We start from the raw sequence: 57,671 nt of genomic DNA, 5'->3' as shown, positions 1-57,671 counted from the left end.
GAACGACAAGCCCGAGAAACGGACACCGCTCCCGGGGCTCTGCTGCCCAACAGGGCGCTTGTTGAGCTCGCGCAGACGGTGCCGTCGACTCGCCGTGACGCTGTCCGAACCCGCGGGGTCCGTCGCGTTTTTGATCCGTGGCCGGCCCTCGTGGATGCCTACCATGCGTCTCCTGCTTCGTATCCGGATCCACGCTGCTATACAGGTGAGACCCCCGGAAAGACGTTGTGGCAGCGTGAGGCGCCCACGTCGTACGCGCATTTACAAGCCATCCGTCAGAACATCGCAGAGCGTGCTGACGAGATCACCATCCACGCGTCCGACATGCTGGCTCCAGCACTTCTTCGCACTGTGGTCTGGGAAGCAACAACTGAGTCGGGTGTGTGGAGTACCCACCGCATCGCTGTAGCTCTCCAAAGACGTGGTGCACGAATGTGGCAGATTGCGTTGACTGCACCGCTGATCGCCGCGCAGCTCAATAGTGACTAGTTAGTCCCGCTCGGAGAGAAAACCAACCCAACCACGGATCGCCTCACGCGCTGAGTCTGCATCGAGGCCGTATTCCTCCAGCACCTCACGGCGCGATGCATGCTTTGGGAACACAGAGGGGAACCCAAGATGGCGCACTGGAGTATCCACCTGAGCTGCATCCAACGCTTCGGAGACCGCAGAGCCGACGCCCCCGCGAATAATGCCGTCCTCGTACACCACAACCAGATCAGCATCCGTGGCAAGATCAACAATCTGAGGGCTTATGGGGATGACCCAACGGGGGTCTACCACGGTCACGGCCGCACCGTCATCGGCGAGCTTCTGCGCAACTGACACGGCGGGCCCACTGAACGCGCCGACCGCAACTAGCAAGACTCGAGGCGTGTTATCGTCGGCGCCAGCAGGTTCATAAAGCACATCGACATTGGAATCGATGCGTCGAACCGCTTCGATATCGGTGCCTACATCTCCTTTAGCAAAGCGCACGACGGTAGGACCAGTTTCACATTCAATGGCCTCATTAAATAGCTCTGCCAGGCGTGTTGCATCGCGTGGTGCTGCAATACGAATTCCCGGAACGATCGAAGCAATCGCCATGTCCCACACCCCGTTATGCGAGGCACCATCTGAACCAGTCACGCCCGCACGGTCAAGCACGAATGTGACTGGCAAGCGAAGCAGTCCGACATCCATGAGTAACTGGTCAAAGGCTCGGTTGAGGAACGTCGAATACAACGCCACAACTGGGTGGTAGCCGCCCAGGGCCAAGCCCGCTGCAGAAGTCACCGCATGTTGCTCTGCAATACCGACATCAAAAAAGCGTGCAGGAAATTTCTCGGCAAATGGGGTCAAGCCTGTTGGTCCTGCCATAGCCGCTGTCAACGCCACGATATCGTCGCGTTTTTGACCAGCTTTCACCAGCTCCTGGGAAAACACGGATGTCCAGCCTGGGTGAGACTGCTTCATTGGTTCACCTGTTACCGGGTCTATCACACCGGTGGAGTGCATCTGCTCCGCAATGTCATTGACTGCTGGGGCAAAGCCGTGGCCTTTTTCAGTGACCACATGCACGATCACCGGGCCTGTGTATGTCGAGGCGTAGTGAAGTGCTTGTGAGAGCGCCTCGATGTCGTGGCCTTCCACCGGGCCGACATATTTCATATCTAGCTCAGGGAACATCTCGGTGGGAAGCACCTGGTACTTCACGCCTTCTTTCAGGGCGTGAAGTGCATCAAAGGTACGCTCCCCCACCCACCCCATGGATTTCAGGGTTTTTTTGCCGTGCTCCATGACTTCGTCGTAGCCGGGCTGAATGCGCAAATTGGCGAGCTGGGCGCGTAACCCTTCCAGGGTATTGGCGAATCCGCCGATCGTGGCTGAGTACGAGCGCCCATTATCGTTTACCACCACCACAACATTGCGATCACCGGCAGCAATATTATTCAAGGCCTCCCAGCACATGCCACCGGTCAGGGCACCATCCCCAACTACGGCTACCACGTTTCGGTGGCCCTGGCCGGAAAGCTCAAACGCTTTGGCCATTCCATCGGCATAAGACAGTGCGGCTGAGGCGTGGGAGGATTCTGTCCAGTCATGTTCGGATTCTGCCCGATCGGTGTAGCCGGACAGTCCGCCTTTTTGCCGCAAAGTGTCAAACTGGTTTGCACGTCCGGTGAGGATCTTGTGCACATAGGACTGGTGGGAGGTATCGAAGATGATCGGCTCACTCGGCGAGGAGAATTCGCGGTGCAAAGCGATTGTCAGTTCCACCACACCTAGGTTGGGGCCTAGGTGGCCACCAGTTGCCGATACTTTTTCAATGAGAAACTGACGGATCTCGTCGGCAAGCGTTTCCAGCTCGGCCCCGGACAGCGCCTTGACATCTGCCGGCGACGAGATTCCGCTCAAGATACTCATCTGTGCTCCGACTCTCCTTTGCTTACCCGTTCACTTTCGTTGATACGTTCGAGCGTCATCTTACACGTGGGATTACCCCCGAAACGAATGGCGCTACGTGCCGTGGGCGGGTTCCAACAGTGCCAACGCTTCAAAGTGGTGCGTGCCCGGAAAAGCATCCGCCGATGCATAGCGTTTCACCCGGTAGCGATTTTCGCCCCACGCCGCCAAGTCGCGCGCGAATGTCGCCGGATCGCACCCTATGTGTATAACACGTTCGGGCCGCTTCGCAGCGATCGCCGCGACAACGTGGGCTCCCGCACCTGTTCGCGGTGGGTCAAGCACGACGAGGCCCGGATCAGGAAGCTTATCGACGACCGACTCGACCTTCCCCTTGACGGATTTCACTTCGAAATTCCATAATCCGTCTTGGCTCGCGGCGTTGGCAGCAGGTGAGTAGTCCACGGAATAAACGGTCGCATCATGGCCAAGTGTCTCCGCAATAGACGGCACGAAAGCTCCAACACCACCGTAGAGGTCCCACCCCACCGCTCGCGTGTAGTCCCCTACCGCCCACTGGCGGATCACCATGTCGTACAAAGCAGGCGCATCCTTGTGCGCCTGCCAGAACGCGGTGGCAGGAAAGGTGAACGTGTAATCGCCGATAATCTCAGTGACAGTGCCAGTACCGGCAACAACTTTCTCGATTGTCTCAACTCGCCGACCACGGGGCACCCGTTGTGTTTCCACCACATGGACCTCACCGAGTCCGTCACGGACAGCAACGACCTCAGCTCCTGGGGTAAAGCGGTGCTTTCTCAGCTCGCCATAAATTTCGGGGAGCACCTGCGCGCACCGGACCGTGACGATGTCGTTGGATTTAGCTTTACGCACACCTGCCTGGCCCTGGGCATTCACACCGAAGCGGACACGTGTTCGCCACGGTTCAGGCTGTCCACGTTCGTCATCCACGTCGCCGTCCAGGGGGTATACGGCCGTGTTGGTCTGTTCCTGTTCAAACTCATCCATCACACCAGAACGGCCGGCTAGCGCCTCGATCTGACCCTGCAGGATCTGGTGTTTGGCCATCCACGCTTCAGGCACCCAAAAATAAGACAGATCGCAACATCCCGCGCCCGCTCTAAATGCATCACAATACGGCTCCACGCGGTGCTCTGATGCAGCAATAACAGTGTCCAGAGTGGCTCGTGCCCACCGCTTTTTCGCCTTGGTCACCGTGGCGATAACAGTTTCGTCCGGAAGTGCTCCTGCCACGAAAATGACGCGACCGTCGTCGGCACGCGCAATCGCCTCTCCCCCATGTGCCATCCCCGTAGTGCGCAGCGTGAGCGTATCCCCGGCTGATAACGGCTCCACTACTGCTGGTTTCCGTTCTGCTGTTGATTGTTAGCCAAACGCTGCATGTCCTCGTGCGTCTGGCCTTGCTGCGCCATCTGTTGCTGTGCGCGCTGCTGAACGGCCTGCTGAACTTGTTCCGCAAGCTGCTGCGGCAAAATGACGGGCAACGAGTTACCAGCCAGGATCGGATCATTGCCACGGTAAACAAAAGTTCGGGCAGCCATCTCACGCGCCAAAGACGCAAGTTGCTCTTCCTTTCCTGCCGGGGCGGCGCACGTCATGCGCAGCATCCACCGCGGACCGTCTACGCCGAAGATTCGGATTACACCATTGGTTCCGGTGCCCACAACTTCGCGGCCCCATGGCCCCATCTCCAATGTCACCGGCATCCCCTGCCCGCGCATGCCGTCAGCGATTTCATCGACCGACTGGTCCCACTGTCCACCGGAACTAGGCGCTGCAAATGCTACCGGGGTAATCCTGCCGTGATGGGTGACAATGTGCAGCATGCGTGGCGATTGATCACCCATCTCCACTTGCACCTGGGATTCCTGTGGCAGAGGAATACGCATGGACCCCAGGTTCAAGATCGATACGCCGAAGTCGGAGAAGTCAAAATCATTGATCTCCACTGAATCCCCGTCGAAGGGGCCCACATCCCCGCTGACAGGATCATGCTCCACGACTCCGGTGGCACCGCTCGCGAGTGGCAATTCAGTGTCCGCTGACTCCCCAGATACCTCTGCTTGCACAGATTCAGCAGGCTCAACCGACTCCGGCCCTCCCGATTGCCACTCTTGTCCCTGCTGTTCCTCATGTTCCTGCTGGTGTTTACTGTTCTTCCCAAACGGCCACAGTGCCATAATCGGAATCCTTCCTGCCGTAAAGACGTCGTCTTGAGTGAGCTAACTCGATGTGTTGGACTCGAGTGTATTGCAATCGCTCGCGGGTGTCGTCGATAAGCGTGCTAGCGCGTCCCGGTCGAGCCGTGCCCGCCCTCGCCACGATCTGTTGAGTCGAGCTCCTCGACTTCTGTGAAGTCGCACAGCTCAACCTTTTGAATAACGAGCTGGGCGATCCGCATCCCGCGCGAAATTTCGATCGGCACCTCTGGGTCGAGGTTAATCAGGTTTACCTTGATCTCTCCGCGGTAATCAGCGTCAATGGTGCCAGGGGCGTTCACAATAGACATCCCCTGCTTCGCAGCTAAGCCTGAACGTGGATGAACCAAGCCCACCGTGCCGAGCGGTAACGCTAACGCAACACCGGTACCCACTAGGCTGCGCTGCAGCGGGGCCAGCGTCACGTCTTCAGCCGCATACAAATCGACGCCGGCATCGCCACGATGAGCGCGCCGTGGTAGTGGTAGATCTTTATCCAGTCGTTTCAGCGGAATCGGTCCGACACCTGAATCATTGATACTCACGTTCACTACCCTACGGGAGGCGGCAAGCGAGTGCGGGAATGGGACTTTAGTCCAAGGCTCATTAGAGTATAAGGCGTGACTGAATCAACAAGTTCTCAAGGCTCACCACGCACTCTCTACAGGGAGCGACAGTGGGTCCCCTGGTATTGGTGGATCCTGCTCGCAGCGTTTTCCGCCCTGGTTGGTTTTCAATTTGGCTTAAACCGCGCACCAATGTGGACCTGGGTGTGGCTTTTTGGCACCTTCATTGTTGGCGCATGGGTGCTGGTGTGGATGTCACGTACCACTATCACGGTGGAAGCGGACCCAGATGGAACCAGGTGGCTTCTGGTGAACCAAGCTAACTTGCCCTCTACCGTTGTGGATCGCTCGATGGTCGTCCCAGAGTCCGCGAAGCGGAACGCGCTGGGCCGCCAGCTCGACCCGGCGGCATTTGTTGTGTCGCACGGCTGGGTCAAAGGTCTCACACTCATTGTGTTGGACGACCCTGAAGACCCCACCCCCTACTGGCTGATCTCCAGTAAAAATCCACAGGCGCTGCTTGAAGCCTTCGCGCCGCAGACGGTTGCTCAGCAACAGTCCCGTGGTGGTGTGGCAAAAGCATAAACCACCCAGAGTTTCTTCCCGGGTGGCTTTTTGTTGCGCGCCGCTGCGGCCTACTCGCAGTGGTGCTACTGGCAGTTCTACTCGCAGTCGAGGCAGATCTTAGAGCCGTCAGCTTCTTCGTAAGCGAGGCGATTATTCTTCTGCACCAAGAAGCACGACGAGCAGGTGAACTCGTCGTCCTTGCGTGGCACAACAGTTACGTTCAGTTCCTCTCCGGAGAGGTCCGCCTGAGGTATTTCGAAGGAATCGACGATTTCGCCCTCATCATCCATGCTGCTGCCAGCCACCTCCGCAGCTTTGAGCCCTTCAAGAGAATCGGTCTCCAGCTCATCATCGAGACGGCGACGCGGTGCGTCATAATCAGTCGCCATGTTTTGCGCCTTTCATGATCTTCAGTTCGTTAGATTGCATTGAAGCAATGGCAATCTATGTATGTAACTTTCGAACGGATACTAGATCATGGTGAGCGATCTGTCACCTCCGCCACTCACTTGGGTAGATTCTTTCTGCCCCCACCTGATTCAAGCAGCTGGTAGAACGAATCTGTTATCCCAGGTGCAGTGGCAATTACCACCTCTCCATCGTCGCCAGAACTGCGCAGCGCAGGTACTTCAACGTGCGCCCCCGCCTCTCGCGCGATGACAGCCCCGGCGGCAAAATCCCACGGATGGAGGCCGTGTTCGTAGTACGCATCGATGCGACCGCTAGCAAGATGGCAAAAATCAAGCGCTGCGGCACCCATCCTCCGAATGTCGCGCACGTGAGGCAATACCTTAGTTAAAACTTCAGCCTGCGCAGCTCGCCGGCCAGACGTATACCCGAATCCTGTAGCGACCATGGCTTGACGCGTATCGACGACATCGTTGACACGCAGCTCCGCGGTGGTGCCCTCGCTAGTCCGAAAAGCACCCTCGCCGCTAGCTGCGTAGTACAACTCCTGAGTTGCCACATTCAAGACTGCGCCGGCTATTAGCTCGCCTTGCAGAGCAACGCCGATGGACACTGCATACACTGGAATGTCATAAAGAAAATTCACTGTCCCATCGATCGGGTCAACAATCCATTCCACACCAGTCGCAGATTCTTTGCTGGAACCCTCTTCACCGATGAATCCGTCGTCTGGACGGGCGCGTGAAATCCGGTCGACGATATACGTTTCGCTAGCCTGGTCAACAATGGTGACGGGATCCACCGCTGAAGACTTCAACGTCGTTGCTGCGCGCAAACCCGCGGCGGAGCGATCGCCAGCAAGCTCAGCTCTGCGTGATCGGACTAGGTCTCCTGCTTCGCGGGCGATAGAGATGGCAAGGTCGCGGAGTTCGGACGGGGCAGGTGTAGGAACAGAGGTGTTGGACATAGGTTCCATTGTGCCTGACCTTTTAGTGCTTCGTTTTGTACTATGGCCCCATGAGCAAAAACAAGCATGGCTTTGGCGTTGATATTGGTGGTTCGGGCATCAAGGGAGCTGTCGTCGATTTGTACGCAGGTGAATTTGTCGGTGACCGCCTGAAGATTAAAACGCCAAAACCCGCGACACCGGAGGCGATTGCTAATTGCGTCGCGGAGATTGTTAAGCAAAAAGACTGGGACGGTCCCGTTGGAATCTGTATGCCGTCGGTTATTCGTCAACAAACGGCACTCTCAGCAGCTAACATTGATAAGTCATGGATCGGCACTAATGCACGTGAGCTATTTTCCGGCCGCCTTGACGGCCGCGAAGTGACAGTCCTTAACGACGCTGACGCGGCGGGCCTTGCGGAAATCCAGCACGGTCTACCCGAAGCCCGCGACGGGGCTGTTATTTTCCTCACCATTGGCACCGGAATCGGTTCCGCATTCTTTATTGATGGTCAACTTTTTCCTAACACGGAAATTGGGCACATGCAGGTAGGCAAGAAAGAGGCAGAACATCAAGCATCTTCCGCGGTGAAAGATGATGAAGGGCTGAGCTTTAAGAAGTGGTCTCAGCGAATCGACACCGTGCTTCACGAATACGAGAAGTTATTCAACCCATCACTATTTGTTGTCGGCGGCGGTATCTCGCGTGATCATGCCAAGTGGATTCCGCGATTGACTGTAGAAACGCCGGTCAAGCCCGCGCAACTGCTCAACACTGCTGGTATTGTGGGCGCGGCTATGGCAATGGACGGTAACATCTGTCCGTAGACTGGCCAGGTACTACTGCGCACCGGCACAAGATCTCCTTTTGGGGTTGCTTGGTGCGATACCTCGAAAATAATCCATATACTGTACAGTTAAACAAGTACAATCCGCAAGAGTTGGTACACTTCTCAACATTTGGGTGTTCCACTAATTAGGATGGGAATCCACTTTGAGTTTCCCTCGCGGGGGTGAGATGCAATTGCGTCGCCCTAGCGCGAAAGACGGCACGATCACAAGGCGAAAGGGTGTACGTGGCAGCTAGCGAATCTTCCACCAAGGCAACCGCACAGGACGGAGATACTACCGTCGGCGGTGTCTCTGGCGACGGTACCCAAACCCAGGCAGCGCCAACCGCAGCGAAAGAGACCGTGAAGAAAACGGCAAAAAAGACCGTGAAGAAAACGGCGAAGAAGTCGGCTAAAAAAACCGCAAAGAAGGCAGCCAAGAAGAAGTCGACTAAGAAAACCACGAAAAAGACGACTGCTAAGAAAGCGACCGCGAAGCATGAGTCGGCTGAGAACACTGCGGATGAGAACGAAATTCTTGAAGACGCAGCTCCTGGAGACGAGGATGAAGCGGACTTCGATCCTGTGCTAGCCGACGATGACGATGAGTACGCAGAAGACGGCGCTGACGAGGAAGAAGAGGAAGTCGATAGTTCCTCTGTATGGGACGTCGAGGAATCTGCTGCTTTGCGCCAAGCGCGTAAAGACGCCCAGTTAACTGCCTCTGCTGACTCTGTCCGCGCCTACCTCAAGCAGATCGGTAAGGTTGCGCTTCTCGATGCTGAGCAGGAGGTGTCGCTGGCGAAGCGCATTGAGGCCGGCCTGTATGCCCAGCATCGCCTCGATGAGATGGCGCGCGCAGCCGAAGAAGGTGATAAGGATGCCAAACTGACTCCTGCCGTAAAGCGAGACTTGCGTGCAGTGGCTCGAGATGGTCGCAAGGCAAAGAATCACTTGCTCGAAGCGAACTTGCGCCTCGTGGTATCACTGGCGAAGCGTTACACAGGTCGCGGTATGGCCTTTTTGGATTTAATCCAAGAAGGCAACTTGGGTCTTATTCGCGCGGTGGAGAAGTTCGACTACTCCAAGGGCTACAAGTTCTCTACCTATGCAACGTGGTGGATCCGCCAGGCGATTACCCGTGCCATGGCTGACCAGGCCCGCACTATCCGTATCCCAGTGCACATGGTTGAGGTCATCAACAAGCTGGGCCGTATCCAACGCGAGTTGCTGCAGGATCTGGGCCGTGAGCCCACCCCGCAGGAACTAGCAAAGGAAATGGACATCTCTGAGGAGAAGGTCCTCGAGATCCAGCAGTATGCGCGTGAGCCGATTTCCCTAGACCAGACAATCGGTGATGAGGGCGATTCCCAGCTGGGCGACTTCATCGAAGACTCCGAGGCTGTCGTTGCTGTTGACGCGGTATCGTTTACTTTGCTGCAGGATCAGCTTCAGGATGTGCTTCACACTCTGTCCGAACGTGAAGCCGGAGTTGTCCGCCTACGTTTCGGCTTGACTGACGGCATGCCACGCACTCTCGACGAGATCGGCCAGGTGTACGGCGTGACTCGTGAACGTATCCGCCAGATCGAGTCGAAGACGATGTCGAAACTGCGCCACCCGTCACGTTCGCAGGTTTTGCGCGACTACTTGGACTAGGTTCACTTAACGACGAAAAACCCGCCGTGCCCCCACTACTTGATCAGGAGGTACGGCGGGTTTCTTTAATCCCTGACGCAAAGTGTCGCAGGCCTCGCCACGACAATGAATTGAAGAAGGGTTGGCGGTTAGCTCTTCTCCTGGGGACTCTGCGGGTGTTGGGGGTTGTAGGGGTGGCGGACAGGATGGGTCGGCCACGCACTTGAGTGGGTGTGCCCAAGTGGCAGTACTTGCATCTGTTGTGGTGGAATCCACCGTTGGTGAAGACCATCTCTGCCGTAGGACAAGCGGCGGTGCAACCACTCGAATGGACCTGGCAAACCAGCAGCCTCCAATACCGATGCCAGCACTAGAGTGATCACCCACGTTCCTAGACCTACAATTGCCAGCCAGAACGCGCCTGCATCGACGAAGAGGCCCAAGGTGAACTGTGGCATAAGAATGAACAGGATGATTGATTGCACGAGGTAACCACTCATTGATCGTTTACCAAGGGCCACTGGTGCTCGCAGGAGTGCGGGGACAGTTCCGGTCTGCTCGTATCGTCGTTGCGCACCCCTTAAGACCAGGGCTGTGAAAGACACAATGCCGGGTCCGGTGAGATAACCGAAGGTCTGATTCAGAAGGCTCAATCTCCCGGCCCACTGGGGGTTGAGAACACCGATTTCCGCCAAGCCCCATGGTAACCCGATGAAAAGGATGATCACACCTGCCGTGATAGTCCAAGCCCACAAGGTTTTCTGGTGCTTGTCTGGCTCGTGAAGCACTCCCGATCGCGCGAAGATAAATCCAATGATGATCACTGGGAACAGACTGAAACCCGCGCCAATCGTCAGCGGGATATGCATGGCTGCTGATATCACACCAAGACCGAGCCAACCCAGGTACGTGTCAGGATTGGGCTCTACCGTTGTGAACTTTGTATCTAGGTCTTCTACGAAGAACGTGCCGATGAACGTTGATGCCATACCGAGAGTGCCCAACCAATAGAGGATGCCGGCGACCCATGCGAGCCCTTTGTTGGAAAAACCAATCATTAAGGTAAGCACGATGCCCATCAGCCCGTACATCATCATGATGTCGCCGTAGAAGAGAAAGACAGCATGGACCACTCCGAACAGGGCAAGGAAACCATACCGCCGAATGAGAACCTTCCAAGCTTCGCTTCGTGGGAAACCTCGGCGAGCCAAGCTCATGGAGATGAGTCCTATTCCAAAGCCCAAGAGTGTTGAGAACATGGGGAGACCGCGCACGTGAACGAACATCGCCCCAAATACCATCGTCATTTTGTCGAGTGCGAGCTGTATTCCCTCGGCCTCAGGTTGGACGCCACCCAGCTTAGTGCCATCGTCGATAAGTTCGAAGCTCACCCATGCGGTAGGGATGTTCGCCATTGCGATGCCCAGCAAAGCTAAACCACGGGCTACATCTGGAGAAAGAAGTCTTGCAGATTGTGTCCCGCTGCGTTGCAGTTTCTTTTCAACCATCGTTAACGAAGGAGGTTGGCAGTTTCTTCTTCGATGCACTGCTGATATGCCACATCGTCGTGGATATATGGCTGGCAGGCTTCGAACACTCCCCTGTCAGCAAACCACTTCAGCCCGAAGAAGCTCATCGCGAAAATGGCGAATGTGGCCAGAATAGATAGGACTCCCAGCACGATGCCCGTGATCGCCATGCCCTTGCGCCGATTCGGGCCCACCATTTTCCCTGCACGACGAAGGCCGAGGATACCGAGCACCACAGCGATGATGCCGAGGATCAAGCCGATACCGAACACCGCGCCGATTATCGTCAGTGTTAGTACGAAATCGATGATGCCCAGGATCATCGCCCACAAAGCCAGGTTGTTATTTTCTTCGTATTCACCGGGGTATGCTCCGCCGGGGTAATCACCGGTCGCATCTGAGGTCTGCCCAAAAGAAGGGTACGCATCCTGGTCGCTACCAACACGGTCGCTGTCGGCTGAGTACTCTCCATCGAAAGGGTTGTGCGGGTTCGATCGATCCGTCACTGTTCGGGGTGTCCTTCCTGGTTTGCGAACAAATAATATGGACCAAGCTTACGTTTGGCTTTAATCAGGCGCAATGGTCCCACCCCTACTTATCTTCTTGTAACCGCACCGTTATGCAGATGTGTGAACTACTCTACGGACGCTGTCCCTACTTACCAGACTTACCAGTTTCGGAGATATGCGATACGGTCTCTCAGTTGTTCAGCGGTGCACAGTGCCGTAGGTGGTCCACCACAGGCTTTCCGCACCTCAGTGTGGATTGCGCCATGGGGGCGTCCAGTCTTCCCGGCGCGAATGGAAACCAAGGTGTTTAGTTCTTTGCGCAGGGCGGGAATCTCGTCGGAAGCGATGCCGCTGGATTCGGGCTTTTTGTTCCTCTTGGGCGATACCCCCAGGATCTCTTCTCGCTCGCGTTGGGCGCGCTCCTCGGCTTTGCGGGCACGTTCTTGTGCTTCCTGCGCATCAAGCTGGTCCGCCTGCCTTTTGCGCAGTAATGTTTTGACTTGCTCGGCGTTGAGAAGCCCGGGTAGACCTAAATACTCGCGTTCCTCTGCGGAGCCTGCCAAGGTCCGTGTGCCGAATGTGGAGCCGTCGAAGATCAGTGAGTCAAGTTCGGCAGAAGCTCCGATCGATTCGTACGTTCCCAGCTCGTCTGGCTCGTCCTGTTGTTGGTTGGCGACAGCTAGGAGATCATCGTCCCAGCCCAGCTTTTCGCGGTCAGGTTTTCCGAGGACATGGTCGCGCGACACCTCCATCTCTTCGGCAAGCTTCAGAAGTACTGGTACAGAGGGAAGAAATACTGAGGCGGACTCGCCCGGCATTCGGGACCGCACGAATCGTCCGATAGCTTGTGCGAAGAACAAGGGGGTTGCAGACGAGGTGGCGTACACGCCTACCGCGAGACGGGGAACGTCTACGCCTTCAGACACCATTCGGACGGCTACCATCCATTCGTCTTGGCTGGCCGAGAATTCGTCGATGCGGTCGGAGGAGCCAGGATCATCTGACAAAATCACAGATACTGGGGTTGAGGAGATTTCTTCGAGCAGCTTCGCGTACGCACGCGCGGTGGTGGTGTCGGTGGCGAGAACGAGGCCGCCGGCATCGGGCATGTTGGTGCGAATCTTCATCAACCGGGTGTGGGCGGCTTTGAGCACTGACGCGATCCAGTCACCCTTTGGGTCCAGCGCTGTTTTCCAGGCTCGTGCGGTCTGTTCTGCGTTGAGTGGTTCTCCGAGGCGGGCGGAATACTCCTCGCCTGCTGAGTCGCGCCATTGTGCCTCACCTGAATATGCGAGGAAGACGACGGGGCGAACTACTCCGTCTTTCAGGGCTTCTGCGTAACCGTAGGTGTAATCGGCCCGCGATACCTGGTGGCCTTCACCGTCTTCTTCGTACTGCACGAAAGGAATGGCTGCATCATCGGAGCGGAATGGTGTTCCTGTTAACGACAGACGGTGTTCGGCATCGTTGTATGCCTCGTAGACTCCGTCTCCCCAGCTTTTGGCGTCGCCGGCGTGGTGGATCTCGTCCATGATGACAAGCGTTTTTCGGGCGGCGGTTACTGCATGGTGCTTAAACGGGTGCATCCCTACTTGGGCGTAAGTGACGACAATTCCGTCGTACGCAGGGTTGACCGCTGACGAGTTGGTGAAGTTCGGGTCTAAAGCTAAACCGAATCGCTTCGCCGCATCGCTCCATTGGTATTTGAGGTGTTCGGTAGGCACAACAACGATGACGCGTTGGACCGTTTTGTCGGTTACAAGTGTGGACGCCAAAGTAAGAGCGAAAGTGGTCTTACCGGCGCCCGGTGTTGCAACGGCAAGGAAGTCTTTCGGTTTGGTGCTTAAGAATTTATCAAGGGCCTCCTGCTGCCAGACGCGCAGCGAAGGCCCTGAGGGTGACTGTGTCACAGGCGGATCACTTCTTACGTAGGCCTTTGAAGATGCGTTCGCAGTCCGGGCACACCGGGGACCCGGGCTTGGCCTGCTTGGTTACTGGGAAGGTTTCTCCGCAAAGAGCCACTACCATTTTTCCGCTGACGGCAGAGTTGACGATCTGGTCCTTCTTTACGTAGTGGAAGAATTTCGGTGTGCCGTCATTGGTGGTGGTGTCTTCACGGATATCGGGGCGCTCAATAGTCTTCGTCGTCATACTCACGTCTCCTATCATGCCCCACTTTTACTAAAAATCTAAGCCGGATAGCTACTCTTAGGGTCTATGGAGCACTCTTCGAATCAGGACTGGGTCGATGTGGAACCCGAGTCCCCCTCGGCCACGCGGTCTCGGAAGCGCCGATTCCGTCTGCGCTCCCCCAATAGTTTTCTCATCACAGATGCGAAGCGCTCCCCGGAGCAAAACCGCCATTCGCGTGAACGCTCCTATCTCATCCTGCAGCTTTCTCGCGTGCCTTTCATCCTGGTGAGTATCCTGTTCGCTTTTCTGGGTAACTGGTGGCTCGCCACAGTATTTTTTATCGTGTCTGTTCCCCTTCCCTGGATTTCTGTGGTGATCGCGAATGGCCGAGGGGAACCGCGCGATAGTCGAGAAAAGAATGTGTATAAGCCGGCGGCAGCCCGTTACGCTCAGATGGAGGCGGAAAGACACGCGCAACTCGGCCCTGCACATGAAGCGGGTACGAGTCCTGGCAACCTCCCCGCTACGATCGACCATGAAGACAGCAACGAGTGGTCTTAGCTGTTCTAGCGTTGTTACCCTATTTTGCTCAGCTGTGGCCCTGTATTGATAAGGAGTCCTTGTGTCTGACCGCCTCACTGTTGCGCGTGCGCTGGTCACTGCGCTTACGAACGCGGGGTTCACCGCTGATGGCATCGCTGCCCACTTGGGCCCCGAAGTTACTGAAGCGCTGTATCGCGGTGAACCAGGCGTGGTGATGCATGCGACAGAGGACAAGTCTGCTTTGTCCAGCTTGATCCGGTTTTTCCTCTTGCGTCGTCCCTGTTCGGGAGCAGAGCTTGGAGAGCTGCTCGGTGCCCGGCTGACGGCGTCGCTTATCGACGAGCACTTCGTGGCTCCTACTCCTGCGGGTGCGCTCTGCACCGCGGTTGATGTGCGTCCCCACTCCATTGCAGGAGCGAATCGGATTGTGTTTTCGGATCTCGATGCATCGATGACTGAGCATATTCCTGGCCCCGATCATGTCTTGGGGGTGGGTGCAGCGTCGTTGTCGCTCTTGTCGGCGACTCCTTTGACTCCTGTGGATTCTGTGCTGGATGTGGGAACTGGTTCTGGGGTTCAGGCGCTGGCACAGGCGGAGACGGCGCTGCGTGTTGTTGCGACAGATGTCCACCAGCGGGCACTCGATCTTGCGGAAGCGACCATTGCTGGTGCTCAAATTGAGAATGTGGAATTGCGACAGGGCTCATGGTTCGACCCTGTTGAGGGCGAACGTTTCGATCGAATCGTTGCTAATCCTCCGTTTGTTGTTGGTCTTCCTGAAGTTGGTCACGTGTATCGCGATTCAGGCCTAATTTTGGATGGTGCGACGGAGCTGATGGTGTCCCGTGCGCCGGAGCATCTAACGCCGAGTGGCTCGGCCTTTATGTTGGGTTCTTGGGTGCATACGCGGCAGCAATCGTGGGCGTCTAGAATCGCCTCATGGCTTCCTAAACGGGGTGTCGCGGCCTGGGTGATTCAGCGCGATGTTGCTGATCCGGGAATGTATGTCAGTACCTGGCTGAAGGATGAGTCCATTGATCCACGGTCCCGCGCTGGGATTGATCGGACGTGCCGGTGGTTAGACCACTTACGTAGTAATGACGTCATCGGTATCGGTTTTGGGTGGATTTTCCTTCGGGAGATTGGAGATGCACCCACAGAGGTCACCGCGGAGGAAGTGCTTCAACCGTTTACGGACCCATTAGGCCCCGAGGTGGAAGAGTATTTCCGCAGGTCGGCGTGGCTGCGTGGTAAGTCGGTTGATGAAATCTCTGGGTCCACGTTTATGATGCGTCCCGGGGTAGCAAGAGAGACGGTGGAGGTTTCCGATTCCGATACGGGGATGGGGTTTACACCAGTTGTGATCCGCCTGACACGCACTGATGGGCCGCGCTTCTCCCACGAGGTTGATGAGGCATTGGCCTCTATTCTTGCTGGTTTGCATCCTCAGGGTTTGAATTTGGCGGAGACCGTGGGGTTGTGGGCGGCGTCCCACGGCATAGACGATGATTCCGAATTGGTCGAGTCTGCTGTTGGCGCTGTTGTTGATTTGGTTCGGCATGGTGTCGTTCTTCCTGCCGAGATTGCGGAGGTGTTGGGATGATAGCTGTGCTTACTCGTGTGACTGAAGCAAGCGTGAGTGTCGATGACGAGATTGTGGGTGCCATCAATTGCCCTGAAACCGGGGGAATACTTGCGCTTGTTGGTGTGGGGCGTGACGACGCGCCCACGGCTTGGGAGACGGTAGCACGCAAGATCGCGGATCTGCGCATCTTGAATGGCGAAGTGTCTGTGGTCGATGTTGGTGCTCCGGTACTCTTGGTCAGCCAATTTACGTTGATGGGCAAGACGGCGAAGGGCCGTCGCCCGTCGTGGGCAGATGCTGCCCCAGGCGTGGACGCTGAAATAGCTATCAATAAAATTGCATCCGAGCTGCGTAATCGGGGAATATGGGTTGAAGAGGGGCGCTTTGGGGCTATGATGAAGGTCACCAGCGTCAATGATGGTCCTTTCACGGTTATCGTGGAGGCCTGACCTCGGGTAATGCCGGTTTGCTTGGTCGGGAACTATTCGCAGTAGCGAAGCGTTGACTACATAGATTGGCATTTCTACAAGGAGGCAGTGAATGACGCATCCGTCGTCGATGGACGAGAAAGAGGAAAAGGTTGACCGTGGGAGCCGCCGCAATCAAACCAATGACAACCCATCCGCCGACCTTGTTCGCGTTTACCTCAACGGCATTGGCAAAACTGCCTTGCTTGATGCTGAGGAAGAGGTCGATCTAGCCCAGCAAATTGAAGTCGGGCTCTACGCACAGCACCGTCTCGACGATCCTGATGTGAAGCTCACCCGTGCGATGAAGCGCGATCTGAAGATTCTGGCGAAACAGGGCCGTAAGGCCCGCGCGCACCTCCTCGAGGCCAACCTTCGCCTCGTCGTTTCTTTAGCCAAGCGCTATACCGGTCGCGGCATGCCGTTGCTCGATTTGATCCAGGAAGGAAACCTGGGTCTGATTCGCGCAATGGAAAAGTTCGACTATGCCAAGGGCTTCAAGTTCTCCACTTACGCTACGTGGTGGATCCGCCAGGCAATTACACGCGGTATGGCTGATCAGTCGCGCACGATCCGTCTCCCGGTCCATCTGGTGGAGCAGGTGAACAAATTGTCCCGCATCAAGCGCGAGATGTATCAGTCGCTTGGCCGTGAGCCGACCAACGAAGAGCTTTCCGACGAATCGGGTATTGACGAGGATAAGATTGAGAATCTCTTGCGCCAGTCCCGTGATCCGGTCAGTCTCGATATGCCTGTCGGTACGGACGAAGAGGCACCGCTGGGTGACTTTATTGAAGACGAGGATGCGACCGATGCTGAGACTTCTGTGGTAGCTACCTTGCGTCACGATGATATCCAGCGCGTGATTAATTCCCTTGAACAACGCGAGCAAGACGTCATTCGACTCCGCTATGGTCTCGATGACGGTGTCCCCCGCACCTTAGATCAGATTGGGCGACGTTTCGGCCTGTCACGCGAACGCGTGCGCCAGATCGAACGTGAGGTCATGGCCAAGCTTCGGGTGGGCGACCGGGCTAACAAGCTTCGCGAGTACGCCCAATAAACCAATCAGATAGCCACGATTTATCAATTGGGCCTTTCGACCACGTGGTGCCAGAGTGCGGTACCATGTGGTCATTCTCATTTCCGGGCCCATCAGAAGCCGCCGCTTCAAGTTTTCACATAGACTGTTGGAAGCGTCACCTGCTCTTCTTGGGTTCCGGCAGATATCACTTGTTGAAAGTTTGAGGTTTTTCATGCGGGACTTGGTTGATACCACAGAAATGTATCTACGCACGGTCTACGAACTCGAAGAAGAGGGCATCGTGCCCCTTCGCGCTCGCATTGCAGAGCGACTTGACCAGTCAGGCCCCACTGTCTCTCAGACAGTGGCACGTATGGAACGCGACGGTCTCCTCGTCGTTGAGGAAGACCGCAGCTTGAGCCTGACAGAGGAAGGCCGCGCTCGTGCTACTCGAGTGATGCGTAAGCATCGTTTGGCGGAACGGCTCATGGTTGATGTCTTGGGGATGGATATTGCCAAGGTGCACGATGAGGCGTGCCGCTGGGAGCACGTGATGAGCGATGACGTAGAACGTCGCGTCGTCGAGGTGGTCTCGGACCCCTCTCGGTCCCCGTTTGGCAATCCTATTCCCGGTCTTACTGAACTCGGCCTCGAGAAGGACAACCGCTCCGAAATGGGAGAGCGCACCGTCGACTTGGATCTCAAAGAATCGATTCGCGCCGAAGTGATTCAGATTCACGAGATTTTGCAGCTCGACGCAACCCAGTTTTCCGCCCTTTCGGCTGCAGGAATCAAGGTGGGTTCTCAGGTGACCGTCGCCGAGGTGGATGGGATCATCGAAGTAACCAGCGCCGACGGGAGCACCGTTGAGCTTGCCGACGACCTAGCTCACGCCTTCCGGGTCCGCCCACTGGATTAAAATCTTCACCGGTCCAACTCGCTCACCCCTTCTCCGCTAGGGTTAAAAGGGTTAAAGAAGACAAACGCACCCTCACGATGGAGTCAAAGATGAAACTGCTGGTCACCGGTGGAGCAGGATATGTCGGCAGTGTATGCACTGCTGTGTTAGTTGAGGCAGGCCACAACGTCACCGTTATCGACAACTTGTCCACGGGTAACCGTGAGGCTGTCGTCGACGGTGCCCGTTTGATAGAAGGAGATGTCCGAAGCGCTGCGGATTCCGTTTTAGCGGAGGGCGATTTTGACGGTGTTCTCCACTTCGCCGCGCGCTCACTAGTGGGCGAATCTATGGAGGTACCGGAGGAGTACTGGCAGGACAATCTGGTAACCACCTTGGCACTTTTGGACGCCATGCGCGCACACCATGTTCCCTCCCTGGTTTTTTCCTCCACTGCAGCAACTTACGGCGAACCCGCAGTAGTCCCCATCACAGAGGACATGCCTACCGCCCCGACAAATCCATACGGTGCGACAAAACTGGCCATCGATTACGCGATTACTTCTTACTGCCAGGCGCACGGATTGGCCGCTACGAGCCTGCGCTACTTTAACGTGGCTGGAGCCTACGGTGAGATCGGTGAAAACCGCGAGGTGGAAACTCACCTCATTCCGCTGGTTCTCCAAGTGGCGCTCGGCCATCGCGACAAGATTTATATGTTCGGTGATGACTGGCCAACAAAGGATGGCACACCGGTGCGCGATTATATCCACATCCGCGATCTAGCCGACGCACACCTTCTCGCGTTGGAAACAAATCTTCCGAGTGAACACCGTATCTACAACTTGGGATCCGGTGACGGTTACTCTGTACGCGAAGTGATCGACACGTGCAGAGAAGTCACTGGGCACCCCATTCCTGCTGAAGTGGCTGCCCGTCGCGCTGGCGATCCAGCAGTTCTGATCGCTTCGAGTGAGAAAATTAAGGCTGAGTTAGGGTGGAACCCCACCCGCACCGAGCTCACGCGCATCGTTGAAGATGCGTGGGCCTTTACTTCTGAACTTGGCGATAAAGCCCATTCTTTTCGACGGGTCGCTGGAAACTAGCCTCCCGTCGTGGGTGCGGGAGGAAGGTTGAGCATATCTCGTTGCTCTTCGCTGCCAGCTTTGACCGCAAGCAGTAACCGGTCGTAGCCTCCTATAGCCAGCCCTTTCAGCAGTGCTGCTGACAGGCCATGGCCTTCAAGTTCAACCTGGGCGTTTTTCAATGCTGCGGAGGCCCACGAGTACAGACCCGCCGACATTGCAACAATGGCCCAGACGCTTAATGCATTGGCCCGGATTACTCCGGAAGATACCCGGGCGATAAACAAAAGCAGCGTGCCAGCTCGCTGCGGCTGTGCGAGAGCGGTGACCACAATACTGTCCCGCAGGCGTGAGCGGGATAGACACGTCATCACTGCGACAACATCGTTGCTGACAGGATCCCCCTCAGATTCAGCCCACACAGTGGTTAAATCTTTGTCATCATACGGGTTCACAAGAGGTGTTTCGTTTGCGTGCGCCAGAGCTCGGTCGGCGTCTTGTACAGCTTCTGCCGGCCCGGGGAGCTGCCTCTCAAGACGATCGTGCAGATCCTGGCCGCGACAGTAAGCCAATTGGCAAGCCCCATCAAAGGTGTCGCGGGTATCGTGGTCAAGCGCTATTTTAGCGAAATAATCCACGGTGTCGTCACGTGTGAGCGCCGGTAGTCCCCCATTTTCGATGAGCGGCTGCATCGCCGGTGACAAGGCGATGCAGGGTACGGCGCCGCTTACCCAATAGGGCGGGACCTCCCCAAAGCAGAGATCATAGTGGCTGCCAGTAGCAATTTCCGAGAGAACCCAGCACGCGTGGATCAGGCAGTCTCCGTGCTCGTCGTGAATCTGATACAGGGCGTCGATAAGATCGCCTACAGTTGGGCTCTCGGGTGATCGAGTCACGAGGAAGGCAAAAAAGACCTCACAGTCTGCTGCGCTTGGCGTGTTTAGAGCGTTTGGGAGATCCTGCCAATGGTTGAGGTCGGCGCGCATAACAGGCCCAAGAGTGAGGTTGCCACCGGTGGTGCCGGCGTGCATACCGACGATGATGATGGATTCGTGCGGGTAGAAACCGAGGATTCCTGGCACTGCGGCCATTAAATCCCCAGGGGTGTTGAGGTGATCAGTGGTATCAGACGATGGTGGAAAGTTCATAGTATTGGTCATGAACTAATCCTCAACTACGAAGCGTTGTCTTGCTGGGGACCATCAGGAAATGTCCGAAATCTGTGGAAAACAACATTGTTATCCACAGTTTTTTGCGACACCGTGCAAGATCATGCGCAATAGTGCATACTGTTAGGCTACCGCTCGGGAATCATTCGGCGACCTACATCGTTGTAACTAGTACAACCTTAGAATGAATTAATTTTAGGATCAGGAGGAATACCATGGCTGATGATAATCGGCACATGTACGAAATGGAGTACCCCGTCCCCGCGATCAGCAGCGAAGGTTCCCAGGGCGAATCAAGCGCACCGGGTGAGCCTACAGGACCGATGATGGTCGTGGCGATGCAAGGTTACGCCGACGCTGGTCACGCCGTAGAAAGCGCCGCCATGCACCTCAAGGCGGCGTTAGAAAACAAGCAGGTAGCAACTTTTAACACCGATGAATTAATCGATTACCGTTCACGTCGACCCGCAGTGATGATGGATAATGACGAGCTGACGCACTTTGAAGAGCTTGACTTAGACATCCGTGTTTTACGCGATACCAAGGGTAAGTCCTTCCTCTTGTTGTCTGGCCCCGAACCGGACTTGCGGTGGAACGCGTTTAGTGAAGCGGTGGGCGATCTTGCGGAGAAGTTTGATGTTTCGCGCACCATCTGTTTGTACGGTGCACCCATGGCTGTGCCGCACACCCGTCCACTGATGGTGTCAGCCCACGGCAATGACGAAGCTGTGATTAGCCGCATGTTTACTATTAACTCGAAATGGAACGTGCCCGGGGCTGCGCAATTGATGATCGAGCGCGAACTACTCAAGCGAGGGCGGAAAGTGTCCGGGTTTACAGCTCACGTGCCGCACTATATGGCACAGTCCCCATATCCGGAGGCGACGTACCAATTACTTCAATCTGTCAGCGATTCGGCCGACCTGGAACTACCGCTGAAAAGTTTGGAGCACGATATCACGCGTGTGGCACGCCAGCTCACTGAGCAGGTCAGTGGCTCAGAGGAGATTATGCACGTGGTCACCCAGCTCGAGCAGCATTATGACACCGAGTTAGAAAAATACCGGAAGCATCACCCCGATGTTTTGATGCCCGGCGAAGCTCAGGTCCCGTCAAGCGAGGAGATTGGTCAAGCCTTCGAAAACTACCTCTCGGCTCTGGATGATCGCGATGCTCCCCGCAACGAACTTCCGGAAGCACCTCCCCTGTTTCACTTCGGGGACACATCCCTGTTTGATGATGTGAAAAACTCGTCCGGGGTTGATCCTGATGTACAAGACGCACATCCTTCTGCTGAAGACGATGACCATGATCTAGGCGATGACGTCTAACCACAGGTTGAGCAACGGGTCCGCGAGCTCCTAGAACCGTTTGGGCAGGATCTCCGCTACGGTAGAAACTGTGAACCTAAGCGAGATGCTGCCTGATTTGTCTGATGTCCCCGAGTCCGTCTACGAAGAGGCGATTTGGGATTCCTTCATCGCCTGGACCCGTGACCGTGGGATTACGCTGTATCCCGCCCAGGAGGAAGCGTCATTGGCGGTGTTGGCCGAAGACAACGTAATTCTGGCAACACCCACGGGGTCTGGCAAGTCAATGGTGGCTAACGCTGCCCATTTCGTGGCGCTGGCGCGTGGCCAACGCAGCTTTTATACCGCCCCGATCAAAGCACTGGTCAGCGAGAAGTTCTTCGCGCTGTGTGAGATCTTCGGGGCTGAGAACGTTGGCATGATGACAGGCGATGCCACTGTCAATGGCAACGCGCCAATTATTGCCGCAACAGCAGAGATTGTGGCTAACATCGCGTTGCGCGACGGCAAGCATGCCAATATTGACCAGGTAGTGATGGATGAGTTCCACTACTATTCTGATCCAGACCGTGGCTGGGCGTGGCAGGTACCTCTGCTTGAGTTGCCGAAAGCGCAGTTCTTGTTAATGTCTGCCACCTTGGGGGATACGTCCTGGTTGGAAAAGGACCTGACTGAGCGCACCGGGCGGCCCACTACCTTGGTATCAGGCACCGAACGGCCCGTTTCACTGGACTTCCACTATGTATTCACCCCGGTACACGAGACCATCGAAGAGCTTCTGAACAACGGCAAAGCTCCGATCTATGTGGTGCATTTCTCCCAGCGCGAAGCCACTGAGCGCGCTCAGGCCTTGACTAGCATGGGCAGCATCCTCACCGACGATGAGAAGAAACAGATCGCTGAAGAAATTGGCGATTTTCGCTTTACGACGACCTTCGGCAAGACTCTCTCCAAGCTTGTGCGACGCGGAATTGGAGTTCATCATGCAGGTATGTTGCCGAAGTATCGGAGGCTCGTCGAAAAGCTGTCTCAAACCGGCCTGCTGAAGGTCATTTGTGGCACTGATACCTTGGGGGTGGGTATAAATGTACCGATCCGCACTGTGCTGATGACAGGGCTGGCCAAATATGACGGTGTGCGTCAGCGCATTGTGAAATCACGCGAGTTCCACCAGATCGCGGGGCGTGCAGGCCGGGCTGGCTATGACACGGAGGGCACCGTGGTGGTGGAAGCCCCAGAGCATGAAATTGAAAACGTGAAACTGCGCCGCAAGGCCGGAGACGATCCCGCGAAAAAGAAAAAGCTGCGCAAGAAAGCCCCCCGTGACGGGCAGATCTCCTGGTCAGAGAATACCTTTGAGCGGCTTAAGGTGGCTGAGCCAGAGGAGCTCACCAGCCAGTTTAAGATCTCCAACTCGATGTTACTCAACGTGGTGGCACGCCCTGGTGATGGCTACGAGCACATGAAGCATTTGTTGCGCACAAACCATGACACGCGCGCGAAGCAGAACCGGGATATTCTCACATCGGTCGAACTGTTCCGCGGCTTGATTAATGCGGGCATTGTGGAGCGCACCCCCGAGTCACTGGCATCGCGTCCGTACACTTTGGTCGACGAGCTGGACCGCGATTTCGCACTCAACCAGCCCCTGTCCCCTTTCGCTTTGGCGTTTCTTACACTGTTGGACCCAGAGTCAGATACCTACACGTTGGATGTGATCTCCACGTTTGAGGCCATCTTAGATGACCCGCGCCAGCTGCTCCAGGCCCAGCAATCCGCGGAGCGTGGCGAAGAACTCGCGGCGTTAAAAGCAGAAGGGGTAGACTACACCGAGCGCATGGCGCTGCTCGAGGAAGTCACCTACCCCATGCCCTTGAAAGAGGAGCTCGATGAAGCTTTCGAGACTTTCCGCGAGGGCAACCCGTGGGCCAAAGAGTTTGAACTGTCGCCGAAGTCAGTGGTGCGCGACATGATTGAGCACGCAATGACGTTTTCAGACCTGATTGCCACCTACGGTCTGGCCCGCAGTGAGGGCGTTGTCTTGCGCTATCTCACAGACGCGTGGCGCACCCTGGCAAAGTCTGTGCCTGCGCAGCATATGACTGAGGAGCTTGACGACGTGGTGACCTGGCTCGGCGAGCTCATCCGCCAGGTCGATTCTTCGCTTATCGACGAATGGGCACACATGGCAGATGAGGACACACCGGTAGATCAGGACACCCTTGAACGCGAGCTCGCCTTCGGTGTGGAAAACCCATCTGCTCTAACGGCTAACCGGCGTGCGTTTACAATCATGGTGCGCAACTATTTCTTCCGTTTGGTGGAACTGTTCGCCTACGAAAAAGAAGACCGCCTGGCCGAGATGCTGGACTACTTAGACCACGATGAGAAACCAGACTGGGGTGCCGCCATGGATGACTATTTCGATGAGTATGACGACATCGGCACCGACCAAGAGGCCCGTGGCAAGGAGTACTTCTCTATCGGCGACCAATCGGGGCGTGCTTGGGAGGTCCGCCAGATTTTGCAGGACCCAGAAGGTGACAACTCCTTCCAGCTGCACGGTGTGGTGGACCTGGATGCTTCCGATGAGGCTGGCGAGGTGCGCCTGAGCCACCTGGAGATGAAGCAGGTGTAAGCCTGATCTTCCTCGGTGTCCGGTTCGCCGAGCATAGCTCGCTTCCGATCAGCCAGGCTCAGCAGATCAATGAGGTTTTTAGCCACATAAGCGGACGCTACAGTCGTCTCCTAATCTAACGTCGTCTTATACTCTGGCTGCGGGTACCATCAGCCCTGGCCCGGGTGGCTTCTGCCCGTAGGGCGGACATCCGAGCGCGTTCTGAGTCCTCACCGAAGTGACGTTGTGTAGTGGCAGCGAAAGCTTCCCTGTGTCCTGCAGCTCTTTCGTACTCACCGCGAGACTCGTAGAGATCGGCCAAGTAATGGTCAGACATGTTAATTCCATCAACAAGCACGTACTCGAAATAGCCTGCCTCAAGGAGAAACCGAAGAGATGGTTCGCTGTCGGCATACCGGCGTTGGCGTCGCAACACCATAAACCATAGGGCGTGAAGAGCTACGCGCGCCTGGTGGTGATATTTATCGTCACCCTCGACCATAGTGGCGTACATTTCTGCGCTTTCGCGTGCAACACGTTGCTTCTGGCTGCGCATCAGCCCGCCGACTACTGTCTTTGCCTCTTTGACGAGCTCAGCGACTTCAGGCGCAGTCATCGCTCGAATACTCATGGACAACCTCCTTAGCTGAAAGTTTAACCTGCGAAGCAAACATCGGTCGAGAGATCTTGTACGAAAAACCCCGCCACCTCTCGCTGGTGCGAGTTCGTGACGGGGTCTTCGTCGCTAGACATATCAATGCTTCAAGCGCATCAATGCTTAACGTGCGTCCTCGATCTGGACTGCCTGTGCCACAGCGTTGACCACTGCGCCGATCTTGACAGCTTCCCAGACCTGCTCCTTAGTCATGCCCTCGTCTTGGACTACCTTTGCATGAGCTGCCAGGCATGCCTCGCAGCCATTCATCGCAGACACGGTGATGGACCACAGCTCGAAGTTGACCTTCTCCACACCAGGCTTGGAGATGATGTTCATGCGCAGGCCGAACTTCACGTTTGCATAGTCGTCGCCCAGCATGTGCTTGGAGCGGTACGCAACGTTGTTCATCGCCATGACGGTTGCCGCGCCGAAGGCCGCCTCGAGCGCCTCCTCAGAGAGGTGCTCTTTCGCCTCGTCGACGATCTCGGAGATGACAGACTCGTTCTTAGTTGCCGCCGCCGCCGCGACGAAGCAGCCCCACAGCTGCTCCTCGTTCAGCTCGGTGGAGCGAGCCAGGGTGCCGATGTTGAGCTTCTGGTCCTTCGCATATTCCGGCAAAGCGTTCTTCAGGTTATCAATAGACATAAAAATTCCCTTTCATTTAATAGGTTTACTTTTCGTGGAGGCCAAAGGTGTGCCCCGCCCCCTAAAGTGACGCTGGGTGCGGGGCCTCTACCTGAAATTACTTCAGGGAGTCCTGGACAACGTCCAGCTTGTTAATATTCTTAGTCGGGTCGTTTGCCTCCCAGTTGCAGGCGCACACTTCCTCAGACTGCAGTGCATCAAGAACGCGCAGAACCTCATCGACGTTGCGTCCGACAGCATCTGGGGTCACCGAGACGAACTGAATAATGCCGTCTGGATCGATAATGAAGGTTGCACGGTCAGCAACACCGTCAGCGTTCTCAACGCCGAGCTCACGGATGAGCTCGTGCTTGATGTCGGAGAACATTGGGAAAGGAACATCCTTCAGCTCTGGGTGGGTTGCACGCCAATTGAAGTGAGCAAACTCGTTGTCGGTGGAACCACCCAGGATTTGGGTGTCGCGATCCTGGAAGTCTTCGTCTAGCTTGCCGAATGCAGCAATCTCCGTTGGGCACACGAAGGTGAAGTCCTTCGGGTAGAAGAAGACAACCTTCCACATCCCCTGGTACTTGTCCAGCGAAACGGTCTCGAAGTAGTCCTCAGGCTGCGCTGCATTAACTTCGTGCAGGTCGCCGCCCTTCAGTGCGGTTAGCTCGAACTCTGGGAAGCGCTCCCCAACAGTCATAATTGCCATTTAGCAACTCTCCTTTATAGAAATAGCGTATGAATCAGTGTAGTCTGTGTGAACGGTTACATTATGGCCCGTTCGCCTCCACATGACTATTTATCATTATTCCCCAATAATGTAACCCTGTCAATAGTAAGATCTATGGTTTTAAGTTAAAGTGATAAGCATGAGCAATAAAGAGTATCGGCCAACCCTAGCGCAGCTGCGCACGTTCGTCACGATTGCTGAGAACAAACACTTCGGGACAGCAGCAAACAAGCTGTCAATTTCACAGCCGTCACTGTCCCAGGCACTCGTCGCCCTCGAGACCGGCCTTGGCGTGCAACTGATTGAGCGGTCAACGCGCAAAGTGATTGTCACTCCTATCGGTGAGCAACTGCTACCTTACGCGAAGTCCACCCTAGAAGCAGCGGATCAATTCATCAATCATTCCCGCGGTGCCCATGGCGTTCTAACAGGGCCTTTGACAATAGGAATCATCCCCACCGTCGCGCCTTATATTCTTCCAGAGCTGCTCCGCAGCCTCAAACGTGAATACCCTGACATGGAACCACGCATCGTCGAGGAACAAACCAAGCACCTCCTCACTCAATTGCGCGACGGGAAAATTGATCTAGCCGTGATGGCTTTGCCTTCCGACAGTGCCGGCATGGTAGATTACCCGCTCTACGATGAACGATTCATCATTGTCCTGCCCGAAGGCCATAAGTACACTGGGAGGCAGGATCTCACCTTAGAGGTAATGGAAGATCTTGACTTACTGCTTCTCGACGACGGACATTGCCTGCGTGACCAAGTCGTGGATTTGTGCAGACTTGCTGACATCAACCCCTCCGAGGCCACCGATGCCGTCACTCGCGCATCATCACTGACCACGATCATCCAGCTAGTCGTAGCCGGACTCGGAACTACACTCGTTCCTGAGTCTGCTCTATCCACTGAATGCATCCGCTCCGGTCTCGCGCTGGCTAACTTCGAGGAATCCGTCAGCGCGCAACGCACCATCGGTTTGGTGTACCGGACGTCGTCGTCTCGCGCAGATGAATACGAAGCACTTGGCGAACTAATGAAAAAGGCCTTTGAAGCTGCAAAGGATCACAACAAAGACCTTCTAAACAGCTAAGCAACCAAGTATTAAACAAAGCGTGGCCCCTCTCGGTACGAGAGGGGCCACGCTAGTCGTCGTTAAGTACCTTTATGCGAAGCCGTGGTACCCGCCGTAGTTATAGTTGTCGCCGTAGCCCTGTACTGGGCCGTCGTATTCTGCGTCATGCGGAATAGGGCCACCGGCACCTTGGCGGTACAAGTGCGCCTTGATCAGCATGCCCGCTGGTATGACAATGAGTGCCCCCAAGCCCAGCGTCAACATGACGATCAGTCCACCAACGAGGCCCACGACAACGTAGTAGGCCAAGAGTCGGCCATAGTTGCTCTTGCCCACCTGAAAGGCTTGGGCGAACGCTCCACCAATCCCCGCGCGACCTTCGGTGGCGAACTCGGTAGGAAACATAAGCAGCGGGGAAATAAGTAACAAGATTAGCCAAACCACACCGATGATCCCCAGCAACGAGCCCAAGTCGTTGACGATGAACTTCTCCATCGCAACCGGATCATCAATATTAGCTAATTTGGTCGCTTTGGATCCTGCCCAACCAACCGTCGGGATCATAATAATCAGCCAGGAAATCAGCGAAAGGAGCAGCGACACGATGAATCCTGGCCAGAAATGGACATTGTTAAAAAGATCGGAGAACTTTGCTTTAACCTTGTCCACTTGCCAAATAGTCAACCGAATGACGAAAATCATCCACGCTGCGGAGACCAAGCTTATAGCCAAACTAAAGATATTATACACAAGTGACTGCTGATTCCCCATCGACAACGTTACACCAACAGCAGCCAGGGCGATGATGACAAGGCCAGTAAGAAATGCGCCACCAATGAAAACTCCCGCGTTGGAGAAGGTGGTTCCCACTCCCCACTTCACAGCGCGCATGACGTTGATCCTGCCGTCGGTGTTCACCATATTCGGGTTGAGCCCGTCATTGAGCTGGTTACCAGATCCTGGCTGCGGGTAGCTTCCCTGCTGCGCACCAGCCCCTCCTGCTGCACCGTAACTTGGGTATCCCTGCGTCGGATCATAGCCTTGGCTTCCACCGGCATTGTAGCCCGGCGCATCTTCAGGATGCGGAGTGGACGGGTACTGAGGATAGTGCGAAAACCCATCGCCACTGTTCCCACCATTATTGGCGTGGGAGTTACCGTCAGATGGATCTTGATTGGGGTACTCCGGATAGTCGGGGCCACCATTATTGGGAGGTGTGGTCATGCGCAGTAGTCCTTCCTTACTTAACTTGTTGTGGTTCTGCGACCATATTACTGGTTTCGGAAGGAACGTAGGTTTTCCCCACCGATACCCGCGCTGAGGTCATGCTGTCGCGCGAGTGATTCAAGGCCACAGTTACCTGTGATAGTCATCTTTGCAGCACCGACTACACTGCATATTCAGCTATGACTATTAACCCAGACTCTGCTTCGCGTGACGCCTTATACGCGCGACTTGATGAACTGACTATTTCGGATGCGCGCCGCTTTTCGCGTCGTCTTCGCAAGGCTCGTGCGCCTCAAGCGCTGCAGGCAATCGCGAAGGATTTAGACGACGCTGCGCTCAAGGTATCGCTTGTCGACGAGGCCATCCCCGAAATCTCGTATCCCGAGCAGTTGCCGGTTTCTGAGCGTCGTGACGACATCATGGAGCTGATCAACAATAACCAAGTTGTCATCATCGCTGGTGAGACTGGCTCGGGTAAAACCACACAAATCCCGAAAATGCTGTTGGATTTGGGGCGAGGCCGCCGCGGGTTGATTGGTCATACTCAGCCACGGCGTCTTGCGGCGCGAACAGTGGCAGAGCGCATTGCCGACGAGTTGGGCCAGGAAATCGGTGAATCCGTCGGTTACGCAATTCGCTTCGACGACCGTGTTTCAAAGACTACTGCGGTCAAACTCATGACCGACGGTATTTTGCTTGCCGAGATGCAGCGGGACCGTTACTTGAATGCCTATGACACCATCATTATCGATGAGGCCCACGAGCGGTCCCTCAATATCGACTTCCTGCTTGGCTACCTGAAGCGCTTGTTGCCTCACCGCCCAGATTTGAAGGTGATCATCACCTCGGCCACTATCGACCCAGAACGATTCGCCCAGCATTTCGCCGCTGCCGATGGGACTCCCGCTCCGATCATCGAGGTGTCCGGCCGCACCTATCCGGTTGAAATCCGGTATCGGCCGCTTGAGCAGCAGGTGGGCGACAAAGTAGTTGACATCGATCTGCTCGACGGCCTCGTCGCGGCTATCGAAGAACTGATGGCCGAAGGCCCCGGCGACATCCTGTGTTTCTTCCCTGGCGAGCGCGATATCCGCGACGCCATCGAAGTTATCGAGGCTAAGAAGTGGCGCGGGGTGGAAGTTACTCCCCTGTTTGGGCGCCTGTCCAACCAAGAGCAGCACCGCGTGTTCTCCCCGCACTCAGGCCGGCGCATCGTGCTGGCCACAAATATCGCCGAAACTTCGCTCACCGTTCCGGGCATCCACTATGTCGTTGACACCGGCACTGCACGTATTTCGCGGTACTCCACGCGTACAAAGGTCCAACGCCTCCCAATCGAGGAGATTTCGCAGGCCAGCGCAAACCAGCGCTCGGGCCGCTGTGGCCGCGTTGCAGATGGCATCGCAATCCGCTTGTACTCCGAAGATAATTTCAACTCTCGGCCTGAATTCACCGACCCTGAGATCCTGCGCACCAACTTAGCCAGCGTCATCCTGCAAATGATCTCCCTGCGACTTGGAGATATCACCGCGTTTCCATTCATCCAGCCCCCGGAGCACAAGGCAGTCCGCGACGGCCTGGTACTGCTTGATGAGTTAGGTGCGCTGGAGCAATCGTCGACACGCGAAAAGGAGCCGCGCTTAACGACGATCGGCCGCGACCTTGCCCGCATCCCCGTCGACCCGCGTATGGCCCGCATGCTTGTCGAGGCCAACACGCTAGGTGTGCTTGACGACGTCACCGTCATAGTTTCGTCGATGACCATCCAGGACGTGCGGGAACGCCCACTCGAATTCCAGGCGCAGGCCGATCAGGCACACGCACGTTTCAAGGACAAGGAGTCAGATTTCCTATCCAGTTTGAAACTGTGGGATTACATCACCGAGTCCCGCGATGAAATGTCGGGCAATGCATTCCGCAAACGCATGAAAAAAGAATACTTGCACTACATGCGAATCCGCGAGTGGTATGACCTGGTGCGCCAACTCCGTGATGTGGCGAAGCAATTGGGTTGGTCCCAGGCTCAGGATGTCGTCGGCAAGCGTGACCATGATGCGATCCACCAGTCGCTACTTTCCGGGTTGCTATCCAATATCGGTGCGCGCGACGGAAATAGAAAAGAATACCAAGGTGCACGCGGAACCCGCTTCATGATCTTTCCCGGTTCTGCACTAGCGAAAAAGCCACCAGAAATGGTCATGGCCGGTGAACTCGTGGAGACCTCGCGCCTGTGGGCACGGGACGTAGCGAAAATCCAGGCTTCCTGGGTGGAGAAACTCGCCGCAGATTTGCTGAAACATTCCTATTCTGAGCCGGTTTGGTCGACAAAGCGTGCTGCTGCGATGGTGCACCAAAAATCCATGCTATACGGCGTAACTATTGTTGCTGACAAGTTGATCCCCTACCACCGAGTAGATAAAGAGGCTGCGCGCGATTTATTCATTCGTCACGGTCTGATAGCTGGTCAGTGGAACACCCACCACAGATTCCTCGAACACAATCAGCAGATGCTAGACGAAGCGAGTGCCGTTGAGGATAAGTTGCGCCGCCGCGGTCTTGTAGTAGATGAAGATACATTATTCGAGTTTTATAACGCACGTCTTCCCGACAACGCGGTGACAGGGCGCCACTTTGACTCGTGGTGGAAGAAAAAGCGCCAGACCCAACCAGATTTTCTCGACTTCGACCCGGACGCGCTACTTGATCAGGAACACTCCGTTAACGCTGATACCCAGTTTCCTGACCACTGGCGTCAAGGGTCGGTGTCCTACGAACTGCAGTACAAGTTTGAGCCTGGCGACCCATACGATGGTGTGACAGCTCTAGTCCCGGTTCCGCTCTTGGCCAACGTGGACGATGAAGACTTTGATTGGTTAGTTCCCGGGCTTCGCACTGAGTTGGTGACAGAGTTAATCCGTTCACTGCCCAAGGCGCTGCGCAAGACAGTTGTTCCAGCTCCAGAGTTTGCTAAGCGCGCCACGCCGAAGTTGATTCCGTTTGAGGGCCGACTCACCGACCAATTGGCGGAAGTGCTTCGAGCGCTCGGAGGTTCCGGAATCAACGGCAGTGACTTCCGTCCCAAATCTCTTCCTCCTCACTTACGGATGACGTTTGCCGCAGTGGATCGACACGGAAAAATAATAGACCACGACAAAGATCTTGCTGCTTTGCAGAGCCGCCGGTCAGCACAGATTAAATCGTCAATGTCGAAGGCTGGGCGCAAAGCTGAAACCAAGTCTGCCGCACAGTGGACGGAAGACACACTCGGAAGTATCCCAGAGTCTGTCAGTACCACCGTCGATGGCAACACGGTCGAAGCATATCCCGCATTGGAGGCCACTGCCAATGGAGTGAAAGTGACGGTCCACCCCACCAAAGCTGCGGCTGATCAATCTATGGTGACCGCTACTTTGACTTTATTGCTCCGCCACATTTCGGTGTCCCCGTCACAGATGACGAAGGGGCTACCACTGCGCCAGCGTGTTGCTGTCGATCACTATCCTCATGGTGGCTCCGAGGGCTTAGTAGAAGATGCACGCGTTGCCGCGATTCGTGACCTGATGTTTGACTATGGGGGGCCAGTTCGGACACCGAAGGAATTTGACGCCCTGCTTCAAAAAGTTAAGCCCGACGTTGCTGGCAAAGTCCGTCGCACTGTTGTTGCAGTGGCTCCGGGATTGGTGGAGTACGCAAACGTCGTTAGCGAGTTAGACAATTGGCATGGGCCCGCAATTGACGATATGAAGGCTCAACTTGCTTTCCTACTACCAAAACATGCGATAACAGTGCATGGTAGTCAGAATTTGCAGCACCTGCCCCGATACATGGAGGCGATACGAATCCGATTAGAGGATATGTCGCTCGACCCTGATAGGGATGCAGAACGCCAAGATGTTATTGAGTCCGCTCAACGCTATCTAGACGCGAAGCTGCAGCATCTGCCGGCTTCTGCACAGAAGTCTCGCGCAGTCAAGGATATTCTATGGCGGATTGAAGAGCTGCGAGTCAGCCTTTTTGCGCAACGCTTGGGTACTCCGAAACCTGTATCGGAACGACGAATTCAGAAAATGGTGGACAAACTCAGCGTATAGGCCACTGCTCTAATAGTCGCGGTCACGGCGCCGCATGAGACGTATTTCCGATTCAAAATCGTCAGCGCTTTCAAAAGACTTATACACGGACGCAAATCGAAGGTACGCAACTTCGTCTAAAGCACGGAGTGGTTCTAGGATGGCAAGCCCGATGTCGTTCGCATGGACCTGGGAACTGCCTTGGCTGCGGATGCTTTCTTCCACTTCTTGGGCCAAAAGTTTCAACGCGTCGTCGGAGACGTCTCGACCTTGGCAGGCGCGCCGTACCCCTGTGATTACTTTGTCTCGATTGAATGGTTCAGAAAGCCCATTTCGCTTAATCACTGTCAAGATCGCTTTCTCTACTGTGGTAAACCGACCTGTACAAGAAGTACACTCACGTCGGCGCCGGATGGATGCACCGGAGTCGATGATTCGCGAGTCAATCACTCGCGAGGAGTCGTTATGACAAAAAGGGCAATGCACTGGCAGCTGGCCAATCTACAATCGAGGAGCAAGGATTATTGTGGGTCAACCCACACCCCAAATCTTACAGCCCGGCGCTTTCTGGCTAGTCTTTAGCTCCTTGCCTCCTCGCCGGGGTTCAGTGACGGTCGACACTCTGGATCTCGGCAGTATAATCCACTGGCCCTTGACTGTGGGAAGGCGAATCAGCAAAAACCCCACCAACTGCTGCCCCTACGATCATGCTAAATCCCATGAAAACCCCTAAAACGAGAGACCGAACTAATCCGCGGCGATTTTCGAGTGGTACTTCCGCAAAATATTCCTGCGTCGACCGCTCTGGAATTGAACGACTACGCGTTCGATAATTTCCACGCAAAGTTCGAACATGTTCGGCCTGAAGCATACTTTGAACACGCGTGTTAAGGTCCCAAACCGCCGCCGGAGGGACAACCGGAGAGGAGGTATGTTGACCGAGTTGGACGTGATGAATGTTCATTTCCTTGAGTGTCATAATGTGTGCCCTTTCTTTGCTTCGCTATCATACAAAGCGCATTCGACAGATTCGAACACTGCTATCGCTAACTTGTTCGAATTAGCTCTTATGTTCGATTTATAGCACGCGAGAAAAACTTTGTCCATAGTTGGCTTGCTGTCTCGAACAAACTTGCAGTTTCGTGGTACACATGTAGTAGCGAAATTTCCCGGAACGCCTTCCCGGGACCACTGAGGTGAAATCTCTCAAAACAATCAGGAGCAACTATGGCCCACAAAAAGTCAGATTCGAAACAGCCAGATCCCGCAACATTGTCCGCACGTCAAAAGCGCATCCTCGATGTAATACAAGATGCCGTTGTCCTGCGTGGCTATCCACCAAGCATCCGAGAGATTGGCGATGCAGCCGGCCTACAGTCGACTTCATCCGTCGCCTACCAGCTCAAGGAACTTGAAAAGAAGGGCTTCTTGCGGCGCGATCCGAATAAGCCACGCGCCGTAGACTTGCGTCACCTGCCTAATGCGCCGCTATCCAAGAAGAAAGACAAGCCACAAGAACCCAAGCCAGTCCCTGAAAACTCGGTGCAGACCAGCTATGTCCCAGTTGTTGGTCAAATCGCTGCGGGTAACCCAATCCTCGCCGAGCAACACATCGACGAGTACTATCCGATGCCAGCCGATATCGTTGGAGACGGAGAACTCTATATGCTTCAGGTGGTTGGCGAGTCGATGCGCGATGCTGGAATCCTGGATGGCGACTGGGTTATCGTGAAAGCACAACCTGTTGCTGAGGAAGGCGACTTCGTTGCAGCACTGCTTGACGACGAAGCCACCGTGAAGGAGTTCCACCGCGATTCAACGGGTGTCTGGCTGCTGCCACATAATGATGCATTCGCCCCTATCAGGGGTGATGAGGCACAAATCATGGGTCGAGTGGTATCGGTAATGCGCACTCTCTAAGCCCAACCCCGAATGCGCCCCGATCAAATCTGAGTGCGGGGCGCTCTCTTTTTGTTTCTACACCCTGACGGGGGCGACCAGACATCAACTCACACACTCGGACACCTGTATTTTGGAATACTGGATAAAGACCCTTTTTCTTTATTTAGTCCGTTGTGCACTCGGAGGTCCCATGTACGCAGAGGAACGTCGTCGACAGATTGCTTCACTCACTGCAGTTGAAGGCCGCGTGAACGTCACAGAGCTGGCACAGAAGTTTGAGGTCACTGCGGAAACAATCCGTCGAGACTTGGCAGTGCTCGATCGCGATGGTTTTGTTCACCGTGTCCACGGTGGCGCAGTAGCCAGCCAATCCTTTCTCACTACTGAATTTCCTTTGGATACACGATTCCGGTCCTCACCTACTGCCAAATCCGCAATCGCACGCGAAGCAATGAAATATCTCCCCACTAACGGCGGCGGAATTTTTCTTGACGCAGGTACCACAATTAATGGGTTGGCCGATCTCATTACGGAACATCCGGGGGCAAAGACCTGGTCGATCGTGACTAATTCGCTCCCCATTGCGCTAGAGCTTTCCGGGGCAGGACTCGACAATGTCCAATTACTTGGCGGGAGCGTGCGTGCAATCACGCAAGCAGTAGTCGGCGACACTGCACTGCGCACGCTAGCTCTCATGCGCGCGGAAGTTGCGTTTATTGGCACCAATGCACTGACCATCGACCATGGACTTTCCACTGCTGATGCCCAGGAAGCTGCTGTGAAGTCATCCATGGTGACAAATGCTCGACAAGTGGTGGTGCTGTGTGATTCCACCAAGCTGGGCAATGACTATCTTGTCAGCTTCGCTTCGCTGGACCAGGTGGATGTGATTGTGACGGACGCTGATGCGCCAGAGTCGTTTATCAGCGAGCTTCGTGAACGTGGTGTGGAAGTCATCTTAGCGGACTAAAAACTGCGTTAAATCGGACACATTTCAAGGCTTTTCCCAACTCCACCTTGCCCGACCGGAAACAGTCGGGCATAATTGTGTTTAATAACTCTTGTGCTTCACATCACTTACTACCATTTTCGCCGAATTAGCCACACGGAGAGCATCGTTTTACGATGGAGGGAGTCTGATCATGATCGTGACTTTTACCGCCAATCCAAGCGTCGACGCGACACTCAGCCTGGAAAGTCCTTTAAAACGGGGAGAGGTCCAGCGGCCCATTTGCGCGCACCGGAGCGCCGGAGGAAAGGGAGTCAATGTCGCCAACGCACTACATCGTGGCGGTGTGTCTACGATTGCACTATTCCCCGCGGCAGCTCATGACCCCTTTATCGCGCTCACTCAAGCAGCGGGCATACCGTTTAGAAATATCAGTGTTGAAAGCGCAGTTCGAACCAATACAGCTGTCACTGAACCCGACGGCACAACGACTAAGCTCAACGAGCCTGGGGCAACGTTGAACAACGTTAACCTGAAGCAACTAGAAGAACTCCTCGTCAGTTTCGCCCCGCAGGCCACTGCCATAGTACTGTCAGGGTCTCTTCCACCTGGTGCTCCGATAGATTGGTACGCCACTCTTGTCGGAAAGTGCATTGAAGCAAACCCGAAGGCTTTCACGGCAGTGGATACTTCCGATGAGCCTTTGAAGGCGGTCGCAGAGCAGTTGCATAAGTGCGCGCCGACGCTGCTCAAACCGAATGGTATCGAGTTGGGTCAGCTCACCGGATTCGATGGTGAAACTATCGAGCACGAAGCAGCTCATGGGAACTGGAGACCGGCAATCAAGGCTGCTCGCCCCCTCATAGATGCGGGAGTACAGGAAATTCTTCTCACCCTCGGCAGCGCAGGTGCGGTGCTTATTACCGCAGATAAAGCGTGGCAGGCTACTCCGCCACCTACCCAAGTCGTCTCCACAGTTGGCGCCGGTGACTGTTCGCTCGCCGGCTATCTGCGTGCGCGTACCTCTGGCGAGGACCAGGCGACCGCGTTGCGCTGGGCTGTCGCATACGGCTCCGCCGCAGCAGGCCTTCCCGGTACGGAAATACCAGGGCCCGAACTTGCCAATTTTTCTGAAACAACCGTCCACACCATGTCAACCCTTACTTAAGGATGTCATCGATGAATAACCCACTGATCACTCAAGAACTTGTCAGTCTCGATGTGGACTTCGGTTCCTCCACGAACGACGTCATTAAGCGCCTAGCAAAATCGATCGCGGACTGCGGTCGAGCCACCGACGCGCACGCGCTCGCGCACGACGCCATCGCACGCGAGACCAAAGCAGGAACCGGAGTCAACGGACAAGTTGCTATTCCGCACTGTCGTTCTGCTGCCGTCATTGAACCAACGCTTGCCTTTGCTAGGCTGACCCGCCCCGTCGATTTCGGCGGACCTGACGGCGATGCGGATCTCGTTTTCCTCATTGCCGCCCCTGACGGCGGAGGCAAGGAGCACCTGAAGATCCTGTCGAAGTTGGCCCGGGCCCTTGTCCGCGGCGAGTTTATTAATCAACTTCGTGGCGCCCGCACAGACGATGAGATTGTTCAGGCGGTTCTCTCGGTGACCAACGCAAAAAAGTCGTCTGCTAAGAAGGCACCGTCGACAAGCACGAGCAATGTGCAGCCCGCTGTCCGCACGATCATTGCTGTAACTGCGTGCCCCACCGGTATTGCCCATACCTACATGGCGGCAGACTCCCTGCAGCAAGCCGCTGACAAGCGTGATGATGTGACTCTGTTTGTTGAAACGCAGGGTTCCTCCGGAGGAGAACAGCTCGATCCCGCAGTGATCGACAGCGCCGATGCGGTTATTTTCGCAGTGGACGTGGCTGTGCGCGACAAGGAGCGCTTCGCCGGAAAGCCTCTCATTCAGTCTCCTGTTAAACGCGGTATCAATGAGCCTGACGCCCTGTTAGACGAAGCAATAACCGCATCTTCTGACCCGAACGCACAACGTGTGCCCGGCGATTCGGCCACCACAGGTGACACGGAAGGAAGCTCGTCGAGCGGTGGGGAAAGTTGGCCGAAGCGCATTCAACAGGCTGTGATGACTGGAGTGTCGTACATGGTTCCGTTTGTTGCGGCTGGCGGTTTGCTTCTAGCCCTCGGCTTCCTCATCGGCGGTTACGATGTGGCTAACGGGTGGCAAGCAATTTCTACCGGTTACTCGCTGACAAATCTTCCCGGCCACGAAGTGCTTGTCGATGGCGAAGCGGTGAGCTTCGACCGCTCTGGGTTCGCACTGTACTGTGGTGCCGTCATGTTTGCGATCGGCCAAGCCGCTATGGGGTTTGTCGTTGCCGCATTATCTGGCTACACCGCGTTCTCCTTAGCTGGCCGCCCCGGGATCGCTCCGGGTTTCGTTGGGGGCGCAATTTCCGTCATGCTAGGTGCGGGATTCATCGGCGGATTGATCACCGGTATCTTGGCTGGCCTGGTCGCCTATTGGATTGGTAATTGGCAGGTTCCGGCTTGGCTTCGCTCCCTTATGCCGGTGGTGATCATCCCGCTACTGGCCTCGCTCATCGTCGGCCTGACTATGTTCTTGCTGCTTGGCCGTCCCCTAGAGGCGATCATGACAGGATTGACGGATTGGTTAAGCTCTATGTCTGGCTCATCAGCCATCCTGCTTGGCCTGATTATCGGTTTGATGATGTGCTTCGATCTCGGTGGGCCCGTAAATAAGGCTGCTTATCTCTTCGGTACTGCAGGCTTGTCTGCAGGGACAGAGGCGAGCTTCCAGATTATGGCGGCAGTCATGCTCTCTGGCATGGTCCCGCCGATCGCGATGTCAATCGCTACTTTCATCCGCAAGCAGCTGTTCACACCTGCGGAGCAGGAAAATGGCAAGTCTGCTTGGTTGTTAGGCTTGTCATTTGTCTCGGAGGGTGCAATCCCGTTCGCTGCGGCGGATCCATTGAGAGTAATCCCGTCCATGATGGCCGGTGGCGCAGTCACCGGTGCGGTCTCGATGGCGTTCGGCGTGGGCTCGCGTGCTCCTCACGGCGGCATTTTCGTCCTGTTTGCGATTAATCCGTGGTGGGGTGCTCTCATCGCGTTGATCGCAGGCATTGCTACGTCCACCATCGTGGTGGTGGCGCTGAAGCAGTTTTGGCCGAACCGCGCTGTGGAACAGGCAGCGCATGAGAACGAGGCCAAGAACGCGGCGAAAAACTCAACGGAATCGACCGCTGTCACCGCATAATCTTCTACACTTGATCCAGACGTTCTGACGAAAGGAAATTATTCTCATGGCATCAAAAACCGTCAAGGTAGGTTCCTCTGTAGGCCTGCACGCGCGCCCCGCCACCGTAATCGCTGAGGCAGCTGCGGAGTACGATGATGAAATCTTGCTTGTCTTAGCTTCCGACGAAGACGAAGAGGCCGACGCTGCCTCGTCTCTGATGATCATGGCTCTTGGCGCTGAGCAAGGCGATGAGGTCATTGTTTCCTCCGATAACGAGGAAGCCGTCGAAAAGATCGCGGCATTGATCGAGTCTGACCTAGACGCTTAAGTATTTCCGTAACACCGCGCTTAACGACGACCACGTGGCTCATCAGGTGGTCGTTGTTTATTTTGCAGCTGCAGAATTCTGCACCAACTCGACCTGTTTTTAGAACCTGGCGTGCTGTTGTCCCTCACCGACGGTGGTATAAGCCCACTTCATGATTGGGTACAGCACGATGATGCCGACCGAGCCCAGCGCGATTCCCTCGAGTGGAACGCCACTAACAGTAAGCGATAGATTGCCGATGCCCACCACCATGGCCACTGCCGCTGCAGTGAGGTTGACTGGGTTATTGAAGTTGACGTTATTATCCTGCCAGATGCGCACGCCCAACATGCCGATCAATCCGTAGAGCACGAGACAGGCTCCTCCAAGGACACCGGTGGGGATGGTGAAGATCAACGCGCCGAATTTCGGGATGAACGCCAGGGCGATAGCGAAGACGGCTGCCACCCAGTATGCTGCTGTGGAGTACACGCGGGTCGCGGCCATCACGCCAATATTTTCTGCGTAGGTGGTGGTACCTGAGCCGCCGAAAGCACCAGCCAAGCTTGTTGCAATTCCATCGCCGATTAAAGCGTCGCCGGCGAGGTCATCAAGGTCGGTCCTTGTCATTTCAGACACAGCCTTGACGTGGCCCACGTTCTCCGCGATTAAAACGACAAGCACAGGGAGGGTGACAAGGATTGCTGGAATTGCCACCGCAGGATCGAAATTGGGGAAGTGAAAGGTGGGCAGCCCTATCCACGGCGCGTTCGCGATAGTCTCCCCCGCCCCCTCGGCTAGGTTCCCGGTGGCAGCTGCGAAAACCCAGCCGACAACCACGCCAATCAGAATTGCGAGGCGCGTCGCCATCCCCCGCATGGCCACGGTGAAAATAATGATCGTGGCCAAGGTAACGCCTGCTACTAGTGGCTGGGTCTCCACATTGGCCACCGCCGTAGGTGCCAAGTTGAATCCGATCAGCGCGACAATTGCGCCAGTAACAGCAGGCGGCATCACCGCATCTATGACGCGTTTTCCTGCAGCTTTCACTATGAAACCCACAATGATCAGTGCGACGCCTGTGCACAGCACGCCGGTGATCTGTGCCTCAATTCCGTACTGGGCCGAGGCACTCAGCGGGGCGATGAACGCGAATGAGGAGCCCAAGTATGACGGTAGTCGGTTACGCGTGATCAGCAGGAAGATGATCGTGCCTAACCCGGAGAATAGCAAAGTGGTGTTTACTGGGAAGCCAGTCAGCGTTGGCACCAGCAGTGTTGCACCGAACATCGCAACCACGTGTTGCATGCCGATACCGATTGTTCGCGGCCAATCAAGCCGCTCGTTGGGGGAAACAACCGCCCCGGGAAGAATCTTTTTGCCGTCACCGTGGAGGTTCCAGCCCAGTTGGTTAGTCACGAATCTTGATTATCATCTAGATCCTCGTCCGCAACAAATTCGGCGTATTGGTCCGCCAGGACTTGCGGCAGGCGAACGTCGATACGCGTGCCTTCGGCTGTGTGTTCCTCGGAGCGCACGGTTCCTTCGTTGTGCACGCGCGAGACGATATCTCCGCGGGTGTATGGCACCAGAAGCTCAACGTGGCGGTCGAGAGTGTTGAGGAATTGTTCAATGCGTGCCTCGAGCTCGTCGAGCCCCTCGCGCGTGGCGGCGGAGACAAAAACTACATTGTGAGTGTCGGCCAGCGCGTGCCGCACCTCCGCCAAGGTCAAGGGATCAGCCTTGTCAATTTTGTTGACCACAATGATCTCAGGTGGTGCTTCCTCCCCTGTTTCGCGCACGATCTCGGAGATGACTGTGTTGACAGCATCAATCTGCTTCAGCGGGAACGGATCAGATCCGTCGACTACGTGCAGCATCAGATCTGCACCCAGGACTTCTTCGAGGGTGGACTTGAAAGCCTCAACCAGCTGCGTCGGCAAGTGCCGCACGAAACCAACGGTATCGGTAATCACGATGGATCGGCCGTCGGCTAACTGCGCCTTGCGCGTGGCTGGATCCAGGGTTGCAAAGAGGGCATCTTCAACCAGCACTCCGGCGTCCGTCATCGCGTTAATCAGCGAGGACTTGCCCGCGTTGGTGTAGCCCGCAATCGCAATCTTGGGCAAGGTGGACGCTTGCCGACGCGAGCGCTTAATCTCACGCGCCGTTTTCATCGCCGTTAGCTCTTTGCGGATCTTGGCCATGTCCGTGCGCAGCCTGCGACGGTCCGCCTCAATCCGGGTTTCACCAGGTCCACGTAGGCCCACACCACCATTGGATCCGGCACGTCCGCCGGCCTGGCGCGACAGGTTACCGCCCCAACCACGGGTACGGGTGTAGAGGTACTGCATCTGTGCCAGCGAGACCTGGGCTTTGCCCTCCTTAGACTGGGCGTGCTGAGCGAAGATATCCAAAATCAACATGGTGCGGTCGATCACCTTGGTTTTCAACGCTTCCTCAAGCGCGACCAGCTGGCCTGGTGAAAGCTCGCCGTCGAACACGACTGTGTCAGCACCTGTTGCCTCCACGATCTGGCGCAAATCTTTCACCTTGCCCGAGCCGATAAACGTGCCTGGATCAGGCCGATCTCGTTTCTGATACAGCATGTCGATCACTTCAGCACCGGCTGTTTCCGCCAACGCTGCCAGCTCGGCCATATTCGCTTCTACTTCTGCGGTGGTGCCTTCAGTCCACACCCCCACCAGGATGACCTGCTCCAGACGTAGTTTGCGGTATTCCACCTCGTAGATGTCTTCCGCATCGCGCGAGCGCACCGAGTCAGAGCGCTCAACCCTTCTGAACGCGTTGCGTACTTCAAGATCAAGCTCGCCTACGGTGGGGCTGTCATCGCGTGTCGACGATGGCTGGGGCGCGTTGTCACGAAACGCCTGCTCTAACAGTTCCTCGTGGGATTGCGTCTGGTTATTGTTCGGCACTTGGTTCATTCAATCCTTTCGGTTGTTCCTACTGTAACCAATCAATGCCCAATTCCATTCCTTGTAGTAGGTAGTCGGTAGAGTAAACAGGCATGAGTAGTGATCTGAAGAGCATCGGCTTGAAGTATGGCAAGTGGCAAGATGCTGTAGAGGCAGCCATCGCCACAAATAACCTGGCAGTGATTGGTGAAGTCCGCGGCGGCCAATTGATCCAATTCTCTGATGGGTCGGGCGCGCAGATCAATATCTTAGCCGTGGAACCGTTTGCCACCTACGCTGGCTTCGCGTCTACCACACGCACTCACGCGCACGTGACAATGCTCAATGACGTTGTGGCGTTTTGCGAGGTCCTCGATCCGTTCGGCGGGGTCATCATGAATGTGACTGTGAATCTTGCGCAGGGCCCGCTGATCGCCGATGAGGAAACGCAGCAGTGGCAGGAACTCGGTGTGACTGCACTGGCGATTGACGCTGATACCTACGCCAGTACAGACGAGTTCTTGTCGACGACCGGCCGCGACCTTGGTGTCATTGAATCGCCCGGCGCAGAGGCCGTGGCCAACGGCTCGGGTGCCTCCGCACCGGATGCCGCAGCACGGTTCTCGGCCCGTGTGCTCGAGGCTGAGTACCGCAACAATCAATTGACCGGCCAGCGCTTCATCCACGCCTCGGTTGATGGTGCGTTCCCTTTCGACGTATGCCTGCCCGACGGTGAGCTACCACAGCGTGACTCAGTGATTGCTGGTACTGCACTGCTCACCGGCGCTTTGATTGCCCCTGCCGGTTGCGGTGGTTGTGGTGGCAGCTGCGGGTGCGGAGGCCACTAGAAACCAAGCACAAGAAACACACTGGAGAAACATAGATATGGAGCCGGACTTTAGTCGCCGCGGGTTGGCTGGTGTCATCGCACTGGCAGGCCTTGTTCTGGTGGTGTCCCGGTTCCATATTATCGCTGTCACACTGGTTGTGATCGGGGTTACGGCCTGGTTTTTCTGGCCACGTCGCAACAACCCTGAGATTGCATCGTTGCGCACCTCCCTTGCGATCGCTCGGGCAGATATCACCGATGTCCTCGAAGCCTACGACACCTTATTGCATGGCACAGACACTGATTCCATTGCGAATCGCACCTTGTATTACGCTGCCCTCGCAGAGCCGCACTCCAACGACCCCGCCATTGAAGAGTTTCAACTACGCGCGGCCTCAGCACGCAGGTTTGTCACGCGTATCGACGCTCACCTGAGTGACCCGTCATTGAGCAAGGCCGCGTTAGAACGGCTTTTGGCAGTCACTGATGAACGCGCAGCCGAGCTGTCCATGGCGTGGGCAGATGCCAAGCGAAGCGCCCGACGCCTAGGTCCCGGGCGCTAGTCACCCCAAGAATTCTAGTGCAGCGCCCACCACATCATTACGGGTCGCGTCGAGCCACCTGATGCGCTGATCGCGATTAAACCACGCACGCTGCCGACGCACGTAGCGACGCGTACCTGTGATGGTGCGCTCCACCATATCCGTCGGTGTCAACCGGCCCGCAAACATGTCCAAGACCTGCGCATAACCAATCGCGCGGCCCGCGGTGGAATCGGCGGTGAGGCCGTGGTCGTCGACAAGCGTGCGAACTTCGTCGATAAGCCCCTGCTCAAACATCTGGTGCGTGCGTAACTCAATGCGTGGATTCAACCAGTCAGGCTCGGTACGCAGCCCCAACAGGCGTGTGCCCCAGCGCGGCGGGGCGTCCTTCGGAGGTTGCGAAGCCTGGTAAGGCTTCCCGGTCAATTGGATCACTTCCAAAGCGCGTACCGTCCGGCGGGGATCTTTATCCTCGATGATCGCCGCCGCCTCGGGATCAATGTCAGCAAGTTCGGCATGCAAATTGTCGATGCCGATATCTTCCAAGCGTGCCTCATAGGTGGCACGCACGACTGGATCTGTCGGTGGAAACTGCCAAGCATCCACCAACGACTGCACATACAACATAGATCCCCCCACAAGGATGGGGGTAACACCGCGGTCTCGCAGCTGCTCCACCGCACGGACAGCGAGCTGTTGATACTGCGCCACCGACGCGGTTTGGGTCACATCCCAGATGTCTAACAGGTGGTGTGGGATCCCCTCGCGTTCAGCCAGCGGTAGTTTCGCAGTACCAATATCCATGCCGCGGTACAGCTGCATTGAATCAACATTGACCACCTCACCACCTAGTTCATGAGCTAAAGCGATACCCAAAGCAGACTTTCCAGATGCCGTTGGCCCGACCACCGCGATCGGAACAGGCGGATGCTTATCATCAGTCACTGCAGTCACTGCTCCACCTCCCAGCACGCCACATACCGCCCCACCCCCAAAGTATCGTCGGCGCACAGTAGTGTGGCGCGCACCGGACGCAGCTGCGCCAACTGCAGCCACAAGTCTGGTTCGATCACTCCAGAACTAGTGAGTTGTTGCGCCGTGAACTCCTCATGCAGGCCTTCCAACAACCGCTGAAACGCCCCATGAACTTCAGCAGCACCGTCAACAAGGGCTAAAGGGGCCCGCGGCGTCAAACCAGCCGGCCCATCGAGCACCACAACCGTCACCGCGTCAGGGTTGAGCGGGAACAATTCGGAACGAAACGGCGTTTTTGCAGTAGCCTTTTCTCCAAGTACATATCTGCCGATCAGCTCCGCGAGATCATAGCCGGTGCCCACCGACACCTGTGGCGCACCCCAAGCCGCAAACGAACCGCAAAGCTTCGTCCGCCACCGTGGATCACTACTACCCACAATCTCACACGGGCGATCGTCGACAAGCGATAATGCTTGCGCGACAGATTGCCGCAACTGTTCGCCAGCAGGGTCAGCCGGGGCGAGGTCAGATACCATCGCGGGACTGCCGGGAACCACAATGAGAGTGGGAGAAAACTGCAGAATCACACCTCCTACCCTAGCTAGGGTGAAGACTGAAGCCGTATTTCCTCATGTATTCGCTGACACACACCGTCTACTGGCGGTATGTTTAAAAGGCACACTTTCCGGCAGCCGTGTCGCGCGGCGCGAACCCAGAAAAGGACGAACCCAATGCCTACCCCGTCGACTCCTTCCCCTCAGCCTTCCGACAACAGCGGCGCCCCACACACGCCTTCACCGGCGGCGATAGCAAAGCGTGGCCCCAAGCCAGGCCCACGCCCAACACCGGGTGCTGCCCACCGTCCTACCTCATCACCTGTCCCCGTATCTGCGCCAGAGCCCACCGACCCGTCGAAGTTCGGGCGCATCGCCGACGACGGCACAGTGTATGTCACCCAGGGTGGCACCGAGCGGGCGATCGGCTCGTGGCAGGCTGGAACCCCAGAGGAGGGACTAGCGCACTACGGCCAGCGATTCGACGATCTGGCAACCGAGGTTGAGCTGCTTGAAGCCCGCTTGGTTGCACACCCAGACGATGCCGCCGCAATCAGGGAGTCTGCTGAACAGATCCGCTCCGGCTTGAGCGATCAGGCTGTAATCGGAGACCTCGATGGGCTGGAAAAACGCCTCGATGCGGTGATCGCGCACTCCGATGAAGCCGGCGAAAAAGCCAAAAAAGCGAAGGCTGAACGCCGAGCTGCCGCAATCAAACGCAAAGAGGAACTCGCCGCCGAAGCCGAGGACCTGGCAGAAAACTCCACCGAGTGGAAGGTTGCTGGCGACCGGATCCGCGCCATCTTAGAGGAGTGGAAGACGATCCGCGGGATCGACCGCAAGACCGATGACCAGCTGTGGAAGCGCTACTCGCGTGCGCGCGACTCATTCAACCGCCGTCGTGGCTCCCACTTCGCCGAGCTGGACCGCACCCGCGCCACAGCAAAGAAGAAGAAAGAAGAACTCGTCGAACGCGCCGAAGCTTTGCAAGATTCTACCGACTGGAATGAGACGGCACGCGCCTACCGCGACCTGATGAGTGAGTGGAAGGCCGCAGGCCGTGCTCCGCGCGGTGACGACGACAAACTTTGGGCAAAATTCCGAGCCGCCCAAGACCACTTCTTCGACGCCCGCAACGCAGTCAACGACGAACGCGACCGCGAATTTGAAGCTAACGCCGAGGCTAAAGACAAACTGCTGGCCGAGTATGACTCCCAGATCGACCCGTCACAGGGCTTGGAACAGGCGAAAAACAAGCTGCGCGAACTACAAGAAAAGTGGGAAGAAATCGGCTACGTGCCGCGCGGCAAGGTCCGCGAATACGAAGACAAGATATCGGCTGTAGAAAAGCGCGTCAGCGATGCAGAAGAATCGCGTTGGCGCCGCACCGACCCGGAAGCGCAGGCACGTGTGGACCAGTTCCAGTCCAAGGCTGATGACCTGCAGGCCCAGGCCGACAAGGCCGCGGCCGACGGTAATGAAAAAAAGGCCACCGAGCTGCGCGAGCAAGCGAAGCAGTGGCAGGAGTTCGCCGACGTGGCAGCCAAGGCGATCACCGAGTAAGCCACGTGCTCTACCCCGTGATGCTTGCCCGCCCTGTTCGTGGGGCAGGCGGAGAACTTACACCATCTGAGGCGGTCAGTGCCTACGCGTTTTCCTCCACCCTGTCGATCCAGGACATCACTGGTGATCCCACCTCCGGCACCACGGCCTCACGCCTCGTGGTGCGTCTCCAAGGTTCGGAAGAATCCGACGCCCTGTTGTTTGCGTTATGCGCCTCTCCCCCAGGGCCTCGGCCAACGGGGCGATTTGGGCTGCCCGAGATCCCATCAACAGGAGATGCTGGGCAGCCCCTCGACTACGCGGCCTGGGTGATGATCTCGCTGCCTCTGTTGGAGGACCTGCACGTGATCGAGGCCCACATCACCATGGATTCATCGATTGCCCCTCTACCCGGCCAGCCGTGGGATGCAGAAGTCCATGAGGCGTGGCAGGCAGCTCTTGATCTCGTCGATACGCTCGCACATCACACTGCCCGGCCGATCCGGCAACTGTGGATTACCCACCCGCCAGATACCCCCGGCCCCAATATTCCCGGCTACCACCGGGCCCACACCGAATACCAGGCAAAACTGGACCTCTCAGTGGCGACCGATGCGCAAGGATCTTGGGCAGACAGCGTCACACTCGCCGACGACATGAACTTCGGGCCTGACATACGCGAATCCATGTCCGACATGTACAGGCTCGCTTCTGAACAACTCCCCCGCGGCGACCTGGTCATGGACACCATCCAGTGGACCCCACAGCGCATCGCCCAAGCCTCCAGTCGCCTAGCAGACAAACAGGGCGAACAGATCACCGCGCTGATCACTGACCCTTCAGACTCCACAGCCGTTATTGCGTTTAGCGAAGTCACACGCTTTGCCGGCGCCGAATCCCGCGTGGTGGAACTCGGCGCCACCTTCGTTCGCCACCAGTGGCGAGGGCAAGGGCTGGGCCGCTCCGCGATGATGAGCGCCGTCAGCCAGGCACAGCAACGCTGGCCTGAAACACGCGTTGGCTACACCTCGTACCCGGAAGGTGTCCCCCAGGTGGAGGCGCTCAACGCGTCGCTTAACGGCGAGATTATCTCGGCGACGACAGCGTGGCAGAAACTTGGAGACTATCGCGCCTGACCGTAGGCCGTTGTTACAGCCCCTGCCGACGGTGGCGTTCGGCCGCACGAGCACGACGATCGTCAGCAAGCGCTGGGTTCTCCTGGCTTACCGTTGGTGTTACGCGACTCGACGCGGAACGCTGCGCCATGCCTACTTCATCAGTGTCATCGAGCTGACGGCGTTGGCGCGCAATCTCCTGCTGCTGGGGATTCCGGCGGGTCGCAATCATCACGCACACAATCTCAGCCACAACCACTGCCAGTATCGCCAGGTAGATACCAGCGGCGGTCGCATACCCGCCACCTGTCTGGCGCAGCCACAAAGCTAGCACCGCCTCAAAAAGTGCGATCGTAGTGAGAGCCCAGGTAAAGATAAAAGGATTAGATTTCCGGGAAAATACTGTCATGAGCCCTCCAAGAATCAACCCAAGTGTGCCCGTCCACGCGAAGATGTTCTCGGTTATTTTTACGTCTTGGCGTGAAGCCTCTGTAAACAGCAAGATTTCTACACCAGAATAGCCACCGGCGAAGGGAAGAAAGAGCGAAAGCGCGAAAACGACAATGCACCCGAGCAGCACCCAGCGCAGGCTTCCCATGTCCATTACGCCTGCAACCTTACGTTCCTGCTGAGCAAGAGCTTCAGCCTTGCTACGGTTCAGCTGTCCAGCGTCTGGATTGGTCACAGGTATGCGCCTCAATTCACGAGTATTCAACAGTCACTACCGCTTATGGTGGTATCAGGTTCTGCTGGGTCATTCTAACCTAGGTAGTCAACGGACTAAAGTTTCCCGCACACAACCTTGCGAGAACTTTTGCAAGAATCAGCGCGCCTGCTAACAGCACCCGGCTGCCGGGGGAGCTGCAGCGGGTTTACCCACAGTAGGAAGGCCTAAACCCACACCTACCGGCGCAGTGGTAGGAACTTTCCCAGCAGCGGAGTTATCCCCCGCTTTGGTGCGACGGTGGCTGATCACGCCGGAGTCTGCAATCAAGAAAAACGACTTCGCCTCCGTTATCTCCACCTCGACAACATCGCCAGGACGCACCTCACCATCAGTACTGCCCGCAACAGCAAAATGCACCAGCCGCCCGTCACGCGCACGCCCGGACATCCGGTGAGTCGCGTCATTCTTGCGCCCATCTTCCTGCACGAGTAGTTCCACACGCGTGCCGACGAGCGCCTCGTTGTCTTCTAAGCAAATGGAATCTTGCAGCTCCACGAGCCGCTCGAACCGCTCCTGTACAACGTGCTTGGGTACCTGGTTGTCCATCTCTGCAGCTGGTGTTCCCGGCCGCGGAGAATATTGGAAGGTATATGCGCTGGTGAAGCGTGCCTGACGCACAACATCCATGGTGGCTTCGAAATCTTCCTCAGTTTCTCCTGGGAAGCCCACGATGATGTCCGTTGTTATGGAAGCGTGAGGGATTTTTGCGCGTACCTCATCGAGGATTGCGAGGAACTTCTTCGTGCGGTATGAGCGGCGCATGTCCTTAAGCACCTTGTCTGATCCCGACTGGAGGGGCATGTGAAGCTGCGGGCACACATTCGGAGTCTCTGCCATTGCATCGATCACGTCTGATGTGAACTCAGCTGGGTGTGGGGAGGTAAAACGTACTCGTTCGAGCCCATCGATCTCCCCGCAGGCACGCAGCAGTTTCGAAAACGCGCTGCGGTCACGCTCCATGTCCGGATCCGCGAAATTTACGCCGTACGCATTGACGTTTTGGCCAAGCAGCGTCACTTCCGAAACACCTTGATCCACAAGGGCCTGGACCTCTGCCAAGATATCTCCGGGACGGCGGTCAATTTCCTTACCCCGCAAACTCGGGACGATACAGAACGTGCAGGTGTTGTTGCAACCGACGGAGATAGAAACCCAGCCTGCGTAAGCGGACTCACGCTTGGCAGGCAACACGGAGGGGAACGCTTCGAGTGACTCGACGATCTCTACCTGTGCTTCATCATTGTGGCGTGCCCGCGCTAAGAGCGCCGGAAGTGCGGAGATGTTGTGGGTCCCGAAAACAGCATCTACCCACGGCGCCTTTTTGATTACAGTGTCGCGATCCTTTTGGGCAAGGCAACCGCCTACCGCGATCTGCATACCTGGATGTGCAGCCTTGGTATTTTTCAGCTGGCCTAATGAGCCATACAACCGCTTGTCTGCGTTTTCTCGCACCGCACACGTATTGAATACGACGAGGTCAGGCTCCTCGCCGTCAATCGCGGCGGTGTAGCCGGCTTCCTCCAGCATTCCGGAGAGCCGTTCCGAGTCGTGCACGTTCATCTGACACCCAAAGGTGCGGACTTCATACGTGCGGTTTTCCTGTACTTTTTCGCTGGACACGATGGGCATTCTAGCGTGGCGGTTCCACAGCACCTAATAGCGCCCTACCAGGCAGGTAAAGTGGCAGTCTTCTTCGCTGCGGGTTTTCAACACGACGAATCTCCGGGCGTGCTGAACTGCTGCTCCACCGAGTGTCCAGCGACAAAAACACTGGCTGGGCTAGTGGAGTTGCTCCAACCGATCATCGAGGGCAGCCTTCGCGATACTAAAACTCATGGCGCTGGGAAACCCACGCCGCGCCAAGGCTCCCACGACGCGGCGCAACACCTTATCGTATGCGGCGCGGTCTACAGGGACCTCCTTGACCGATCGGGCTTTCTTCTCAGCGATTCCCCGTGCAATCTTTTCCTCGTCTTCGGCGCTTAGTTGAGATATCGCCTCCACGCGGATAGTTGAAGCAACCCCCTTTTCTTGCAGTTCGCGGTCTAAAGCACGCGAAGACTTACCCCTGCGTGCAGCGCGCTGGCGGACCCACTCACGTGCGAATGTTTGATCGTTAAGAAGGCCGGTTCGTTCAAACTCATCGCACACATCGTCAACCAGCTCGGGCGCGAACTCTGCCTTCAGCAAACGTTCACGCAGTTCGTTGCGCGAACGTGCCCGTTGATCAAGCAGGCCCAGTGCGCGTTTGCGCACTGGTGCGAGCGCTTCCTCATTAGAGCGGTCGAATAGACCGGAAGAAGCTCCCGACTCGTATTCCTCGATAGCTGCCTGAAGCTTTGCTATCTTCTCTGGATCAGGTTCTGCTGCCACTATTACTTAGTGCCGCCCTCTTTTGTTGCGCCTGCGACTGCGGCATCGTCGTCATCTTCATCGTCGAAGTCGATGTTGGGCACCATATCTACAGGCTCATCTGTCAAAGCGTCTTCGTCTATGTTGGCGTACTCGCCCACTCCGAGCTTCTCGAAGATCTTGCGCTCGATCTCGTCGGCAAGCTCCGGATTCTCTTTCAAATTGATACGGGATTTCTCCTTGCCCTGCCCCAACTGGTCACCTTCGTAGGTGAACCAGGAACCAGACTTCTTCACAATTCCTTGTTCAACACCTAAGTCGATGATGGAGGACTCGCGAGAGATGCCCTCGCCGTACATGATGTCGAACTCCGCAATTTTGAAAGGTGGCGAGACCTTGTTTTTCACAATCTTCATCTTGGTCCGGTTTCCAATCGCATCCTGGCCTTCCTTGAGAGTCTGAATGCGGCGTACATCAGCACGCACAGAAGCATAGAACTTTAGCGCTTTACCACCAGTTGTGGTCTCTGGAGAGCCGAACATCACGCCAATCTTTTCGCGCAGCTGGTTAATAAAGATCGCGGTAGTACCCGTGTTGTACAGAGCACCCGTCATCTTGCGCAATGCCTGCGACATCAAACGGGCCTGGAGACCCACGTGGGAATCACCCATTTCACCCTCAATCTCGGCCTTCGGGGTCAAAGCTGCAACCGAGTCAATCACTACCATATCGATCGCACCTGAACGCACCAACATGTCCGCGATCTCAAGCGCCTGCTCACCGGTATCCGGCTGCGACACCAAAAGGTTATCGGTATCGACACCCAGCTTCTTGGCATAGTCAGGGTCAAGCGCGTGTTCAGCATCGATAAACGCCGCGATGCCGCCTGCCCGCTGCGCTTCAGCAATCGCGTGGAGTGCAACTGTGGTCTTACCAGAGGATTCTGGGCCGTAGATCTCGACAATGCGCCCCCGTGGCCAACCCCCGATGCCTAACGCAACGTCAATTGCCGTGTTACCCGATGAAATCGATTGGATCGGCGGGCGGTTATCGTCACCCAAGCGCATAATTGCACCCTTGCCAAAGTCCTTCTCGATCATGGACATCGCGGCATCAAGTGCCTTCTGGCGATCGCCCGCCCCAGCAGCGGCAGACTTTTTCTTCGTAGCCATCTGTTTAAATCCTCGTTTCTACTAAGGTGTATTCGTTTGGTAGCCGTAACAGGTTTCCTGGTCTACCTCTTTAGACTTTCGCGGAAGCCGTTTGGTTCCCCGTCAGTGATGAAATCACCTTAAAACATGTTGCCGACACAGCTTCGAACATACACGCACAACTGTTCGAAAGATAGTTAGGAAGTCGCGTGTTGCTTACCAAAAACGCAGTGGTGGTTCTGGCTGTTCTTCCCCCGGCCGGTCGACGCCCAGCCGTCTTTCTTCAGGCACATCAAAGTCGTCACAAAGACCAAGCCACGCCTCACGAGGGTCCAACCCGCCGTCGATCAGATCTTCGGCGGTGGCCCCGAGATCGGAAATCACATGAGAGTGCACAATCCACTCCCCCTGGGCGGAGCCAAACTCGTCTTCGATGAGCTGGTGGAATTCCGTCAAACGCATGCGCTCCAATATACGCGAAGGACAGCCTCCCAGAAATTGAAAGATTTCGTTCATCAGTTTTCATTAAAAGCAACGGAATTTCGATATAGTTTGTCGCATGTCAGTAGCAAACGGTTCCCCCTCGTCGCGTTCAGCTGCGATGGATATAGCTTATATCGCGGTTTTCGCAGCCCTGATTATCGTTCTCGCATTTGTTTCCATTCCGGTTGGCGCCGCCGGCATCCCAATTGTGCTGCAAAACGCCGCATGCATCCTCGCGGGCCTTGTGCTGGGTGCACGGCGCGGTTTCCTTTCCGTGGCACTTTTTCTCGTCCTTGGACTAATCGGCCTGCCCGTACTCGCGGGGGGACGTACTACCCTGGCTGCACTAGCTGGCCCCTCGGTGGGCTACCTCGTGGGCTACATGTTTTCTGCGTTGTTCGCAGGATTGATCGCCTACGGGGCGCTGCGCTCCAGCAAACAATCGGCGTACCGCGCGGCTTTGTTCATCCTTGCTGGCATTATTGGCTTGCTTACGCAGTACCTTTTCGGCGCTATCGGACTGATGATCATCTCAGATTTGACTATCGGGGCGGCCGCAGCAGCACAAGTTCCCTTCCTTGTTCCTGACGCCGCGAAAGTTGCAGTAATGATTGCTATTGCCCTCGGTGTGCACCAGGCATTTCCCGACCTCGCCCGAAAGAACTAAACTGCAAGCATCGTGCCTACTATTCAGTTCGATCATGCCCGTGTCGCCTACGATGACACCGTCATCCTCGGCGATATCTCGCTGACGCTGTCAGAAAGGCGAATCGGAATAGTCGGCGCAAACGGATCGGGCAAGTCAACACTAACGCGCTTAATTAACGGCCTCATTGATCCGACCAGCGGCAAGGTGCTTTACGACGGCCTGACCACCGCTAATAGCGGAAGGGAGATCCGCAAACACGTCGGGTTCGTGTTTTCCGATGCAGAATCCCAAATCGTAATGCCACGTGTGGCCGATGATATCGCCTTCTCATTGCGCAAGTCTGGTTTATCCAAGCGAGAACGAATTGCGCGTGTCGACGAGATGCTGAAGCGTTTTGGGCTGACAGAACACGCTGATCATTCGCCGCACACTTTGTCTGGTGGCGAAAAACAGCTCCTTGCCTTGGCTGCGGTGCTGGTGATGGAGCCACGCACGATCATCGCCGACGAACCAACCACCCTGCTTGACCTACGTAATCGCCGCAGAATTGCGCACGAGTTAGCTCAGCTAGACCAACAGTTAATCGTGGTCACGCACGACCTCGAGCTTGTCGACGATTTCGAACGCATACTGGTACTTGATGATGGTGCTGTCGTTTTCGATGGGTCCGCTGGCGATGCCCTTGATTACTACATTGCGTTAATGGATGCTCGCCCATGATTACCGTAGTGCCCATGGGCGTCTATGTCTCCAGCGACACCGTCCTGCACCGGCTTCCCGCCTGGAGCAAGATGCTCGTCTTGATCGTGTTCGTCATTTCCACCACGATCTTTGCAAACACCGTGTCCCAGGCGTGCTATGCCTTGGCTATTGTCGCAGTAGGGTACCTGGTAGCCCGTATTCCCTGTCGCACAGCAGCAGGCCAAACTCTGCCCGTGCTACCGCTATTATTGTTCCTCGGCGCGTTCCAAGTCTGGCAACACTCATGGTCTCATGGCATCGCCTTAGTGATCAGCTTGTTTGCATGTGTTGCTGCAGCGTCGCTGCTCACGCTGACAACCACCATTGCGGAACTCATGGAGTCTCTCGAGCGGGCACTTCGGCCTCTTGAGAAATTCGGGCTCCCAGTAGACACGATCAGTCTGTCATTGAGCCTGACCATTCGGCTCATCCCATTAATGCTGGACACCGTGAATGAAGTGATGCAGGCACGTCAGGCACGTGGGGCAGGCATGAGCCTACGAGCTTTCGGTGCGCCGATAATGATTCGTTCAATCCGCCGGGCGCGTGCACTTGGCGAAGCGCTCATGGCACGCGGAGTTGTCGATTAACACCGCCCCAACCACAACTACCCCACCCTCCTGCCTGGGAACAGAAGGACGGGGTAGTCGTCGTCAAGCGTCGTCTATGCCTCGCCGCGCAGCTCGCGCATCCGTTGCTGAACCGCGTCATCAGAAACTTCGGTACCTGAAGAGGTGTTGTTTCCCTCGATCGCTGGCTTCTCACCGGACTCCAAAGCTTCTCCCTGCATTTCTGCACGGATTTGCTCCAAACGGGAGTGGCCTGCCATCTGAATACCCGCCTGCTCCACCTCAGCCATGCGTCCCTGGACAGAGTTCTGGGCCAACTCCGCCTTACCCAACGCGTTGGAGTAACGGCGTTCGATCTTGTCTCGCACCTGGTCCAAGTTCGGAGTGTTGCCAGAGGTGATGGAGTTCATGGACTCGAGAGACTCCGAAACCTTCTCCTGCATCTTTGCCTGCTCCAGCTGGCTCAGCAGCTTAGAACGCTCTGCAACCTTTTGCTGCAATGCCATGGAGTTGCGCTCTACCGCATTCTTCGCCTGCTGTGCTTGCTGCAAAGCCTGGTCATGCAGCTGTTTGGTGTCCTCCACAGACTGCTCTGCTGTGACCAACTGTGCCGCAAACGCCTCAGCTGCGTTTTCATATTCCATGGCCTTCTTATCGTCGCCATCAGCGCGAGCCTTATCAGCAAGCTGTAGTGCCTGACGCGTATTAGCCTGGAGCTTCTCGATATCACCCAGACGGCGGTTGAGCTGCATCTCCAACTGACGTTGGTTACCGATCACCGCCGCTGCCTGCTGCGACAGCTCCTGGTGTTGGCGCTGAGCTTCGCCAATGGCCTGCTCGATCTGGATCTTAGGATCTGCATTTTCCTCGATCTTGTTATCGAAGAGAGCCATGAGGTAATTCCACAGTTTCTTAAACGGGTTTGCCATCTGGTTTAACCGACCTTTCGTGACGGGTGTCCGGGTTTCTGGATACTCACGTTATTAACTAACGCTTACATAGTAGCGGAGCTTCAAACGTCACGCTTCAGCAGCAGCCGGAGACGTCTGTGCAAGCTCGTCCGCCATTGACTGCAGCGTCATATTAGACGCTGCCTCCACTAGGACCTCCGCAACCGTGGTATCCAATGCATGACACACGGATGCCAACAGTTCAGACGAGACCTCTTTTTGGCCACGCTCAAGCTCAGACAAATAGCCCGGAGAGACACGAGAACGCTGCGCCAGATCCCGCAACGTAATCCCCTTGTCCGCACGGAATGCGCGCAACGATAGCCCCAATGCCTCACGCAGCAGGGGTTCGGGTTGACGTGTCGAGGTTGAGACTGCCCCCACGGTTGCCGGAGCGGTCACATTATCTAAGAGTGCAGTTGTAGTTGCCATCATCTACTCCAACGGTTGAGTGCTTCGGTTTGTTCCCGCGGGTTTCTGTTCTTTAAGTTTCTGTTCTTTGAGGACGCGCAACAAAGCCTGGAGACCCGCCTCTACCGCGCTGCGCCTAATCTGAGCGCGGTGCCCAGCCAAAACACGCAACGGCGTATCGCGGTTATTTACAACAATGAATCGTGCGCGGGAAGCGTCGACAAGCTCGGCTGCCTGCCACGCCGCAGTCCAGTGCGGGCCCGCGATACCTACAAAAACTTCACCTACCGGATGACCATCTTGCATGTCTGGTCCCGCAACTCCGGTCAACGAGATCCCCCACGAAGAGCCACACACTTTGCGCACCCCGCGAGCCATATCGCGCGCTGTTACTGCTGAGACAGGACCATGGGCGGACAACACGTGCTCCGGTACACCAGCCAACTCATGCTTCAGCTCGGTGGCGTAGGTGACCAAACCACCACGCAGAACAGATGAAGCACCAGGTATAGTCGCGATTTCCGCGCAGACCGCCCCGGCTGTCAACGATTCACACACACTGACAGTTTCTTTCCGCGTGCGCAACAAATCAACCAATTCCTCAGCCTTGCTCGGCACGGTTGGCCCTCCTTCCGTCAATCAGGTACTGAATGCCCGTGACCACGGTAACGATCACCGCCGCCAGCATCACCACATACGTTGGAAGATTCATCCACTCAGGCAATGGGCACAAATACAGCGCAACGCCAACGGCCTGAAGCGTTGTCTTGACCTTGCCCCCTTGGGAAGCCGGGACAACCTTTCCCTGGCGCAGTAAAACCATGCGCCAGATCGTAATACCCAGCTCACGGATAACGATAAGCACCGTCATCCAAACGGGCAAAGTCGAGGCGATGTTCAACGTGACCAATGCCGTGATCATCAGCGCTTTGTCCGCGATCGGATCAGCGATTTTGCCAAAATCGGTCACTAAATTTTTAGCGCGAGCGATATCGCCGTCCAACTTGTCGGTGGCCATGAGAACCGCAAATAGTCCAAACGCCCACCACCACTGCTGCGTAAGCACAAGCCAGGCGAAGACGGGAACAAAGAGGATACGCAGCGAAGTCAAGACATTGGGAAGGTTGAAGTTAGATTGCTTCCCACCCGGTGGTGTCTTGTTATTCTGCTCCTTCACGCACACCACCCTACCTGGCTGATGTGCAAGAAGTTCAATCCGCCCCAATTCTGCTTCGGGTTGTTCAGGGCGTGGCTAAGATTAGTGGCATGAAATATTTTGCAATCCACTACACCTATGCTGATGAAGCCGATGAGATCGTCGCCCTGCGTCCGAAGCACCGGGAGTTCCTAGGCTCGCTCAAGGATCAAGGAAAACTAGTCGCGTCCGGGCCTTACACAGACGGCTTAGGCTCAGCGTTGATTATCATCCGCCTCGACTCTCCTGCATCCATCGATGACGCAATTCAGCTCATGAACGATGACCCTTTCCACACCGAAAAGGCCATCGCCGCCCGCACAATTCGCGAGTGGAACCCAGTGCTCAACATCTTCGGCGACAATGAGGCCATCGACGCTTAACGACGAACACCTGCCACCGCTGTCCAAGAATGAACAGCGGTGGCAGGTACGACATCGCACGCCCCATAAATGGGGGTTTCTAGAATTTAAAGATCGTCTGGATGTGGCTCCGGCTCGAGATGGTCGACATCGCGAGACCCCGTCGCTGTGTGGTCGCCCTTACCGGACGTCGCGGGATCATCAATCCACTCGATGTGGCGCCCCTTAGCGTCCACCTTGCGGCGGTTGCCATGATCATCGAAGTCCACGCGAGTTTTCGGACCACGTTTCCCGCCCTGCACCTCATCCCGTTTGTCCTTGATGAGAGAGGCAATGACAGTCACCACCAAGATTC

At 56.1% G+C, this 57,671-nt stretch carries 57 protein-coding genes (2 of these 57 running past the window's edge); 27 read left to right on the top strand and 30 right to left on the bottom strand.

Translation table 11 applies throughout. The features are described 5' to 3' along the window. A protein-coding gene (locus CKV99_RS04610) for an HRDC domain-containing protein (protein ID WP_092255061.1) crosses the window boundary here: on the top strand, window positions 1–489 show its final stretch. 684 nt of this gene lie to the left of the window's left edge; only the last 489 of its 1,173 coding nucleotides appear in the window; the start codon falls outside the window, past its left edge; it ends in the stop codon at window positions 487–489. On the opposite strand, the gene dxs is transcribed toward CKV99_RS04610, so the two are convergent. The 4 genes from dxs to dut all read right to left on the bottom strand — a co-directional run bounded on the left by dxs (window position 490) and on the right by dut (window position 5,167). Continuing rightward, entirely contained in the window at window positions 490–2,409 is a 1,920-nt protein-coding gene (dxs, locus tag CKV99_RS04605) for a 1-deoxy-D-xylulose-5-phosphate synthase (protein ID WP_092255058.1), read from the bottom strand. A 93-nt stretch (window positions 2,410–2,502) separates the two neighbouring features. Then, on the bottom strand, window positions 2,503–3,765 hold the full coding sequence (locus CKV99_RS04600; protein ID WP_092255056.1) for a class I SAM-dependent RNA methyltransferase: 1,263 nt from the start codon (window positions 3,763–3,765) through the stop codon (window positions 2,503–2,505). Beyond that, window positions 3,765–4,610: a DUF3710 domain-containing protein gene (locus CKV99_RS04595; RefSeq protein ID WP_092255053.1), complete on the bottom strand. Its 846-nt coding sequence runs from the start codon at window positions 4,608–4,610 to the stop codon at window positions 3,765–3,767. The genes CKV99_RS04600 and CKV99_RS04595 overlap by 1 nt, the downstream gene beginning before the upstream one ends. A gap of 104 nt (window positions 4,611–4,714) precedes the next feature. After that, on the bottom strand, window positions 4,715–5,167 hold the full coding sequence (gene dut / locus CKV99_RS04590) for a dUTP diphosphatase (RefSeq protein WP_373370131.1): 453 nt from the start codon (window positions 5,165–5,167) through the stop codon (window positions 4,715–4,717). A gap of 81 nt (window positions 5,168–5,248) precedes the next feature. On the opposite strand from dut, the gene CKV99_RS04585 reads away from it, so the two are divergent. Next, window positions 5,249–5,779, top strand: a complete 531-nt coding sequence (locus CKV99_RS04585; protein ID WP_092255047.1) for a DUF3093 domain-containing protein — start codon at window positions 5,249–5,251, stop codon at window positions 5,777–5,779. Window positions 5,780–5,856: 77 nt separating this feature from the next. Here the strand turns inward: CKV99_RS04585 and CKV99_RS04580 are convergent, their stop codons facing one another. Continuing rightward, window positions 5,857–6,150 carry a DUF4193 domain-containing protein gene (locus tag CKV99_RS04580; RefSeq protein ID WP_092255044.1) on the bottom strand — a complete coding sequence of 98 codons (294 nt, stop codon included), beginning with the start codon at window positions 6,148–6,150 and terminating at the stop codon, window positions 5,857–5,859. Between the two features lie 116 nt (window positions 6,151–6,266). Further along, window positions 6,267–7,136: an inositol monophosphatase family protein gene (locus tag CKV99_RS04575; RefSeq protein ID WP_092255041.1), complete on the bottom strand. Its 870-nt coding sequence runs from the start codon at window positions 7,134–7,136 to the stop codon at window positions 6,267–6,269. 50 nt (window positions 7,137–7,186) lie between these two features. Here CKV99_RS04575 and ppgK point away from each other — a divergent pair, with 50 nt between their 5' ends. Then, complete coding sequence (ppgK, locus tag CKV99_RS04570; RefSeq protein ID WP_092255038.1) at window positions 7,187–7,945, top strand: polyphosphate--glucose phosphotransferase; 759 nt, start codon at window positions 7,187–7,189, stop codon at window positions 7,943–7,945. Window positions 7,946–8,193: 248 nt separating this feature from the next. Continuing rightward, window positions 8,194–9,606 (top strand): RNA polymerase sigma factor, encoded by a 1,413-nt coding sequence (locus tag CKV99_RS04565; RefSeq protein ID WP_092255684.1) that lies wholly within the window; start codon window positions 8,194–8,196, stop codon window positions 9,604–9,606. 128 nt (window positions 9,607–9,734) lie between these two features. Here the strand turns inward: CKV99_RS04565 and CKV99_RS04560 are convergent, their stop codons facing one another. The 4 genes from CKV99_RS04560 to CKV99_RS04545 form a co-directional block, all read right to left on the bottom strand. Continuing rightward, window positions 9,735–11,093 (bottom strand): DUF418 domain-containing protein, encoded by a 1,359-nt coding sequence (locus CKV99_RS04560; RefSeq protein WP_092255036.1) that lies wholly within the window; start codon window positions 11,091–11,093, stop codon window positions 9,735–9,737. 2 nt (window positions 11,094–11,095) lie between these two features. Further along, a complete protein-coding gene (locus CKV99_RS04555) occupies window positions 11,096–11,620 on the bottom strand; it encodes a DUF4190 domain-containing protein (protein ID WP_092255033.1) in 525 nt (174 codons plus the stop codon). Window positions 11,621–11,781: 161 nt separating this feature from the next. After that, on the bottom strand, window positions 11,782–13,533 hold the full coding sequence (locus CKV99_RS04550; protein ID WP_092255030.1) for a DEAD/DEAH box helicase: 1,752 nt from the start codon (window positions 13,531–13,533) through the stop codon (window positions 11,782–11,784). 7 nt (window positions 13,534–13,540) lie between these two features. Continuing rightward, the gene (locus CKV99_RS04545; protein ID WP_092255680.1) at window positions 13,541–13,780 is read right to left on the bottom strand and encodes a DUF3039 domain-containing protein; all 240 of its coding nucleotides are present in this window, start codon (window positions 13,778–13,780) and stop codon (window positions 13,541–13,543) included. A 60-nt stretch (window positions 13,781–13,840) separates the two neighbouring features. On the opposite strand from CKV99_RS04545, the gene CKV99_RS04540 reads away from it, so the two are divergent. The 6 genes from CKV99_RS04540 to galE all read left to right on the top strand — a co-directional run bounded on the left by CKV99_RS04540 (window position 13,841) and on the right by galE (window position 19,379). Further along, complete coding sequence (locus CKV99_RS04540; protein WP_092255027.1) at window positions 13,841–14,317, top strand: DUF3099 domain-containing protein; 477 nt, start codon at window positions 13,841–13,843, stop codon at window positions 14,315–14,317. Between the two features lie 61 nt (window positions 14,318–14,378). Continuing rightward, window positions 14,379–15,902: a DUF7782 domain-containing protein gene (locus CKV99_RS04535; RefSeq protein ID WP_092255025.1), complete on the top strand. Its 1,524-nt coding sequence runs from the start codon at window positions 14,379–14,381 to the stop codon at window positions 15,900–15,902. Next, window positions 15,899–16,333 (top strand): D-aminoacyl-tRNA deacylase, encoded by a 435-nt coding sequence (gene dtd, locus CKV99_RS04530; protein WP_092255023.1) that lies wholly within the window; start codon window positions 15,899–15,901, stop codon window positions 16,331–16,333. The genes CKV99_RS04535 and dtd overlap by 4 nt, the downstream gene beginning before the upstream one ends. Window positions 16,334–16,424: 91 nt before the next feature. Next, window positions 16,425–17,414, top strand: a complete 990-nt coding sequence (locus tag CKV99_RS04525) for a sigma-70 family RNA polymerase sigma factor (protein WP_092255020.1) — start codon at window positions 16,425–16,427, stop codon at window positions 17,412–17,414. Window positions 17,415–17,607: 193 nt separating this feature from the next. Beyond that, a complete protein-coding gene (locus tag CKV99_RS04520) occupies window positions 17,608–18,294 on the top strand; it encodes a metal-dependent transcriptional regulator (protein WP_092255016.1) in 687 nt (228 codons plus the stop codon). Between the two features lie 89 nt (window positions 18,295–18,383). Beyond that, window positions 18,384–19,379, top strand: coding sequence for a UDP-glucose 4-epimerase GalE (galE, locus tag CKV99_RS04515; RefSeq protein ID WP_092255013.1), 996 nt, complete (start codon window positions 18,384–18,386; stop codon window positions 19,377–19,379). Here galE and CKV99_RS04510 read toward each other — a convergent pair. Further along, window positions 19,376–20,518: a DUF4192 domain-containing protein gene (locus CKV99_RS04510; RefSeq protein WP_092255010.1), complete on the bottom strand. Its 1,143-nt coding sequence runs from the start codon at window positions 20,516–20,518 to the stop codon at window positions 19,376–19,378. The two genes, galE and CKV99_RS04510, sit on opposite strands and share 4 nt — an antisense overlap. Before the next feature lie 224 nt (window positions 20,519–20,742). On the opposite strand from CKV99_RS04510, the gene CKV99_RS04505 reads away from it, so the two are divergent. Together CKV99_RS04505 and CKV99_RS04500 are read left to right on the top strand one after the other, a co-directional pair. Continuing rightward, entirely contained in the window at window positions 20,743–21,858 is a 1,116-nt protein-coding gene (locus CKV99_RS04505) for a PAC2 family protein (protein WP_092255008.1), read from the top strand. A gap of 85 nt (window positions 21,859–21,943) precedes the next feature. Further along, a complete protein-coding gene (locus CKV99_RS04500) occupies window positions 21,944–24,475 on the top strand; it encodes a DEAD/DEAH box helicase (protein WP_092255005.1) in 2,532 nt (843 codons plus the stop codon). A gap of 115 nt (window positions 24,476–24,590) precedes the next feature. Here the strand turns inward: CKV99_RS04500 and CKV99_RS04495 are convergent, their stop codons facing one another. The 3 genes from CKV99_RS04495 to CKV99_RS04485 form a co-directional block, all read right to left on the bottom strand. Then, window positions 24,591–25,085 (bottom strand): hypothetical protein, encoded by a 495-nt coding sequence (locus tag CKV99_RS04495; RefSeq protein WP_092255002.1) that lies wholly within the window; start codon window positions 25,083–25,085, stop codon window positions 24,591–24,593. Between the two features lie 147 nt (window positions 25,086–25,232). Beyond that, complete coding sequence (locus CKV99_RS04490; RefSeq protein ID WP_092254999.1) at window positions 25,233–25,757, bottom strand: carboxymuconolactone decarboxylase family protein; 525 nt, start codon at window positions 25,755–25,757, stop codon at window positions 25,233–25,235. A 97-nt stretch (window positions 25,758–25,854) separates the two neighbouring features. Continuing rightward, window positions 25,855–26,451: a peroxiredoxin gene (locus CKV99_RS04485; protein ID WP_092254996.1), complete on the bottom strand. Its 597-nt coding sequence runs from the start codon at window positions 26,449–26,451 to the stop codon at window positions 25,855–25,857. 160 nt (window positions 26,452–26,611) lie between these two features. Here CKV99_RS04485 and CKV99_RS04480 point away from each other — a divergent pair, with 160 nt between their 5' ends. Further along, window positions 26,612–27,568, top strand: a complete 957-nt coding sequence (locus CKV99_RS04480) for a hydrogen peroxide-inducible genes activator (protein WP_092254993.1) — start codon at window positions 26,612–26,614, stop codon at window positions 27,566–27,568. Window positions 27,569–27,640: 72 nt separating this feature from the next. Here the strand turns inward: CKV99_RS04480 and CKV99_RS04475 are convergent, their stop codons facing one another. Beyond that, on the bottom strand, window positions 27,641–28,774 hold the full coding sequence (locus tag CKV99_RS04475; RefSeq protein ID WP_092254989.1) for a hypothetical protein: 1,134 nt from the start codon (window positions 28,772–28,774) through the stop codon (window positions 27,641–27,643). 182 nt (window positions 28,775–28,956) lie between these two features. Between CKV99_RS04475 and hrpA the strand changes: the two genes are divergently transcribed. Beyond that, entirely contained in the window at window positions 28,957–32,868 is a 3,912-nt protein-coding gene (hrpA, locus tag CKV99_RS04470) for an ATP-dependent RNA helicase HrpA (protein ID WP_092254986.1), read from the top strand. A 9-nt stretch (window positions 32,869–32,877) separates the two neighbouring features. Here hrpA and nrdR read toward each other — a convergent pair whose 3' ends face one another. Continuing rightward, complete coding sequence (gene nrdR / locus CKV99_RS04465; RefSeq protein WP_092254983.1) at window positions 32,878–33,333, bottom strand: transcriptional regulator NrdR; 456 nt, start codon at window positions 33,331–33,333, stop codon at window positions 32,878–32,880. Between the two features lie 741 nt (window positions 33,334–34,074). Here nrdR and lexA point away from each other — a divergent pair. From lexA to CKV99_RS04440, 5 genes are all read left to right on the top strand, one after another. Beyond that, window positions 34,075–34,767: a transcriptional repressor LexA gene (gene lexA / locus CKV99_RS04460; protein ID WP_092254980.1), complete on the top strand. Its 693-nt coding sequence runs from the start codon at window positions 34,075–34,077 to the stop codon at window positions 34,765–34,767. A gap of 172 nt (window positions 34,768–34,939) precedes the next feature. Further along, window positions 34,940–35,719: a DeoR/GlpR family DNA-binding transcription regulator gene (locus CKV99_RS04455; protein ID WP_092254977.1), complete on the top strand. Its 780-nt coding sequence runs from the start codon at window positions 34,940–34,942 to the stop codon at window positions 35,717–35,719. A 172-nt stretch (window positions 35,720–35,891) separates the two neighbouring features. After that, window positions 35,892–36,866 (top strand): 1-phosphofructokinase family hexose kinase, encoded by a 975-nt coding sequence (locus tag CKV99_RS04450; RefSeq protein WP_092254974.1) that lies wholly within the window; start codon window positions 35,892–35,894, stop codon window positions 36,864–36,866. Window positions 36,867–36,877: 11 nt separating this feature from the next. Further along, window positions 36,878–38,962: a PTS fructose transporter subunit IIABC gene (locus CKV99_RS04445; RefSeq protein ID WP_092254971.1), complete on the top strand. Its 2,085-nt coding sequence runs from the start codon at window positions 36,878–36,880 to the stop codon at window positions 38,960–38,962. A 46-nt stretch (window positions 38,963–39,008) separates the two neighbouring features. Further along, a complete protein-coding gene (locus CKV99_RS04440) occupies window positions 39,009–39,272 on the top strand; it encodes an HPr family phosphocarrier protein (protein WP_092254968.1) in 264 nt (87 codons plus the stop codon). Window positions 39,273–39,371: 99 nt separating this feature from the next. On the opposite strand, the gene CKV99_RS04435 is transcribed toward CKV99_RS04440, so the two are convergent. Together CKV99_RS04435 and hflX are read right to left on the bottom strand one after the other, a co-directional pair. Then, window positions 39,372–40,670 (bottom strand): uracil-xanthine permease family protein, encoded by a 1,299-nt coding sequence (locus CKV99_RS04435; RefSeq protein WP_092254965.1) that lies wholly within the window; start codon window positions 40,668–40,670, stop codon window positions 39,372–39,374. Beyond that, the gene (gene hflX, locus CKV99_RS04430) at window positions 40,667–42,199 is read right to left on the bottom strand and encodes a GTPase HflX (protein WP_092254962.1); all 1,533 of its coding nucleotides are present in this window, start codon (window positions 42,197–42,199) and stop codon (window positions 40,667–40,669) included. Before hflX ends, CKV99_RS04435 begins: the two co-directional genes overlap by 4 nt. An 83-nt stretch (window positions 42,200–42,282) precedes the next feature. Between hflX and CKV99_RS04425 the strand changes: the two genes are divergently transcribed. After that, window positions 42,283–43,017, top strand: a complete 735-nt coding sequence (locus tag CKV99_RS04425) for a hypothetical protein (protein WP_092254958.1) — start codon at window positions 42,283–42,285, stop codon at window positions 43,015–43,017. Between the two features lie 37 nt (window positions 43,018–43,054). Next, window positions 43,055–43,561, top strand: a complete 507-nt coding sequence (locus tag CKV99_RS04420) for a hypothetical protein (protein ID WP_092254955.1) — start codon at window positions 43,055–43,057, stop codon at window positions 43,559–43,561. On the opposite strand, the gene miaA is transcribed toward CKV99_RS04420, so the two are convergent. Next, on the bottom strand, window positions 43,562–44,485 hold the full coding sequence (miaA, locus tag CKV99_RS04415; RefSeq protein ID WP_092255674.1) for a tRNA (adenosine(37)-N6)-dimethylallyltransferase MiaA: 924 nt from the start codon (window positions 44,483–44,485) through the stop codon (window positions 43,562–43,564). It lies immediately after the preceding gene. 5 nt (window positions 44,486–44,490) lie between these two features. After that, a complete protein-coding gene (locus CKV99_RS04410) occupies window positions 44,491–45,102 on the bottom strand; it encodes a hypothetical protein (protein ID WP_231910172.1) in 612 nt (203 codons plus the stop codon). Window positions 45,103–45,246: 144 nt separating this feature from the next. Here CKV99_RS04410 and CKV99_RS04405 point away from each other — a divergent pair, with 144 nt between their 5' ends. Both CKV99_RS04405 and CKV99_RS04400 read left to right on the top strand, forming a co-directional pair. After that, entirely contained in the window at window positions 45,247–46,632 is a 1,386-nt protein-coding gene (locus CKV99_RS04405) for a DUF349 domain-containing protein (protein ID WP_092254952.1), read from the top strand. Beyond that, entirely contained in the window at window positions 46,587–47,747 is a 1,161-nt protein-coding gene (locus CKV99_RS04400; RefSeq protein ID WP_231910171.1) for a GNAT family N-acetyltransferase, read from the top strand. The genes CKV99_RS04405 and CKV99_RS04400 overlap by 46 nt, the downstream gene beginning before the upstream one ends. A gap of 13 nt (window positions 47,748–47,760) precedes the next feature. Here CKV99_RS04400 and CKV99_RS04395 read toward each other — a convergent pair whose 3' ends face one another. The 5 genes from CKV99_RS04395 to CKV99_RS04375 all read right to left on the bottom strand — a co-directional run bounded on the left by CKV99_RS04395 (window position 47,761) and on the right by CKV99_RS04375 (window position 52,418). Continuing rightward, entirely contained in the window at window positions 47,761–48,411 is a 651-nt protein-coding gene (locus CKV99_RS04395; RefSeq protein WP_092254946.1) for an Rv2732c family membrane protein, read from the bottom strand. Between the two features lie 150 nt (window positions 48,412–48,561). Further along, on the bottom strand, window positions 48,562–50,082 hold the full coding sequence (gene miaB, locus CKV99_RS04390; protein WP_092254943.1) for a tRNA (N6-isopentenyl adenosine(37)-C2)-methylthiotransferase MiaB: 1,521 nt from the start codon (window positions 50,080–50,082) through the stop codon (window positions 48,562–48,564). Window positions 50,083–50,232: 150 nt separating this feature from the next. Beyond that, window positions 50,233–50,826, bottom strand: coding sequence for a recombination regulator RecX (gene recX, locus CKV99_RS04385; RefSeq protein ID WP_092254941.1), 594 nt, complete (start codon window positions 50,824–50,826; stop codon window positions 50,233–50,235). Window positions 50,827–50,828: 2 nt separating this feature from the next. After that, complete coding sequence (gene recA / locus CKV99_RS04380) at window positions 50,829–51,977, bottom strand: recombinase RecA (RefSeq protein ID WP_092254940.1); 1,149 nt, start codon at window positions 51,975–51,977, stop codon at window positions 50,829–50,831. A 195-nt stretch (window positions 51,978–52,172) separates the two neighbouring features. After that, window positions 52,173–52,418, bottom strand: a complete 246-nt coding sequence (locus CKV99_RS04375; protein ID WP_092254938.1) for a DUF3046 domain-containing protein — start codon at window positions 52,416–52,418, stop codon at window positions 52,173–52,175. Between the two features lie 97 nt (window positions 52,419–52,515). Here CKV99_RS04375 and CKV99_RS04370 point away from each other — a divergent pair, with 97 nt between their 5' ends. Genes CKV99_RS04370 through CKV99_RS04360 form a run of 3 tightly spaced genes read left to right on the top strand, consistent with a single transcriptional unit; the run spans window position 52,516 to window position 54,419 of the window. Further along, window positions 52,516–53,106 carry a biotin transporter BioY gene (locus tag CKV99_RS04370; RefSeq protein ID WP_231910170.1) on the top strand — a complete coding sequence of 197 codons (591 nt, stop codon included), beginning with the start codon at window positions 52,516–52,518 and terminating at the stop codon, window positions 53,104–53,106. Between the two features lie 12 nt (window positions 53,107–53,118). Then, on the top strand, window positions 53,119–53,808 hold the full coding sequence (locus tag CKV99_RS04365; protein ID WP_092254935.1) for an energy-coupling factor ABC transporter ATP-binding protein: 690 nt from the start codon (window positions 53,119–53,121) through the stop codon (window positions 53,806–53,808). Further along, a complete protein-coding gene (locus tag CKV99_RS04360) occupies window positions 53,805–54,419 on the top strand; it encodes an energy-coupling factor transporter transmembrane component T family protein (protein ID WP_092254932.1) in 615 nt (204 codons plus the stop codon). Before CKV99_RS04365 ends, CKV99_RS04360 begins: the two co-directional genes overlap by 4 nt. 74 nt (window positions 54,420–54,493) lie before the next feature. Here CKV99_RS04360 and CKV99_RS04355 read toward each other — a convergent pair whose 3' ends face one another. The 4 genes from CKV99_RS04355 to pgsA all read right to left on the bottom strand — a co-directional run bounded on the left by CKV99_RS04355 (window position 54,494) and on the right by pgsA (window position 56,936). Further along, window positions 54,494–55,327 carry a PspA/IM30 family protein gene (locus CKV99_RS04355; protein ID WP_092254929.1) on the bottom strand — a complete coding sequence of 278 codons (834 nt, stop codon included), beginning with the start codon at window positions 55,325–55,327 and terminating at the stop codon, window positions 54,494–54,496. A gap of 90 nt (window positions 55,328–55,417) precedes the next feature. Further along, the gene (locus CKV99_RS04350) at window positions 55,418–55,780 is read right to left on the bottom strand and encodes a helix-turn-helix domain-containing protein (RefSeq protein WP_092255668.1); all 363 of its coding nucleotides are present in this window, start codon (window positions 55,778–55,780) and stop codon (window positions 55,418–55,420) included. Between the two features lie 3 nt (window positions 55,781–55,783). Then, window positions 55,784–56,377 (bottom strand): CinA family protein, encoded by a 594-nt coding sequence (locus CKV99_RS04345; protein WP_092254925.1) that lies wholly within the window; start codon window positions 56,375–56,377, stop codon window positions 55,784–55,786. Next, a complete protein-coding gene (gene pgsA / locus CKV99_RS04340; protein ID WP_092254921.1) occupies window positions 56,361–56,936 on the bottom strand; it encodes a CDP-diacylglycerol--glycerol-3-phosphate 3-phosphatidyltransferase in 576 nt (191 codons plus the stop codon). Before pgsA ends, CKV99_RS04345 begins: the two co-directional genes overlap by 17 nt. 89 nt (window positions 56,937–57,025) lie before the next feature. Between pgsA and CKV99_RS04335 the strand changes: the two genes are divergently transcribed. Further along, window positions 57,026–57,337, top strand: a complete 312-nt coding sequence (locus CKV99_RS04335; RefSeq protein ID WP_092254918.1) for a YciI family protein — start codon at window positions 57,026–57,028, stop codon at window positions 57,335–57,337. An 86-nt stretch (window positions 57,338–57,423) separates the two neighbouring features. Here the strand turns inward: CKV99_RS04335 and CKV99_RS04330 are convergent, their stop codons facing one another. Further along, on the bottom strand, window positions 57,424–57,671 hold the 3' portion of the coding sequence (locus tag CKV99_RS04330) for a TerC family protein (protein WP_092254915.1). 922 nt of this gene lie beyond the right edge of the window; the window shows 248 of its 1,170 coding nt (coding positions 923–1,170); the start codon falls outside the window, past its right edge; it ends in the stop codon at window positions 57,424–57,426.

Origin of the sequence: Corynebacterium cystitidis (genome assembly GCF_900187295.1) — a bacterium.
In the GTDB taxonomy this organism is placed as follows: Bacteria; Actinomycetota; Actinomycetes; order Mycobacteriales; family Mycobacteriaceae; genus Corynebacterium; species Corynebacterium cystitidis.
Note: the sequence above shows the minus strand (reverse complement) of the source record. Positions and strands in the feature narration are given on the sequence as shown.

Bases quoted from the DNA above. Each gene is read 5' to 3' on its own strand.
- dxs (WP_092255058.1), bottom strand. From the start codon at position 2,409: ATGAGTATCTTGAGCGGAATCTCGTCGCCGGCAGATGTCAAGGCGCTG.
- CKV99_RS04595 (WP_092255053.1), bottom strand. From the start codon at position 4,610: ATGGCACTGTGGCCGTTTGGGAAGAACAGTAAACACCAGCAGGAACAT.
- CKV99_RS04580 (WP_092255044.1), bottom strand. From the start codon at position 6,150: ATGGCGACTGATTATGACGCACCGCGTCGCCGTCTCGATGATGAGCTG.
- CKV99_RS04575 (WP_092255041.1), bottom strand. From the start codon at position 7,136: ATGTCCAACACCTCTGTTCCTACACCTGCCCCGTCCGAACTCCGCGAC.
- ppgK (WP_092255038.1), top strand. From the start codon at position 7,187: ATGAGCAAAAACAAGCATGGCTTTGGCGTTGATATTGGTGGTTCGGGC.
- CKV99_RS04560 (WP_092255036.1), bottom strand. From the start codon at position 11,093: ATGGTTGAAAAGAAACTGCAACGCAGCGGGACACAATCTGCAAGACTT.
- CKV99_RS04540 (WP_092255027.1), top strand. From the start codon at position 13,841: ATGGAGCACTCTTCGAATCAGGACTGGGTCGATGTGGAACCCGAGTCC.
- dtd (WP_092255023.1), top strand. From the start codon at position 15,899: ATGATAGCTGTGCTTACTCGTGTGACTGAAGCAAGCGTGAGTGTCGAT.
- CKV99_RS04525 (WP_092255020.1), top strand. From the start codon at position 16,425: ATGACGCATCCGTCGTCGATGGACGAGAAAGAGGAAAAGGTTGACCGT.
- CKV99_RS04520 (WP_092255016.1), top strand. From the start codon at position 17,608: ATGCGGGACTTGGTTGATACCACAGAAATGTATCTACGCACGGTCTAC.
- galE (WP_092255013.1), top strand. From the start codon at position 18,384: ATGAAACTGCTGGTCACCGGTGGAGCAGGATATGTCGGCAGTGTATGC.
- CKV99_RS04510 (WP_092255010.1), bottom strand. From the start codon at position 20,518: ATGACCAATACTATGAACTTTCCACCATCGTCTGATACCACTGATCAC.
- CKV99_RS04505 (WP_092255008.1), top strand. From the start codon at position 20,743: ATGGCTGATGATAATCGGCACATGTACGAAATGGAGTACCCCGTCCCC.
- CKV99_RS04500 (WP_092255005.1), top strand. From the start codon at position 21,944: ATGCTGCCTGATTTGTCTGATGTCCCCGAGTCCGTCTACGAAGAGGCG.
- CKV99_RS04495 (WP_092255002.1), bottom strand. From the start codon at position 25,085: ATGAGTATTCGAGCGATGACTGCGCCTGAAGTCGCTGAGCTCGTCAAA.
- CKV99_RS04490 (WP_092254999.1), bottom strand. From the start codon at position 25,757: ATGTCTATTGATAACCTGAAGAACGCTTTGCCGGAATATGCGAAGGAC.
- CKV99_RS04485 (WP_092254996.1), bottom strand. From the start codon at position 26,451: ATGGCAATTATGACTGTTGGGGAGCGCTTCCCAGAGTTCGAGCTAACC.
- CKV99_RS04480 (WP_092254993.1), top strand. From the start codon at position 26,612: ATGAGCAATAAAGAGTATCGGCCAACCCTAGCGCAGCTGCGCACGTTC.
- CKV99_RS04475 (WP_092254989.1), bottom strand. From the start codon at position 28,774: ATGACCACACCTCCCAATAATGGTGGCCCCGACTATCCGGAGTACCCC.
- hrpA (WP_092254986.1), top strand. From the start codon at position 28,957: ATGACTATTAACCCAGACTCTGCTTCGCGTGACGCCTTATACGCGCGA.
- lexA (WP_092254980.1), top strand. From the start codon at position 34,075: ATGGCCCACAAAAAGTCAGATTCGAAACAGCCAGATCCCGCAACATTG.
- CKV99_RS04455 (WP_092254977.1), top strand. From the start codon at position 34,940: ATGTACGCAGAGGAACGTCGTCGACAGATTGCTTCACTCACTGCAGTT.
- CKV99_RS04450 (WP_092254974.1), top strand. From the start codon at position 35,892: ATGATCGTGACTTTTACCGCCAATCCAAGCGTCGACGCGACACTCAGC.
- CKV99_RS04445 (WP_092254971.1), top strand. From the start codon at position 36,878: ATGAATAACCCACTGATCACTCAAGAACTTGTCAGTCTCGATGTGGAC.
- CKV99_RS04440 (WP_092254968.1), top strand. From the start codon at position 39,009: ATGGCATCAAAAACCGTCAAGGTAGGTTCCTCTGTAGGCCTGCACGCG.
- hflX (WP_092254962.1), bottom strand. From the start codon at position 42,199: ATGAACCAAGTGCCGAACAATAACCAGACGCAATCCCACGAGGAACTG.
- CKV99_RS04425 (WP_092254958.1), top strand. From the start codon at position 42,283: ATGAGTAGTGATCTGAAGAGCATCGGCTTGAAGTATGGCAAGTGGCAA.
- CKV99_RS04420 (WP_092254955.1), top strand. From the start codon at position 43,055: ATGGAGCCGGACTTTAGTCGCCGCGGGTTGGCTGGTGTCATCGCACTG.
- CKV99_RS04405 (WP_092254952.1), top strand. From the start codon at position 45,247: ATGCCTACCCCGTCGACTCCTTCCCCTCAGCCTTCCGACAACAGCGGC.
- miaB (WP_092254943.1), bottom strand. From the start codon at position 50,082: ATGCCCATCGTGTCCAGCGAAAAAGTACAGGAAAACCGCACGTATGAA.
- recA (WP_092254940.1), bottom strand. From the start codon at position 51,977: ATGGCTACGAAGAAAAAGTCTGCCGCTGCTGGGGCGGGCGATCGCCAG.
- CKV99_RS04375 (WP_092254938.1), bottom strand. From the start codon at position 52,418: ATGCGTTTGACGGAATTCCACCAGCTCATCGAAGACGAGTTTGGCTCC.
- CKV99_RS04370 (WP_231910170.1), top strand. From the start codon at position 52,516: ATGTCAGTAGCAAACGGTTCCCCCTCGTCGCGTTCAGCTGCGATGGAT.
- CKV99_RS04360 (WP_092254932.1), top strand. From the start codon at position 53,805: ATGATTACCGTAGTGCCCATGGGCGTCTATGTCTCCAGCGACACCGTC.
- CKV99_RS04355 (WP_092254929.1), bottom strand. From the start codon at position 55,327: ATGGCAAACCCGTTTAAGAAACTGTGGAATTACCTCATGGCTCTCTTC.
- CKV99_RS04350 (WP_092255668.1), bottom strand. From the start codon at position 55,780: ATGGCAACTACAACTGCACTCTTAGATAATGTGACCGCTCCGGCAACC.
- CKV99_RS04335 (WP_092254918.1), top strand. From the start codon at position 57,026: ATGAAATATTTTGCAATCCACTACACCTATGCTGATGAAGCCGATGAG.